The sequence below is a fragment of the Pseudomonas sp. 2835 genome, from assembly GCF_050435905.1.
Classification (GTDB): domain Bacteria; phylum Pseudomonadota; class Gammaproteobacteria; order Pseudomonadales; family Pseudomonadaceae; genus Aquipseudomonas.
Genome location: NZ_JBNDLE010000022.1, coordinates 1 through 57,191, shown reverse-complemented (window position 1 = coordinate 57,191; position 57,191 = coordinate 1). Strand labels below are relative to the sequence as shown.

Annotated in this window: 50 protein-coding genes and 1 riboswitch (1 of these 51 running past the window's edge); of the genes, 16 read left to right on the top strand and 34 right to left on the bottom strand. The window is 64.6% G+C overall.

The window, feature by feature from the left end; all coding sequences use genetic code 11:
• Together cobM and ABIE20_RS23560 are read left to right on the top strand one after the other, a co-directional pair.
• Positions 1-260 carry the 3' end of a precorrin-4 C(11)-methyltransferase gene (cobM, locus tag ABIE20_RS23565; protein ID WP_429507682.1) on the top strand. The gene continues 487 nt to the left of window position 1, outside the view, so 260 of the gene's 747 nt are visible here — the last part of the coding sequence; the start codon falls outside the window, past its left edge; the stop codon is at positions 258-260.
• A 43-nt stretch (positions 261-303) separates the two neighbouring features.
• Positions 304-549 (top strand): DUF1272 domain-containing protein, encoded by a 246-nt coding sequence (locus ABIE20_RS23560; RefSeq protein ID WP_045198320.1) that lies wholly within the window; start codon positions 304-306, stop codon positions 547-549.
• 323 nt (positions 550-872) lie between these two features.
• Here the strand turns inward: ABIE20_RS23560 and ABIE20_RS23555 are convergent, their stop codons facing one another.
• From ABIE20_RS23555 to ABIE20_RS23460, 20 genes are all read right to left on the bottom strand, one after another.
• Positions 873-1,715 carry a CsgG/HfaB family protein gene (locus tag ABIE20_RS23555; protein WP_429507680.1) on the bottom strand — a complete coding sequence of 281 codons (843 nt, stop codon included), beginning with the start codon at positions 1,713-1,715 and terminating at the stop codon, positions 873-875.
• 28 nt (positions 1,716-1,743) lie between these two features.
• Positions 1,744-2,163: a curli assembly protein CsgF gene (locus ABIE20_RS23550; protein WP_429507678.1), complete on the bottom strand. Its 420-nt coding sequence runs from the start codon at positions 2,161-2,163 to the stop codon at positions 1,744-1,746.
• Entirely contained in the window at positions 2,160-2,555 is a 396-nt protein-coding gene (csgE, locus tag ABIE20_RS23545; protein WP_045198315.1) for a curli production assembly/transport protein CsgE, read from the bottom strand. Before csgE ends, ABIE20_RS23550 begins: the two co-directional genes overlap by 4 nt.
• Complete coding sequence (locus ABIE20_RS23540; protein ID WP_429507676.1) at positions 2,552-3,082, bottom strand: type II secretion system protein; 531 nt, start codon at positions 3,080-3,082, stop codon at positions 2,552-2,554. Before ABIE20_RS23540 ends, csgE begins: the two co-directional genes overlap by 4 nt.
• Positions 3,057-3,431 (bottom strand): type II secretion system protein, encoded by a 375-nt coding sequence (locus ABIE20_RS23535; protein WP_429507674.1) that lies wholly within the window; start codon positions 3,429-3,431, stop codon positions 3,057-3,059. The genes ABIE20_RS23540 and ABIE20_RS23535 overlap by 26 nt, the downstream gene beginning before the upstream one ends.
• Before the next feature lie 5 nt (positions 3,432-3,436).
• Entirely contained in the window at positions 3,437-3,913 is a 477-nt protein-coding gene (locus ABIE20_RS23530; protein WP_429507672.1) for a prepilin-type N-terminal cleavage/methylation domain-containing protein, read from the bottom strand.
• A 3-nt stretch (positions 3,914-3,916) separates the two neighbouring features.
• Positions 3,917-5,740, bottom strand: a complete 1,824-nt coding sequence (locus ABIE20_RS23525; protein ID WP_429507671.1) for a secretin N-terminal domain-containing protein — start codon at positions 5,738-5,740, stop codon at positions 3,917-3,919.
• Positions 5,737-6,237 carry a hypothetical protein gene (locus ABIE20_RS23520; RefSeq protein WP_429507670.1) on the bottom strand — a complete coding sequence of 167 codons (501 nt, stop codon included), beginning with the start codon at positions 6,235-6,237 and terminating at the stop codon, positions 5,737-5,739. The genes ABIE20_RS23525 and ABIE20_RS23520 overlap by 4 nt, the downstream gene beginning before the upstream one ends.
• The gene (gene pilO / locus ABIE20_RS23515; protein ID WP_429507669.1) at positions 6,237-6,785 is read right to left on the bottom strand and encodes a type 4a pilus biogenesis protein PilO; all 549 of its coding nucleotides are present in this window, start codon (positions 6,783-6,785) and stop codon (positions 6,237-6,239) included. The genes ABIE20_RS23520 and pilO overlap by 1 nt, the downstream gene beginning before the upstream one ends.
• The gene (locus ABIE20_RS23510; RefSeq protein WP_429507667.1) at positions 6,772-7,314 is read right to left on the bottom strand and encodes a PilN domain-containing protein; all 543 of its coding nucleotides are present in this window, start codon (positions 7,312-7,314) and stop codon (positions 6,772-6,774) included. The genes pilO and ABIE20_RS23510 overlap by 14 nt, the downstream gene beginning before the upstream one ends.
• Position 7,315: 1 nt before the next feature.
• A complete protein-coding gene (locus ABIE20_RS23505; protein ID WP_429507665.1) occupies positions 7,316-8,143 on the bottom strand; it encodes a hypothetical protein in 828 nt (275 codons plus the stop codon).
• Complete coding sequence (locus ABIE20_RS23500; protein ID WP_429507664.1) at positions 8,094-9,794, bottom strand: GspE/PulE family protein; 1,701 nt, start codon at positions 9,792-9,794, stop codon at positions 8,094-8,096. The genes ABIE20_RS23505 and ABIE20_RS23500 overlap by 50 nt, the downstream gene beginning before the upstream one ends.
• A gap of 53 nt (positions 9,795-9,847) precedes the next feature.
• Positions 9,848-10,384: a response regulator gene (locus ABIE20_RS23495; protein WP_429507662.1), complete on the bottom strand. Its 537-nt coding sequence runs from the start codon at positions 10,382-10,384 to the stop codon at positions 9,848-9,850.
• 228 nt (positions 10,385-10,612) lie between these two features.
• Complete coding sequence (locus ABIE20_RS23490; RefSeq protein ID WP_429507660.1) at positions 10,613-11,260, bottom strand: SurA N-terminal domain-containing protein; 648 nt, start codon at positions 11,258-11,260, stop codon at positions 10,613-10,615.
• The gene (locus ABIE20_RS23485) at positions 11,257-12,792 is read right to left on the bottom strand and encodes an ABC transporter substrate-binding protein (protein ID WP_429507659.1); all 1,536 of its coding nucleotides are present in this window, start codon (positions 12,790-12,792) and stop codon (positions 11,257-11,259) included. Before ABIE20_RS23485 ends, ABIE20_RS23490 begins: the two co-directional genes overlap by 4 nt.
• A 3-nt stretch (positions 12,793-12,795) precedes the next feature.
• Entirely contained in the window at positions 12,796-13,419 is a 624-nt protein-coding gene (locus ABIE20_RS23480) for an SCO family protein (protein WP_429507727.1), read from the bottom strand.
• Between the two features lie 17 nt (positions 13,420-13,436).
• Positions 13,437-14,084 (bottom strand): SCO family protein, encoded by a 648-nt coding sequence (locus tag ABIE20_RS23475; RefSeq protein ID WP_429507657.1) that lies wholly within the window; start codon positions 14,082-14,084, stop codon positions 13,437-13,439.
• On the bottom strand, positions 14,081-16,060 hold the full coding sequence (locus tag ABIE20_RS23470; RefSeq protein ID WP_429507655.1) for a YncE family protein: 1,980 nt from the start codon (positions 16,058-16,060) through the stop codon (positions 14,081-14,083). The genes ABIE20_RS23475 and ABIE20_RS23470 overlap by 4 nt, the downstream gene beginning before the upstream one ends.
• 14 nt (positions 16,061-16,074) lie before the next feature.
• A complete protein-coding gene (gene mnxG, locus ABIE20_RS23465; protein WP_429507654.1) occupies positions 16,075-21,954 on the bottom strand; it encodes a manganese-oxidizing multicopper oxidase MnxG in 5,880 nt (1,959 codons plus the stop codon).
• Positions 21,955-23,466: 1,512 nt separating this feature from the next.
• Positions 23,467-24,066 carry a lytic transglycosylase domain-containing protein gene (locus tag ABIE20_RS23460; protein WP_429507652.1) on the bottom strand — a complete coding sequence of 200 codons (600 nt, stop codon included), beginning with the start codon at positions 24,064-24,066 and terminating at the stop codon, positions 23,467-23,469.
• Between the two features lie 177 nt (positions 24,067-24,243).
• Between ABIE20_RS23460 and gspG the strand changes: the two genes are divergently transcribed.
• The 4 genes from gspG (at position 24,244) to tenA (ending at position 27,420) form a co-directional block, all read left to right on the top strand.
• Complete coding sequence (gspG, locus tag ABIE20_RS23455; protein ID WP_429507650.1) at positions 24,244-24,666, top strand: type II secretion system major pseudopilin GspG; 423 nt, start codon at positions 24,244-24,246, stop codon at positions 24,664-24,666.
• A gap of 15 nt (positions 24,667-24,681) precedes the next feature.
• Entirely contained in the window at positions 24,682-25,869 is a 1,188-nt protein-coding gene (locus ABIE20_RS23450) for a type II secretion system F family protein (protein ID WP_429507649.1), read from the top strand.
• A 38-nt stretch (positions 25,870-25,907) separates the two neighbouring features.
• Positions 25,908-26,022, top strand: a riboswitch (TPP riboswitch).
• An 81-nt stretch (positions 26,023-26,103) separates the two neighbouring features.
• On the top strand, positions 26,104-26,751 hold the full coding sequence (locus ABIE20_RS23445) for a TenA family protein (protein ID WP_429507648.1): 648 nt from the start codon (positions 26,104-26,106) through the stop codon (positions 26,749-26,751).
• Between the two features lie 3 nt (positions 26,752-26,754).
• Positions 26,755-27,420 (top strand): thiaminase II, encoded by a 666-nt coding sequence (gene tenA, locus ABIE20_RS23440; RefSeq protein WP_429507646.1) that lies wholly within the window; start codon positions 26,755-26,757, stop codon positions 27,418-27,420.
• Between the two features lie 19 nt (positions 27,421-27,439).
• Here the strand turns inward: tenA and ABIE20_RS23435 are convergent, their stop codons facing one another.
• Entirely contained in the window at positions 27,440-28,354 is a 915-nt protein-coding gene (locus ABIE20_RS23435; RefSeq protein WP_429507645.1) for a site-specific integrase, read from the bottom strand.
• 181 nt (positions 28,355-28,535) lie between these two features.
• Entirely contained in the window at positions 28,536-29,342 is an 807-nt protein-coding gene (locus ABIE20_RS23430) for a hypothetical protein (RefSeq protein ID WP_429507644.1), read from the bottom strand.
• 115 nt (positions 29,343-29,457) lie between these two features.
• Between ABIE20_RS23430 and ABIE20_RS23425 the strand changes: the two genes are divergently transcribed.
• Positions 29,458-30,105, top strand: a complete 648-nt coding sequence (locus tag ABIE20_RS23425; RefSeq protein ID WP_429507642.1) for a DUF1345 domain-containing protein — start codon at positions 29,458-29,460, stop codon at positions 30,103-30,105.
• On the opposite strand, the gene ABIE20_RS23420 is transcribed toward ABIE20_RS23425, so the two are convergent.
• On the bottom strand, positions 30,031-31,287 hold the full coding sequence (locus tag ABIE20_RS23420) for a pyridoxal phosphate-dependent aminotransferase (RefSeq protein WP_429507641.1): 1,257 nt from the start codon (positions 31,285-31,287) through the stop codon (positions 30,031-30,033). The two genes, ABIE20_RS23425 and ABIE20_RS23420, sit on opposite strands and share 75 nt — an antisense overlap.
• Positions 31,288-31,594: 307 nt before the next feature.
• Between ABIE20_RS23420 and ABIE20_RS23415 the strand changes: the two genes are divergently transcribed.
• A complete protein-coding gene (locus ABIE20_RS23415) occupies positions 31,595-31,855 on the top strand; it encodes a DUF1652 domain-containing protein (RefSeq protein WP_429507639.1) in 261 nt (86 codons plus the stop codon).
• Here the strand turns inward: ABIE20_RS23415 and ABIE20_RS23410 are convergent, their stop codons facing one another.
• From ABIE20_RS23410 to ABIE20_RS23370, 9 genes are all read right to left on the bottom strand, one after another.
• Complete coding sequence (locus tag ABIE20_RS23410; RefSeq protein WP_429507638.1) at positions 31,856-33,940, bottom strand: putative bifunctional diguanylate cyclase/phosphodiesterase; 2,085 nt, start codon at positions 33,938-33,940, stop codon at positions 31,856-31,858.
• A 271-nt stretch (positions 33,941-34,211) separates the two neighbouring features.
• Positions 34,212-35,711, bottom strand: coding sequence for an efflux transporter outer membrane subunit (locus ABIE20_RS23405; protein WP_429507636.1), 1,500 nt, complete (start codon positions 35,709-35,711; stop codon positions 34,212-34,214).
• Positions 35,708-38,815, bottom strand: coding sequence for an efflux RND transporter permease subunit (locus ABIE20_RS23400; protein WP_429507635.1), 3,108 nt, complete (start codon positions 38,813-38,815; stop codon positions 35,708-35,710). The genes ABIE20_RS23405 and ABIE20_RS23400 overlap by 4 nt, the downstream gene beginning before the upstream one ends.
• Before the next feature lie 135 nt (positions 38,816-38,950).
• Positions 38,951-42,046, bottom strand: coding sequence for an MdtB/MuxB family multidrug efflux RND transporter permease subunit (locus tag ABIE20_RS23395; RefSeq protein ID WP_429507633.1), 3,096 nt, complete (start codon positions 42,044-42,046; stop codon positions 38,951-38,953).
• Positions 42,043-43,326, bottom strand: coding sequence for an MdtA/MuxA family multidrug efflux RND transporter periplasmic adaptor subunit (locus ABIE20_RS23390; RefSeq protein ID WP_429507632.1), 1,284 nt, complete (start codon positions 43,324-43,326; stop codon positions 42,043-42,045). The genes ABIE20_RS23395 and ABIE20_RS23390 overlap by 4 nt, the downstream gene beginning before the upstream one ends.
• 290 nt (positions 43,327-43,616) lie before the next feature.
• Positions 43,617-44,117 carry a thiol peroxidase gene (gene tpx / locus ABIE20_RS23385; protein WP_429507630.1) on the bottom strand — a complete coding sequence of 167 codons (501 nt, stop codon included), beginning with the start codon at positions 44,115-44,117 and terminating at the stop codon, positions 43,617-43,619.
• A 159-nt stretch (positions 44,118-44,276) separates the two neighbouring features.
• The gene (locus ABIE20_RS23380) at positions 44,277-45,554 is read right to left on the bottom strand and encodes a serine/threonine transporter (RefSeq protein WP_429507628.1); all 1,278 of its coding nucleotides are present in this window, start codon (positions 45,552-45,554) and stop codon (positions 44,277-44,279) included.
• 214 nt (positions 45,555-45,768) lie between these two features.
• A complete protein-coding gene (locus ABIE20_RS23375; RefSeq protein ID WP_429507627.1) occupies positions 45,769-46,962 on the bottom strand; it encodes an aromatic amino acid transaminase in 1,194 nt (397 codons plus the stop codon).
• A 131-nt stretch (positions 46,963-47,093) separates the two neighbouring features.
• Positions 47,094-48,119, bottom strand: a complete 1,026-nt coding sequence (locus ABIE20_RS23370; RefSeq protein ID WP_429507626.1) for an Ldh family oxidoreductase — start codon at positions 48,117-48,119, stop codon at positions 47,094-47,096.
• A 150-nt stretch (positions 48,120-48,269) separates the two neighbouring features.
• Between ABIE20_RS23370 and ABIE20_RS23365 the strand changes: the two genes are divergently transcribed.
• The 7 genes from ABIE20_RS23365 (at position 48,270) to ABIE20_RS23335 (ending at position 54,978) form a co-directional block, all read left to right on the top strand.
• Entirely contained in the window at positions 48,270-49,139 is an 870-nt protein-coding gene (locus ABIE20_RS23365) for a MurR/RpiR family transcriptional regulator (protein ID WP_429507624.1), read from the top strand.
• Positions 49,140-49,173: 34 nt separating this feature from the next.
• A complete protein-coding gene (locus tag ABIE20_RS23360; RefSeq protein ID WP_429507622.1) occupies positions 49,174-49,932 on the top strand; it encodes a transporter substrate-binding domain-containing protein in 759 nt (252 codons plus the stop codon).
• Positions 49,933-50,075: 143 nt separating this feature from the next.
• A complete protein-coding gene (locus ABIE20_RS23355; RefSeq protein ID WP_195884263.1) occupies positions 50,076-50,795 on the top strand; it encodes an ABC transporter permease in 720 nt (239 codons plus the stop codon).
• Positions 50,792-51,502 carry an ABC transporter permease gene (locus tag ABIE20_RS23350; protein WP_429507620.1) on the top strand — a complete coding sequence of 237 codons (711 nt, stop codon included), beginning with the start codon at positions 50,792-50,794 and terminating at the stop codon, positions 51,500-51,502. Before ABIE20_RS23355 ends, ABIE20_RS23350 begins: the two co-directional genes overlap by 4 nt.
• Before the next feature lie 25 nt (positions 51,503-51,527).
• Positions 51,528-52,769 (top strand): NAD(P)/FAD-dependent oxidoreductase, encoded by a 1,242-nt coding sequence (locus tag ABIE20_RS23345; RefSeq protein WP_429507619.1) that lies wholly within the window; start codon positions 51,528-51,530, stop codon positions 52,767-52,769.
• Positions 52,770-52,787: 18 nt separating this feature from the next.
• Positions 52,788-53,576, top strand: a complete 789-nt coding sequence (locus ABIE20_RS23340) for an amino acid ABC transporter ATP-binding protein (protein WP_429507617.1) — start codon at positions 52,788-52,790, stop codon at positions 53,574-53,576.
• A 256-nt stretch (positions 53,577-53,832) separates the two neighbouring features.
• Positions 53,833-54,978, top strand: coding sequence for a DUF1624 domain-containing protein (locus ABIE20_RS23335; protein WP_429507616.1), 1,146 nt, complete (start codon positions 53,833-53,835; stop codon positions 54,976-54,978).
• 40 nt (positions 54,979-55,018) lie between these two features.
• Here the strand turns inward: ABIE20_RS23335 and ABIE20_RS23330 are convergent, their stop codons facing one another.
• Both ABIE20_RS23330 and hpaR read right to left on the bottom strand, forming a co-directional pair.
• The gene (locus tag ABIE20_RS23330) at positions 55,019-55,312 is read right to left on the bottom strand and encodes a hypothetical protein (protein ID WP_429507615.1); all 294 of its coding nucleotides are present in this window, start codon (positions 55,310-55,312) and stop codon (positions 55,019-55,021) included.
• Between the two features lie 161 nt (positions 55,313-55,473).
• Positions 55,474-55,896 carry a homoprotocatechuate degradation operon regulator HpaR gene (gene hpaR / locus ABIE20_RS23325; RefSeq protein ID WP_045198230.1) on the bottom strand — a complete coding sequence of 141 codons (423 nt, stop codon included), beginning with the start codon at positions 55,894-55,896 and terminating at the stop codon, positions 55,474-55,476.
• A gap of 367 nt (positions 55,897-56,263) precedes the next feature.
• Here hpaR and ABIE20_RS23320 point away from each other — a divergent pair, with 367 nt between their 5' ends.
• Positions 56,264-57,079 (top strand): gamma-glutamyl-gamma-aminobutyrate hydrolase family protein, encoded by an 816-nt coding sequence (locus tag ABIE20_RS23320; RefSeq protein ID WP_429507614.1) that lies wholly within the window; start codon positions 56,264-56,266, stop codon positions 57,077-57,079.
• The last annotated feature ends 112 nt before the right edge of the window (positions 57,080-57,191 follow it).

Below are 57,191 nucleotides of genomic sequence, written 5' to 3'. Positions count from 1 at the left end.
TTGGGGTCAAGCACCTGGCCAGAATCGTCGACGAGCTGCGCCCGCACTATGGCGGCGACTGCCCGATTGCCGTGGTACACCGCGCAACCTGGCCGGACCAGGACTGGGTACTGGGCACCCTGGAGACGATTGTCGAGCTGGCGGCGGCCAAGGATTTTCGCCGTACCGCGCTGATCCTGGTGGGCCGCGTGCTGGGCAGCGACACCTTCAGCGAGTCGGCGCTGTACCGCGCCGGCCACGCCCACCTGTATCGGCCTTGAGCGTATACACTGACGATTTCGACCTGCCTGCGAGGACCTGACCATGCTCGAACTGCGCCCCAACTGTGAATGCTGCGGCAGCGACCTGCCCGGCGATAGCGCGGATGCGTTGATCTGCTCGTTCGAATGCACCTTCTGCCGCGACTGCAACGAGCGTCAGCTCAAGGGCCAGTGCCCCAATTGCGGTGGTGAGCTGGTCAAACGCCCGGCGCGCTCGGCAGCCAAGCTGGTCAACAACCCGGCCTCGACCCAGCGCATCGTCAAGGAACAGGGCTGCCCGAGCCATTGAGGTAAACCTGATTGGCAAGGTGTTGCCTTGCATCGCCGGCAAGGCTCCACACAATGGATCTGCATGCGCCGGACCTGTGGGCTGGCTTTGCCAGCGCTCGTAATCCAGATGCCACCTGATGTGCTGGCTGTACCGGCCCCATCTCCGGCAAGGCCGGCACACAATGGATCTGCATGCGCCGGACCTGTGGGAGCTGGCTTTGCCAGCGATCGAGTGCGCAGCGCTCGTAATCCAGACGCCACCTGATGTGCTGGCTGTACCGGCCTCATCGCCGGCAAGGCCGGCTCCCACAATTTTGGGAGCTGGCTTGCCAGCGATGGGTTTCACGGGCTCTGGTACTGGCTCAGGTATTTATCCAGTACCGCCTTGTCGCCGGTGCCATCCCCCGCCACCTGCCACAGGCGCCGTTCAATGCCCTGGGCCAGCAAGTGCCCCACCGCCGCCTCGATCGCCGACAGCACACACAGCTGCGCCGGTTCGTTGGTGGTGTAGCCGACCTCGGCTTCGAGCAGTTTCTTGAATTCGATGAACTTGAACACCCCGGCGCTGCGCCCGACCGAGTAAATGGTCTTGCTGGTCATGACATTGGCCAGCACCTGTCCGCTGCGCACGTCCACCGCCCGCAGGTTGACCGAGACCTGGTCGACCCGGTACTCGCGCGACAGGTCGATGCCCAGGTAACGCGCACCCTCGCCACCGCTGCGCACGTTGGTGTCGTAGGCGATGATGCCGCCTTCGAGCATCAGGTTGGCCGCCTGCAGCGGTGGCAGTTCACCCTGGATGTTCACCGGGGTGTCGGGCTTTTTCTGCGAGGCGCGGATGATCTTGCGTTCGGTCAGCAGGTTCTGCAACCCTTCGCGCTCGAGCACCACGAACCAGCCGCTGGCCTGCAGGGCGTCCATCAGCATGCTCGCCGCCCCCTGGGTGACACTGGTGGAAAACGAGCTGGCCGGAGTCGGCTTGTATTGCCCGGTCTGGTCGCGAAAACCATACACCACCGCCATCAGCCGGCCCTTGGGTCGCGGCATGTTGAGAAGGTCGTAGTAGGTCGAGGCGCGCGGCGTGAGGGTCGGGCTTTCGCTGTCCTGTTCGGCCGGCATCGGTTCGCGCAGGCTGCAGCCTTGCAAGGCGGCCAGGATCAGCAGTGTGCTCAGAATTCGTTTCATGGCTGGTTCTCCCCGTTGTCCTGGCCCTTCAAGGGTTCAGGCCGTTGACCTGAATTTCCGAGATTTCCCCGGTCACCCGGTCGGTCACCTGAATGCTCAGGGCCCCCGAGTCGTCGATGACGTTGATGATGAAGGCGTCGGTCTGCAGGCTGCCGGTGTTGCCGTTGTTGATGTTGGTCAGCAGTTGCGAGAGCAGGCGCGACTCCAGCTGGCTGGTGAAGCGCTCCAGTGCCGAGGTGCTGGCAAAGGCCGAGGCGCGGTCCTTGATGGCCGGGTCTTCATGATCGTTCTGCGCCTGGGCGTTGTTGAGCAGCCAGGTGCCGTTCAGCGGGTTGCCGCCGAACGCCGGGTTGACCGGGGTGTAGACCAGTTCCGTGGCGCTGGCTGCACTGGCGAGGCTCGCCAGCAATACCAGGGAGGCCAGGCTGCAGGTTTTGTTGTTGTTCATAGCTCGTCCCTCTCCAGATCAGTGGTGTCCTGCAGCAGCATCTGCAGCTTGCGCTGGATGATCTGCGCCTTGACCAGGTCCGCTGCCTCGTAGGCGGCGTCCTTAAGCTCGGTGGTGTTGGGTGGCAGAAAACGCCGGTACAGCACGCGTTGCTCGTACTCGACCGTTACCAGGCTGCCCCAGCGCGGGTCGGGTCGTTCGCGTACCACCAGGTTGAAATCCAGGCGGCTGGTGGCACGCAGCCGCTCGGCGAAGCTGTAATAGAAGTCGTGACCGATGTGCGAGATGGTGTTGTCGACGATAAAGCCCATCATCTCGTCCTCGGCGCCGCCCCGGGCAGTACCGGCCAGCAGCACCAGGGCCAGGGCCAGGGCACTCAGGCGGCGGTTCATTGCCCGGCTCCCTGGGCCAGGCCCTTGCGTGCGCCGGCGGCGCTCTCGTTGAAGGCCTTTTCGGCGACGAACTGCCAGTCGCTGTAGTGTTCCAGGCCTTCGAACTCCGACCATTGCCCGGCAAAACCGGTGCGCTTGAGCGGCATGGCCTCGGAGCGGCTGTAGACGCCAGTGATGCGCCCGTCGATCGAGCGCATCAGGCCCCAGTCGTCACTGCCGGTGATCGGGTCGGGGTACAGCTTGCGCAGGTGCCGCTTGGGGTTGGGGTAACGGCTATCCTCCAGCAGTTCCTCAAGGCTCTGCGGGTACTGGGCCAGCCCCGGCGAGCTACGAAAGTAGCTGCGCAGGGCCTGGGCGTACTGGCCGCCGACCCACAGCAGCTCGCGTTCGCGCTCGCGCTGGGCGAGGGTCGACCACAGCGTGCCGGTGGCCGCCAGGGCCATGCCGGTGACGGCGATCAGCAGCAGCACGCCCAGGTAGGTGAAGCCTGCCTGCCCGGCATTACCACTCGGCATAAAGGCTGCCATCACGGGCCCTCCCGGTTGAACCGCTCTTGATGTCGGCAACGGCGCCGGCGACGCCTTCGGGCGGCGCCACCACCTGCCAGCCGTCACGACGTTCGGTGATCGGGTCCAGCGGCGCGCCGCGCAGGTAGCGCTGCTCGACCAACTGCTCCAGCGACTCGGGGTAGCGGCCGGTGTCGCCGTAGTAGTGGTCCAGCGCCTCGCGCATCACCGCCAGGCTCTGGCGCAGGGTGGTCTCGCGCGAGGTCTCGAGGCTGTTGAAGTAGCGCGGCATGGCGATGGTCATCAGCGTGGCGATGATCGCCATCACCACCAGCAATTCGATCAAGGTAAAGCCCTGGTTGCGTTTCATGCTGCTCACCATTGCCCGTAGGCGATGCCGTTGAGGCCCTTGCCACGGGCCCGGGAATACACATCGAAAACGTCTTCACCGTCGCGCGGGTTCTGCGCCGGACTGTCGTAGGCACGCAGGCCCCAGCCGCCCTGCTCGTCGTCCTTGCGCGCGGCCAGCAGCGGGTCTTGGGGAATGCGCCGCAGAAAGTAGAACTTGGCGCCCTTGGCACTGCGCACATCGCGCACGCCATCGACCAGCACCTGCAGGTTCGGCGGGTAGCCGCTGGCATCGAGGGACTTCTCGATATAGCCGGCGTCGAAGGCGCGCTTGTAGGCGTCGATGGCATCGCGCAGTTGGTACAGCGCGGTGCGCAGCTCCTGCTCCTTGTTGCGCCGCACCAGGGTTTCGGTCAGCGGCGCGGCAATCGAGGCCAGCAACCCGAGCAGCGCCAGGGTCAGCATCACTTCGATCAGGCTGAAACCTGCCATCGGTCGTTTCATGACTTACGGCCTCACTGCGGTCGGTACCGCGGCAATGGGTTGCTCGTCGTCCACCTCGATGCTGCGGTTGAGGTTGCGGATCTGCATGCTGGTTTCGGTACCGGTGGCAAATTCCATGTCCGACGGGCTCTGGTACGGCAGGTTGCGGATGATCCGCGGGGTGATCGACAGCACCAGCTCCGACTGGCTGTTGTCGCTGCGGTTGCTGCCGAACAGCCGGCCCAGGCCGGGAATGTCGCCAAGCCCCGGGATCTTGTTGCCGCTGCCGCCCTGGTCGTTGCGCATCAGCCCGGCCAGCACCTGGGTTTCGCCGTCGTGCAGACGCAGGCTGGTCTGGGCGTTGCGGGTGTCGACCTGGACCGGGATGGTGCCCTGGCGGGTCGGCTCCAGCGGCTTGGCGTTGCTGACTTCCAGGGCCACCTTGATCGCCACTTCGTTGTTCAGGTGCACCACCGGGGTCACTTCGAGCTTGAGGCCGACATCCAGGTAGGTGACGCTTTCGGTAATCACCGGGCCCTGGGTCGAGGGCACCGAGGTGGCGCTGATGATCGGCACCCGCTGGCCAATGTGGATGCGCGCCTGTTCACGGTTGCTGACACGGATCACCGGGCTTGCCAGGGTGTTGATGTCGTTGTCCTGGGCGTTGATCTTGGCTTGCGGCGCCGGGGCGATGCTGATGCGCGAAGAGTTGATGCCGCGCAACTGGTCGAGGGTGCCCACCGGGTTGCCGTCGGCGTTGAGGATGCCAAAGGTGTTGGGCCACTGCAGGCCGAGCTCGAGGATCCGCGAACGGGCGACCTCCATCACTTCCACCTCCAGCACCACTTCCGGGTTGGACTGGTCCTGGGACTGCAGCAGTTTCTCGGCCATGCGCACGGCGTCGGGAGTGTCGCGCATGGTCAGGGTGTTAAGGCGCTCGTCGACGAACACGTCGCGGGTCTTGAGCATGGTCTTGACCATGTTCAGCGCAGTGTTGGCGTCGATGCTGGTCAGGTAGAAGGTGCGCATTACCAGCTCCTGGTAATCCTTGATCTTCTGCGGCGAGTCCGGGTAGATCAGCAGGGTGTTGTCGTTCACCACCTTCTGGTGCAGCTGGTTCTGTTCCAGCAGCAGGGCCACGGCGTCTTCGATGCGCACATCGCGTACGAAGATGGTCGCCTTCATGTCCGGGCGCAGGTCCTTGTCGAAGATGAAGTTCAGCCCCGCCACCTGCGACAGCACCTCGAAGATGGTCTTCAGGTTGGCATCGCGAAACTCCAGGGTCACCGGCCGTTCGAGCTTGCTGCGCAGTTGCGGGTTGGGCTGGGCGGTGCGGCTTTGCACCAGCTCGATGTCCTTGCGCAGGGCCAGGCCACCTTCGTTCTGCGGGTCGAGCAGCAGCACTTCACGCATGTGCCGCTCGGCGCCGAACAGGTCGCCGCTGCGCAACGCCGCCTGGCCCAGGGCAATGCGCTCGCCAAGGTTGCGCATCTGCTCGATCTGGCGCACCGCATCCAGGGCCCGGCGGTTGTTCGGCTCCAGGGTCAGCACCCGCCCGTAACCTGTGCGCGCACCGCCGAAGTCATGGCGGCTGCGGTCGCTGTCGGCCTGGGTCAGCAGCGCCTCCACCGCCTGGCGCCGGCCCTGGATCAAGGCGATGTTCAGTTCGGTGTCGCGCGGGTGTTCCTTGAGCGCGTCTTCAAGCTGGGCGATCCCGGCCTCGTACTGGCCTTCACCGATCAGGGCCTGGGCGTCCTTGCGTACACCCGAGGTGCCGCAACCGGCCAGGGCCACACACAGGGCAAGCATCAGGTACGGCGCTTTGTAGCTGAGCCTTGGCGAATTCATGGTGCGCTCCCTACAGACAAGGTCTGCGACAGGTGCAATGGCAGGTAGACCAGGCTCAGCTCCGTTGCGGAGATCTGCTCGATCCGGTAGGTGTCATCGATCACGTCGCCACGGCGCACGACGTAGAGTTTTTCGCCGCTTTGCAGGAACACCTGCTTATCGTCGCGATCATCAAGGCGGCCGACGAACTGAAATGGCAGTGCGGGGGCGACAGGCGCCATGGCCACCGGGGCCATCACCACCGGCTGTTCGGTGACAGTGGTGACCTGCACCGCCGGCTTCCAGCTCTTGCTCGGGAACAGGTCGCGGGGCTGCAAGGCGGCGGGTTTGGCGGCTTTGTGCACTTGCGCAGTGACGCTTGCAGAAGCCTTGTTGGCGCGCACAACAGCCGCCTCGCCGTCTTCAGCCGCCTCGTCGAAGAAATACCCCGGCGCCCAGGCCAGCACCGCGGCGGCGCCGAGAAAAGCCAGCCAGGCCAGGCTGCGTTGAGTGTTCATCATGACCTCGACAGGTAAAGGGTCATACGGATGCGCCCGGTCAGCTCGCGGTCGCCGATCTTCTTGCGCTGCAGGTCGATGTCTTCGAGCACCAGCGCCGGCAGCTCGCCAAGCAAGGCATGCACGTAACGGCGGATCTGCGGGTAGCTGCCACGCACCGGCAGGAGGATCTGGTAACGCGCAAGCTGAGTCTTGGGATCGACCCCCAGGGCGTACTCGCCACGGGCCAGGGTGATCTGCTCGGCCTTGGCCAGGGCGTAGATGCGGTCGATGGCTACGGTGGCCTGAGGCTGGGCCGGCAGCTGTTTGTGAAAGTCTTCCAGCTCGTGCCTGGGCACCTGCGGCAACTTCAGCGTGCCTTGCTTGAACTGCACGAGCTGGGCCAGGGCCTGGTCGCGCTGCTGCTCCAGCTGTTGCAACTGCTGCCATTGGCCGAGCAAGGCAGTAACGCCATACAGCAGGGCCAGGGTCAGCAGCCCGGCACCGGCCAGCCCCACTACGCCGAGCTGGCGGGCACGTTCATGGAGGATCAGGCTAGGGATGCGCATTGCCGTTCTCCCAGGTGGCCGACAGGTTGAACTGCACCGGATGCTCGGCCTGCTTGGCGATGATTTCGTGGTTGAGCAGCGACACATCGTGCAGCTCGTCACTGGCTTCCAGGCGCTTGTGGAAGGCCAGCATGGCCTCCAGGTCGCGGGCCTCGGCGCTGATGCGCAGCTGGCCCTTGCGTGCGTCGGGGGTCAGGGTGAGCAAGGCGACGTCGTCTTGCGGCAGCCCTTCGAGCATGTTGAACAGGCGCTCCCAGGGCCGTTGCAGCTGCTGCGAGACGCTGCGCATCTGCGCCAGTTTCTCGGCCTGCTCGCGGCTTTGTGCGGCATTGAGCGGTTGCTCGGCCTGAGGCCGTTTGCCCAGTTGCCGGTCGAGCTGTTCAAGTTGCTGTTCAAGCCCGGCCTGTTGTTGATCAAAACCCTGCTGCAGCAGCGCAGTGCCGAGCAGCAGGCTCAGCGCGCATGCCAGCAGCGCCCAGGCGGGCCAACCTGTGCGGGCGGGCTGCAGTTCCAGCATCAGGCGGCGCATTTCAAGCCACCGCCCGTGACATGCTGCACAGCACGTCGCGTACCGCCAGCGGCGCTGGCGCCAGCTCGCACAGTTGCACGCCCGCCAGCGCCGGTACTGGCTCAAGGCGCCCGGGCGTATGCAGGTACACCGGCAGTTGCCCGTCGCCCTGGTGCAGCTCGCTGTGGCGGGCGATCAAGGCCTGCAGGGCCTGGTCAGTGTCGCTGCAGCCCTGGGCGCTGACGTGCTGCCAGGCGCCGTTCTGCGCCAGCAGGCAGACGCTGCGCTGCGGCTCGGCCAGGACGAAGAGAAAGTCGCCCTGCCCCAACTGCTCGGCAAAGTGGTTGTAGGCCGCCATCAGGTAAGGCCGCGCCGAGCGCAGGCGCATCCCCAGGCTGCGGCACAGGGCATCGAGCTGGTCGAGCAAGGCCTGCGGCGTGGCGCTGGCGATGCGCGGGCAACCGGCCGCTTCCGGCGAGACGACGATGCGCCAGCCTTCCAGGCTCTGCCCGTAATGCGCCTCGAAGCAGGCCCGGGCATAGTGCTGCAGCTCGTCCGGGCGGCTGATGGCAACGCTCCAGGGCACCAGGCAGAAGCGGCTGTACTGGGCCGAAAGCAGCACCTGCAACTGCGCGCCTTGGCACGGCTGTTCAGCCAGCAGGTGCTGCAGCGACTCCAGGGCCACCGCCCAGGCCTGGCTGCGCTCGGCGATAAAGTCCAGGCTGCCGAGCCACTGTTGATGGGTTCCCTGGCGTTGGCTCAAACCCACGCCCTGGGCGCCGAGCACGGCGATAAAGCGATCAGGCGATAAAAGTGACACGATTGATCTCCTCCAGGGTGGTCCGGCCATCGCGCACCAGTTCCAGCGCCGAACTGCGCAGCAGGCGCAGGCCGCGTTGGCAGGCCAGGGTCTTGATTTGCGCCAGGGGCTTGCGCTCGACGATCATCTGGCGCAGGTCGTCATCCAGGTGCAGCAGCTCGGCAATCGCCGTGCGCCCGCGGTAGCCGCTGCCCCGGCACTGACCGCAACCACTGCCGTGAACGAAGCGGTAATGACCAACCTGGCCAGGCTCCAGGCCCGAGGCGACGAGCTCTTCCTCGCTGGGTTGCCGGGCGGCGGCGCAATGCGGGCAGACCAGGCGAATCAGGCGCTGGGCCAACACCGCGTTGAGCGCCGAGACGAAGCTGTAGGGGTCGACCTGCATCTGGCTGAAGCGGCCGATCACATCGAAGACGTTGTTGGCGTGGATGGTGGTGAACACCAGGTGGCCGGTTAGCGCCGACTGCACGGCGATCTGCGCGGTGTCCGGGTCGCGGATCTCGCCAACCATGATCTTGTCCGGGTCGTGGCGCAGGATCGAGCGCAGGCCGCGGGCGAAGGTCAGGCCTTTCTTTTCATTGACCGGGATCTGCAGCACCCCTGGCAACTGGTACTCGACCGGGTCTTCGATGGTGATGATCTTGTCCACGCCGTGGTTGATCTCGCTGATCATGGCGTAGAGGGTGGTGGTCTTGCCACTGCCGGTGGGGCCGGTGACCAGGATCATCCCGTAGGGTTCATTGGCCAGGCGGCGCAGGCTGCGCAGGGTTTGCTGTTCAAAACCCAGGGCCTGCAGTTGCACGCCGCTGACGCGATCGGCCAGGTCCTGTTTGTCGAGCACCCGCAGCACCGCGTCTTCGCCGAAGATGCTTGGCATGATCGAGACCCTGAAGTCGATCTGGCGGGCGCTGATGCCGATTTTGAAGCGACCGTCCTGGGGCACGCGTTTCTCGCCGATGTCCAGCTCGGCCATGACCTTGATCCGCGAGATCACCTGGTCGGCGAACTCGCTGCCGCTGACCTTGCTGATGCTGTTGAGCACGCCATCGATGCGGTACTTGATCACCAGGCCGCTGCCGGTCACGCCCAGGTGGATGTCGCTGGCGTGCATCTTCAGGGCATCGTAGAGGGTCGAGTTGACCAGCTTGACCACCCGGCTCTGGTCTTCGCTGATGCTGGCCAGCGACAGGCTCTGCAGGCCGTCGAGCTCGTTGACCGTTTCGTTTTCGGTGTCCAGCGAATCGACGGCGTGAAAGCTCTCTTCATGACGGGCCAGAAAACCCTTGAGCTCGGCGGCTTGCACCAGGTACAGCGGCGCGCCCTGCAGGCACTCGTCGATCCAGGCCAGGCGGGCGTAATCGAAGGGGTCGGCAAACACCCCGAGGGTCTGGCCGGCACACTGGAGGAGGATGAATTCGCGTTTCAGGCACAGGGCCAGGCTGACCCGCTCGAACACTGGCGTGGCGGCGAACAGCGCCGGGCCATCGAGCACCGGGTAATGCAGGGTGGCGCCCAGGCACTGGACAAAGTCGGCAGGCTCAAGGCCGCTGAGCGATTGCAGGGTGTCGAGCAGGCGCTCGCCGCTGAGTTCGGCACTGGCCCTGGCCTGGGCCAGCAGCGCGCGGCCAAGGGGCGCCGGGGTGCTGGCTACAACGGGAGGAACGAGCGACAACGGTTCCATGGCATGCTCTCCGACGCGGGGCGCGGAGAGCCTGGTTCAGCCCTGCTCGCGCGTTATTCCCCGGTGAGCAGTTGGTCGTCGTCGGGCCCCGGAGGCCGTGCGCCATTGCGTCGGCGATCGGCCAGGACCCAGCTACCGTCGAACAACTGCAGGGGGAAACTCTCACTCCTGCTCTGGCGTCGTTCGACGAACCCTGTGTCCTTGTCGGCAGCGCGCCGGTTTTCTCGCTTGATACCCATCAGGTCGAGGACGGCGCGGGCCAGTTCCGCCAGCGGAAAAGGCTTGAACAGGATATGGCTGACACCCAGTTGGCTGGCCCGCTCACGGACCTCGGCGGTCGGGTGGGCGGTGATCAGCACGAAATGACAGCGCATACCTTGTTGGCGCACAGTCTCCAGAACCTGAAACCCCTCCATATCGGGCAAGCGATAATCCAGCACGATCACGTCAGGGTTGGTGCGCTCGGCCAGGCCGATGGCACTTGCTCCGTCGTGGGCAACATGGACGTTCAGGCCTTGGGCTTCCAGGTACGCCTGGATATTGCCGGCAAGGGTCTGTTCGTCATCGACTACCAATACTCTGTTCACCAAGGTCCACTCCCTGAAGCATCGCTGGCCCGGTTTCCCGGCCCGGCACGAGTGCGGCCTTGTAGAGGCTTACGCATGCTTCGTGCCAGGCGTGATACGGCGCAAATCACTGTGCTATGTCGTTGATTCTGTAAGCATAGACGCAAACGGGGGCTAGCCCCTTCCCCAATCCCGGGGATAGATGGCGTTTTGCCCCTAGCCCTGCCCCCAATAGTGGGGGCGGTACTGCGCTCAGTCGATACGCTGCAGTTGACCGCTGTCGCGCAAGCGTTGCAACAACGCCTGACGCGCCTGCGTCTGCAGTTGATCGAGAAGAAGGGTTTTAGCCATTGCAAGTCCCTGCTCCCGTTGGACAGGGTCGCTCGGGCTTTGGTTCTGCCCACGCGCAAAGGTTTTCGCGTGGGCTTCATAGAACGCCAACACCTGCGCCGCGCTTGGCTCGGGCACACGGCTGGCAGCCACGAATACCTGCTGCGCGGCCATCTCCTGACGGGTGTAGGCGGCAAAGCTCTGGGGGTCAAAGCCGGCATCGGCCAGGCGCCGCTCGAACACGTCATTGCTGCCGAACGCCTGGCGCAGGTGGCCGATGCGCGCCTGGACCTCGGCATCACTGACCGTCACGCCCTGGCGCTGGGCTTCCTGCCACAGCAGCTCGCGGTCGATCAGGTCGTTCAGCGCCTGTTCGCGCAAGCGCTTGTACACGCTGGGGTTGCGGATGCTGGTCAGCGCCCTGCCCTGGTCCTCCAGGTACTCGGCAAAATAGCGCTCCAGGCGCATCTGGCTGATCTCCACGCCATTGACCCGCGCCGCCGGCGGCCCGTCCGCGGCGTGCAGCGATACAGCCAACAGGCACAGCAGCAACGGCATCAGGCGGTTCATGGCGACCTCGTCTCAAGGACACTCTGGTAGGCGGCGACCGGATAGAACATCGGGCCGGGCATTTCAACGGTGACCACATGTGCACCGTTCAGGCCGTGACGCCGTCCGGGGCCAAAGCCCAGGGCCGGGGTCAGGCCGGTGTGCACGTCGTGCAGGCCTTCCAGGGCCTGGGTGAGCTTCTCGCGGCTGGCATCGCGTCCGGCACGCTTGAGCGCTTCTTCGAGCAGCTGCATGGCGCACCAGGTACTGACCTGCAACAAGCCCTGGCGGCCATCCAGGCCCTGGCGCTGGCGCATGGCAGTCAATGCCTCGCGGCCCTGGGCCGTCCAGTCGCCGGGGATGAACGGATAGGCCAGGAACACTCGCCGCGACCACGCCTGCGGCACCAGCAGCAGCTCGCTGGCGACCTGGCTTGAGGCGGCGAACAGGTAAGGCGTGCGCCCGGCCTGTTGCAAGGCTTCGGTCAGGCGGCTGAAAGCCGACGCCTTGCCGAGATAGAACAGCGCCTGCCCGGTCGGCGCCTGCTGCTCGAAGGCCTCGACCTTGACCTGGCTCCAGCCGCGCGCCAGCAAGGCCTCGCGCAAACTGGCCGCCAGCGCGGCCTGGTTGGCCTCGGCATAGACGATAGTCACCTGGGCCTGCTGCAACGACAGGCTGCCCTGGGCAAAGTCAGCCAGGCTCAGCAACTGCTCGCGCAACCCGGGCAAGGGGTCGAACACCTGGCGGCTGCCGGCCAGCTGCGGGGCGGCGCCGATCAACGGCAGGCGCGCCTGCTCCAGGCGCGCGGCCAGCGTGGCATCAAGGGCCGGCGCCATCGGCGTGACCAGGGCAAATACCCGCTGCTGCTCGAGCAGTTGCCCCAGCGCCTGTTCGGCACTGGCCTGATCGGGGCCGGGATCGAGATTGACCAGTTGCAAACTGCGGCCATGGATACCCCCCTGGCGGTTGATCTGCTCGATGCGGTCGGTCAATACCGCCGCCACCACTCGCGCAGGCTCGGCCAGGGGGCCCTGGGCCGGCAGCAAGGTGCCCAGGCGCAGGGTCTGTTCCTCCAGCCCCGGGTCGCGGTCATCGGCCAGGCGCTTGAGGTAGGCACTGAGGTTGCGCTGGTCGGCCATGCTCAGGACAAAGCGCGGCATCGCCGGGTCCAGGCGGTTGCCGGCCGGGTCGCGGCCCTCCTGGATCGCACGGGCCAGGCTGGCCTCGGAATAGGCCGGATAACGGCGGCCATTGGCCTGACGCGCGCCCTGCCCGCCGGCCAGGCGTTGCCAGTTCAGCGACGGCGGACGCACCCCGCCCTCGGCCCGGCCCAGGCCATCGTTGCCATGACAACTGGCACAGGGCACGACGCTGGCGGGCACCAGCAGCTCGGCGGCGCCAACCCGCGCCGCCACCTGGGCATCTCTGCTCGACAGGCCTTCGCGGTACAGGCGCTTGCCGGCCTGTTCCTGCGGGCTGAGCTCAAGGGCGCAGGCCAACGGGCTGACCAGCAGCACGCTCAACAGCAGGCCGATGCCCAGGCGCGCGCCCATGGCTCAGCGCCCCGCCAAGGGTTGCGACAGCAGTTGCAGGCGCTGGGCGATGGCTTGCGCCGGCGCGTCCGGGCGGATCTTGCTCCAGCGCTTGTTGGCCACGTCGCCGGCGATCAACTGGGTCGAATGCTGCTCGGGGCTGGGAATCAAGTGGCCCAGGCGCGCCAGCACCCGGTCCATCTGCGCCTTGTCGCCGGTGAGGAACAGCCAGTTGGCGCTGTCCACCCCCTGTTTTTCGGCAAAGGACTTGAGCACCGCCGGGGTGTCGTTCTGCGGGTCGCTACTCAGGGAAATGAAGGTGACCTTGCTGGCCGCCTCCTCGCCCAGGGCCTCGCGCACCTCGCGCAGTTTGCGGGTAATCAGCGGGCAGGCGTCGTTGCAGTGGGTGAAAATCACATTCAGCAGCACCACCCGGTCTTTCAGGACATCTTCGTAGAAGCGCAAGTTGCGACCGTTCTGGTCCTGCAGCACGGTGTCGGTGAAGTACGTGCGGGCGTCACGGGTCCCGCCCTCGGCCGTCGCCGGGGTGGCGTTGGGCGGTGGTGAGCCATGGCCTTCATGGGCCAGGGCCACTGAGCTCAAGATCCACAGGCACAGCGCCAGGGCCATCCAGTCGGTGCTGCGCATGCCACGGCTGACGGCGCTCATGGTTGCACCTCCTGGGCAATGGCGGTGTGCTTGGCGTGCACCCGGCGGGCGCTGAGGCGATCGATCTCGCTGATCAGCAGCTGCGGATCGGTAAAGCCGTAGTAACGCGTCCAGTGACCGCTGTGACCGTCACCGACGAGGATAAGCGGCGGATGCTGGCCAAGGTCGGCGCTGAAACTGCCCAGGCCCTTGAGGGTTTCGTTGATCGCATAAGGGGTGCCGGTCAGCCAGCTCCAGCCCGGACCGTTCTGGAAGGTCTGGGCGTAGCCGAGCAAGCGCTTGGGATCGTCGCGTTGCGGGTCGACGCTGATCGACACCAGTTGTACCTCGGTGCCCACCCGCCCGCCCAGCTGCTTCTGCACCTTGGCCATGATCGAGGAAACCACCGGGCACACCGTGGTGCAGCTGGTGTAGATAAAGCCCATGACCACCAGGTGATCGGCTACCAGGTCCTTTTCCAGGCGCACCGGCATGCCGTTCTGATCGAGCAGCGAGACGTCGGCAAAGCGCACCGAGGTCTTTTCCTGGTGGGCGGCGGGCGCGCCATGGGCGCTGTGGTCGACACCGTTGTGGGCCTGGGCGAAGCCGCAGCTGGCGGCAAGCAGGCAGAGGCTGAACAGTCTGCAGCGATCGAGCAGTTTCATTGCACACTCCTTGGTCCGGCGTCGGATGCTTGCTGTGCGCCGGCAGGCATTACCCGCAGGCTGGTGTAGTTGTTCTCGGCAAAGCGCTTGCCCAGCGACGGCGCCTGTACGTGCAGGTACCAGGCGCCGACTTCAAGTTGCTCCAGCGGCGCCTCGTAGATGCCCTCGCCCACTTCGCGGACCACGCTGGTACGGGCTCGCGAGGTGGGCGCGAGGAAGTAGCGCAGGCTGAGGTCCTTGATTCCGGTGCGCGGCGTACCGTTGCCCTCGCTGATGCGAAAGCGCGCGACAACGGGCCGGCCCTGGTCCACCACCGAGGGGCCAATGAGAAACTCCACCCGCGGCGTCTGCCGGTGCGGGGCGCTGCTCGAAGCCGCCACTTCGGTGCTGAAGCAGTGGATGATCTGCGGCTGGTTGAGCAAAAAGGCGACGTCGAAGGTACCGGCGGCCGGCAGCTTGATGGTCGAGCTGTACACCCCCGGCGCCACCTCGCGCAGGCTGCGGTCGATGACCAGCGCGGCGCGGGCGCTGTGGCCACGGTTGGCGTAGCCGGACATCGGCGCGTTCATGCCTTCGGCGTAGAAGTAGGTGGTGTTGTCCACCGGGTTGACCACAAACACCGAGTTCTCGTCGCGGGCCACGGTCAGGCCCTGGGCCAGCGGCAGGTCACCGGCCTGGCGCGGCGCGGCGGGGCCGGCTTCGAAGCCCTGGACGATCGGCTGGCGGCCTTCGCCGAGGCTTGCCAGGTTGATCATGCTGACCTTGGGCGAGGCCAGGCCGCGGACATAGGCATAGGCCTGGGTGAAGGTCAGCTGGTAGGGTTCGGCGGCCACCGGCAGGCTGTGGATCAGCCGGTCGCTGCTGGCATCGATGACCATGGCCTGGCTTTGCAGGGTGTTGAGGACGATGCCGAAGCGCCCGTCATTGCTGAAGCGCATCGGCCCCAGGCCCTGCTTGCCTTCGATCAGGTGGCGCTGGGTGTGGCTGCGGGCATCGATGACGCTGATGCTGCCGTCGCGGCCATCGGCCACGTACACCGCCTGGGACAGCGGCGAATAGGCCACCGACAAGGGGTGCGAGCCGACCTTGAGGGTTTTCACCAGGCGCATCTCGCTGGCGTCGATCACGCTCAGGGTGCCGCTGTCGCGGTTGCTGACAAAGGCGTAGCGCGAATCGCTGCTGAAGGCGATTTCGTGGTGGCCGGCACCGGTGGCGAAAAACTTCAGGGTCTTGCGGCTGGGCACGTCGATCACTGTCACCCCGCTGCTCTCGGCGTCGCGGGCATTGTTGCCGACCCACAGCAGGCGCTGGTCGGGCTGCATGGCCAGGCGCAGCGGCTGCTTGCCGGCCGGCAGGTTGGCAACGCGCTGGAAGGTCTCGGTGTCGATCAGCGCCACCTCGCCGCGCTCCGGCATCGACACGTAGACCTGCTTGTCATCCTTGCTCGCCACCCAGTCCATCGGCGTGCCCGGCAGTTCGATGCGTGCCAGGGTGCTGGTGACGCCGCCCACCGACACCGACGGATCGATCACGGTGAGGCTGGCGTCCTTGTTCAGCACCAGCAGGAAGTAGCTGTTCAGGTCCAGCAAGGGCCGTGCGCCGATGCTGCTTTTGAGAAACAGCGCCACCCGCGCCTTGCAACTGGTGCTACGGTCCTTGGCGGCCTCGCCACTCAGCGCCGGGTCCAGCCAGGCGCCGGGGGACACCCCCGACAATGGCTGGCCGCTGTTCTGGTCGGTGATCTTGAAGCGCACATTGGCGAAGCTGCCTTCGGTCAATGTCCCACCAGTGCCCAGCGGCCGGGCCTCGAACTCGACGTTAACGCCGTCGCGGCTGAGGCTATGCAGGCCCTGCGGATCACGCTCGGCCAGCTCGCTGCGCGGGTCGCACCACAGGCTTTCGTAACTCACCCCCAGGCCGATCAGTGTCAGGCCCGCCAGCAGGCCCAGGTACAGCGGTCGATTCTTGTTGTTCATGACCTTCCCCTCACTCACTGTGCTGGCGGCGTGGCCGGTGGTGTTTCGTTGGTGACCCGCAGGATCCCCCACAACCCGGAAGCGTTGCCGTAGGCGGCGTAGTCGCGGAACAGGTAGTCACCCGGCACCGCGTTGCTGCCACCGGCGCTGGGCAGCATGAAACTGAAGTGCGCGGCCGGCAGCACGCTCTCCTGGGCACCGATGTACATGGCCTGCGGGTTGTAGCCAAAGCGCACCGAACCGATACCGGGCTGGTACATCGGGTAGCCGCCCGGGTCGGCCTTCTCAGGCTGGTAGGCATGCAGCGGCCACAAGTGCCCGTCGAGCTGGTAGGTGATGCCGCGGCTGCCGCCGGTGGGCATCAGCACGTGGTTGCGCAGCGGCTGGCCGGGTTTGGCCCAGAGCACCGGGGTTTGCGGATCGCCGCCGACCAGGGCGTTGCTGTAGGCCATATGGGCGTTCGGCACGTCGGCCCAGCCACTGCCATCGGCATGGCCGAACGGCGCATCCGGGGCCAGGCCGAAACGGAACCACAACGGCTCGGTCTTGTAGTTGATGGCCATGTTCGAGTTGTCCTTCGGATCGCCCGGCACGCCGTTGCCTTCAGTGGCGATGCCTTCCACCGGACGGCCATCGGCCCAGCGCATGTTCAGCGAGCGCTGCCACAAAGTGGCGAAGTCGCGGTAGGCGGCTTGCCCCGGCACCTGCACCGTGGCCGAGGCGCGGCTTGCACTGTCTTCGCTCCAGGTAGCGCCCAGCGGCAGGATGCTCATGGCGCCGATCAGGCCCTTTTGCCCCTGCTTGATGACATCGGCCGGGGTGATGTTCAGACCGCCGAACTCGATGGCGGTGGTGTTGATGTTGTCCACCGCACGGCCCATCTGCAGCACCGGCTTGCCTTCGCGCTCCAGGTGCCCGGCGTAGTACTGGTAGACCTTGCTCGGGTAGGCGCCGCTGTTGCCGGCGCGTGGCGGCACGGTCTGCACCGGGTTCTGACCGACGTTGGCACCGTCCGACTTGGTGATGTCGTAGGCCAGCAACTGGGCATGCAGGCCGACATGGCTGGAGGGGCGCATCAGGTTGTTGTTGAACGCAGTGGAGCCTTCGCTGCCATTGCGGTCGCGCTTGACCACGTTCTGCATCACCGCGGTGCTGGGCAGGTCGGGCATGACCAGCGGCAGGCGGTTTTCCAGGGTGACCTTCAGGCACTCGCCGGCAGCGGCGCGCAGCACCAGCGGCTCGATCGGCACGCCGGGCTTGAGCTTGCCGGTGCCGGGGTCGAGGTCGGCCTTGCGCACATAGAGGATCGCCGTCGGGTCGTGCAGTGGCCCGCTGTGGCCGCCGATGGTGAAGGTCTCGCCATCCTCGGGGTCGGTCACCGTCACCTGCGGGATGCTGGTGCGCCGGCTGTTGTATACCAGGGTGCCGCCATTGGCCTTGAGCGGGCCGCCGACATGCTGGCCGGCACCGGCCGGGTCGGTGATGCTTACGCCCAGCGAATTGCCAAGGATGTCGTTGGCCAGGGCGGCGACGACTTCATAGCTGCGCTGCACCGTTGGCCGGGTGCCGATGCCGTTGGTGTTGGCGGTAAAGCGCGGGCAGATGCCGTCGAACGCCACGGTGTTGCGCGCCGCCATCGGCAACGGGTTGTTGGGCAGGGCAAACAGGTCGTTGCGGCTGTTGCTGTAGTTGCGCATGACGCCCCAGATACCGTTCCAGTAGCCTTCGTGGGCGGCGTCCAGCGAGTACAGGTAGTCGCCGTTGGGCGCCGACGCGCTGGAGATCATCGACACTGGCGCCATGAAGCCCAGTTGCTCGGATATGCCCACCATCTGCGAGGCCTTCCAGCCGGAGTTCGAGCTGTTGCCAAAGCCCGAGCCGTTCTGCAGCCATTTGACGCCATGCAAGGTCACGTTGTGTTCCTCTTCATGGCCACCGGCGTGCATGCGCAGGCGCACGTTGTCACCGGAGTAGGTGCGCAGCATCGGCGTGAACGGGTCACCCGGCTCGGCCCCGGCGGCGTTGATGTGCGGCGGGAACAGCGTGGTGCCACCGGTTGGACCCACGGCTGAGCTAATCGCTGCCGGCGACAGGTTCATGGCCGGGATGGCGCGGTCGGTGCGGCTTTGCATGGCATAGGCGAGATCGCCGGCCAGGCCGTCGGCCTGCATGCCACGCTTGCCGTCGGGGGCAACCTTGTTGGGGTCGTAGACGCGCAAGGCCAAGGGCTCGTTGCGGTAGTTGACGACGAACATGCCCGGGTCATCCACCGAGATCGCCTGCGGGCACGGCCGGCTCGGGCAGCCCGGGTTGAGCCCGCCGCGCGACTCGACCACCGACTCCAGCAGGTTCGAGGCCTTCTGCCGTACGGGCGGGTTGATCGCGTAGCGGAAGCTGTCGGCACTGGCCGGGTAAGCCTGGGCATTGGGGATGCCGTCCGGGCCTGCGCCGACGTAGACGCCCGCCTCATAGGCGTGCTGGAAGTCGCTGTACTCGAGGAAGAACTCGCGGTAGCTGTCGTTGCGCCCGTCACCGTCGAGGTCACCGGTTTTCACCACCGCCTGCCACGAGGTCGGCCCGCCGTCTTCGCGCAGGGCGCTGTTGTACAGCAGCTCGCCGGTTTCGGCGTGGTACCAGGTAGAGCCGGCAGGTTCGGCCAGCACCGTGGCGTACAGGCCCAGTTGCTGGTGGGTCGATGGGCCGAGGTGGTCGTGGGTGAAGATGGTGCCCAGGCCACGGTCGACGTTATGCACGTTGACCACCGGGTCGACGAACCAGCGCTGCATGGCCGTGCGCGCGCCCAGCCAGTCGGCGCGCCCGTAGCGGCCGAAGAACGGGTGCGCCTTGGCCACCGGGCACTCGGCCGTGCCTTCGCGCGGGTCGCCGGCGCGGCATTCATTGAACTCGCGAATCGCATGGATACGCTCGACCACGGTGCCAGGGGAAAGAATACCGTCCTCGTAGTTCCAGCCGTTGGCCGAGCCGTCAGCGGCGGTCAGGTCCCATTTTGGCAGGTGGATATGCTGGCCGATAACGTCGGTTGGCGTACGCACCTGGTAGTCGTCCATCTCGTAGTACGAGGGGATCAGGTTGGTGTGCTGGTACATCACGCAGTCGAAGGTGTTCATGCGCATCACCAGCGGCTCCGGTGGGCGCTGCTTGTTGATCACCGCCCAGGCGTCTTCCCAGAGGCTGATGATCCGCGCCTGCGGGAAGTGATAGCCGACCTTGTTGTACACCGCGTCGAACTGGATGTTGGCGCCCTTGTAGATGCGCGGGCGGTCGGCAGTGAAGGTCGAGCTGCCGGTAAAGCTCATACCGTCCAGGCGCTCGCCGCTGTTGAACTCACCAGCGCCGGACAACTGGGTCAGGCGCTTGGCGCGGTCGTCCATGCACGGCTCGTAATACGGCGCGCCAGCGGTGGGCGCGGCGCCGTTGGTGCGAAAGTTGCGCGCTACGGTCTGCTTGCCGGGCAGCACGGCGTAGCTTGGGTGTTCCAGCTTGGCATGGAAGCTCATGGCCGCCTGTTCGACGTCGGTGCCCTCCTCGGGCAAAAACACCGCCTTGGCCTTGGTGATCGCCTTGGTGAAGTCCAGCGCGGTGGTGGTCACCAGCGCCTCGCCGCCGGCCGACAGGCCGTCCAGGGCATGGCGTGGCAGGCCACCGTCCCAGCCACCGACCTGGGCCGGGTCGAGGTTGGCCCACAGGGCGTTGCCGGTGTTTTTCAGCTGTTGTGCCTTGGCCGGGTCAAGCATGTCCAGCGGCGGGGTTGGCGGGCGCTGGCCGACGGTGTTTTCCATGCCGCCGATCCAGAACGGAAAGCCCGGGTTCTTCAGGCTGCCGTCGGCGTTGCGGTTGGCCTCGCTGCGATCGACCAGGGCCAGGGAGCCGACGGCGCGCGGTGCGGCGTCGTCATGGCCGGCGTCGTCATCGCCCTCTTCTTGCTCATCGTCGTCATGGTTTTCGGCAACCAGGGTTTGTGCCAGCTTGGGAATCACTGCGACCTTGCCGGGCATCGGCGCCATGGCCTTGCCGGGCAACGGCACGATGGCCGGGATCGGTGTACCGGCGATGATCTCGCCGTCCGGCAAGGCCCGGGCGCCGGCAGCAGGCTTGCCGCTGCGCAGGGCGAACGGCACGCTGTGAAAACCGTTCTCGCTCTGGCCCGACACTTCCAGGCGGGTGCCTTCTTCGAACACATCGTGGACCCGCCACATGCTCCACATGCCCTGGGCAAAGTGCGGGTAGAAGTGGCAGTGGTAGATCGCATCGCCGGCCACGCGATTGCGGTTGCCCGAGCCGCCGTTGGCGATTTCGTAGGTGTAGCCGACACCCGGGCCAATGCCCTGGGCGTCAACATAGTCGGAGTTGTCGTCATTGGGGTTGAACAGCCACTGATGACCGTGCAGGTGGAAGATGTGCTGCTCGTGGCCGTTGTGGGTGTTGCGAAACTTGACCATGTCGCCGATGTAGCTGTGGTTGACGTTGGCCGGCTCCGCGGGGTACAGGGCCATGGTCGCCTTGACCCCGACCTGCTCGGCGCTCGGGGTCTGGCCCGGGCGGATGTTCTCCAGGCCAACGTTGGCCGGTACGTCCACCAGCATCGCCACGTCGCCGACGGTGTGCGAACTCAAGAAGAACTCTTCATAGGCGCACGACAGGCAGTCATGCATCGGCCCCACACCCAGGCGGTTGGCCACAACCTCCGCGCCCATGCCGCCGGAGCCGTAGTTGATCATGAACGAGTCGCGGGTCGGTTCCAGTACATGGCCCATTACCGGGTCCGCCCAGTACCCGGGGAAGGCCTGGGTGGAGGCAGCTTCATCGGTGAACTGCGCGGCGAAATCGCGGAACGGCTCCAGGCGGTTGGGGATCGCCGGGTTGCGTTTGCCGATGCTTTCCAGCGGGTAGGTCGAGGCCGGGAAACTGCCATCGGCGTTGGGGCCCATGACGATCGCATCGGATTCACTGGAGATGATCTCGTTGCCATCGGTCATGGCAATGATCGGCGAACCGGCCTTGCCTTCGCGGATCCAGGGTTCCTGCTGCGGGTAGCGCGCCTGGTAGTCGACGATCGGCTGGCCGGTGGGGGTGCGGCCGCTGCTGCTCAGGCGCATCTCTTCTTCGGTCAGGGTATTGCGAAAGGTGCGCCCGCCTTTGGGCACCACTACCACCTGGCCAAACAGGCCGTTGGCGACGTTGCCGGCAGCGCCTTCACCGCCGAAGGTGGCGCCCTGGCTGGTGGCGGCAAACGCGCCTTCGCGCTCGGCGTAAAGGGTGTAGGAGCGGCTGGCGCCGGGGGCGATCAAGAAGTTGCCATTGCGCCCAGTATTGGCGGCGATATCGCCGATGCTGTTGACCGCCTGCATGCCATTGACCTGGAAACCGACGTGGCGGTCGCTGACCTGCTCATCGGCGATAAAGTGCTCGCCGCCCTGCTCGTTGCCTTCACCGGCTTCGTTCTCTTCAGCTTCGTTTTCCTCGCCTTCGACCTCGTTCTCTTCTTCGTGGTCGATGCCGTGCTTGTTCGGGTTGGCCTGGTAGGCCAACAGGTTTTGCAGGTTGATGGTCAGGCAGTCGCCTGCCGCCACCCGCAGCACGATCGGCCGCGGGCGTTTGTCCGGGCGCAGGCTGACCTTGCCCGGCACTGCGGCGCCACCGATGGCCAGCGACACCTGGTGCTCGTCGACCACGTCGCGGCGCAGGGCGAACATCATGCCGTTGGCATTCTGCGCACCGAGGCGGTTGAACATCAGTGGCTGGTCAAGCGCCACCACGTTGGCCACCAGGTTGCGCTCACAGCGCACGGCGGCTTCGCTGAGCGGCTGCCAGGCCAGGCTGGCGGCAGCGATCAGCAGTGAAGTCAGGACTGAGCCTTTGATTGGAGTCATCATGGCGTGCCTCGGTGGTGCAAGGGGACTCTGGAAGGGCTTGAGCAAGGCCCATGCCAGATTTTTTATTGTTGTTTTTTAAACACTTACACAGCTGAATGAATCTCGATTGGGGGGGATTCCCCGGTATTCCCCACTAATCGGGGGGGCCTGCGCGCAGCGGTCGTAATCCAGTCAACACCTGAGGTGCTGGCTGCACCGGCCTCATCGCCGGCAACGCCGGCTCCCACAATGGACCTGCATGCACCGGACCTGTAGGAGCAGCCGCCGGCGATCGAGCGCGCAGCGGTCGTAATCCAGGCGACACCTCTTGTGCTGACTGCACCGGCCTCATCGCCGGTCAAGTCGAGTCGTCGCACCGCCGCTCCCACATTGGATCTGCATTCAACGGACCGGTGGGAGCTGGCCTTGCCGACGATCGAGCGCGCAGCGGTCGTAACCCAGTCAACACCTCTTGTGCTGACTGCACCGGCCTCATCGCCGGCAACGCCGGCTCCCACAATGGACCTGCATGCACCGGACCTGTAGGAGCTGGCCTTGCCAGCGATCGAGCGCGCAGCGGTCGCAATCCAGTCAACACCTCTTGTGCTGGCTGCACTGGCCTCATCGCCGGCAAGGCCGGCTCCCACAATGGACCTGCATGCACCGGACCTGTAGGAGCTGGCCTTGCCAGCGATCGAGCGCGCAGCGGTCGCAATTCAGCCACATCTAATGCTGACTGCACCGGCCTCATCGCGGGTCAAGCCCGCTCCCACAGTGGATCTGCATTCAACGGACCGGTGGGAGCTGGCCTTGCCGGCGATCGAGCGCGCAGCGGTCGCAATTCAGTCAACACCTCTTGTGCTGACTGCACCGGCCTCATCGCCGGCAACGCCGACTCCCACAATGGATCGGCGTACACGGAGCCCGGTGGGAGCTGGCCTTGCCGGCGATCGAGCGCGCAGCGGTCGCAATCCAGGCGACACCTCTTGTGCGGACTGCACCGGCCTCATCGCCGGCAACGCCGACTCCCACAATGGATCGGCATACACGGAGCCCGGTGGGAGCTAGCCTTGCCAGCGATCGAGCGCGCAGCGGTCGCAATCCAGTCAACACCTCTTGTGCTGACTGCACCGGCCTCATCGCCGGCAAGGCCGGCTCCTTCAATGGCTCGGCGTACACCGAGCCCGGTGGGAGCTGGCCTTGCCGGCGATCGAGCGCGCAGCGGTCGCAATCCAGGCGACACCTCTTGTGCTGGCTGCACCGGCCTCATCGCCGGCAACGCCGACTCCCACAATGGATCGGCGTACACGGAGCCCGGTGGGAGCTGGCCTTGCCTGCGATCGAGCGCGCAGCGGTCGCAATCCAGTCAACACCTCTTGTGCTGACTGCACCGGCCTCATCGCCGGCAACGCCGACTCCCACAATGGATCGGCGTACACGGAGCCCGGTGGGAGCTGGCCTTGCCAGCGATCGAGCGCGCAGCGGTCGCAATCCAGTCAACGCCTCTTGTGCTGACTGCACCGGCCTTGCCGTTCACAGCGGCGCATCCACCGCCAGGCCCTGCAGTCGCCGGTACTGGCGCAGCACCTTGGGCACATAGCGCTGGGTTTCGGCGAACGGCGGCACCACCCGGCCACGGCGCAGCACCGCATCTGGGCCGGCGTTATAGGCAGCCACCGCCAGGGTGATGTCGTTGTCGAACAGGGTCAGCATGCGCTTGAGGTAGCGCGCTCCGCCCTGCACGTTCGCAGCCGGGTCGAGGACATTTTTCACGCCCATTTCCTTGGCGGTGTCGGGCATCAGCTGCATCAACCCCGCTGCGCCACTGCTCGAGCGGGCATTGGGGTCGTAGCGCGATTCGGCCTGGATCACCGCGTGCAGCAAGGCGGCCGGCAGGTCGTGGGCTTTGGCGGCAGCCGCAACCACTTCGGCGTAAGGCATGCCGGTGATCAGTTGCGGGCCATTGCTGGCCAGGTTCACGGCTTCGCTGATGACCCGCTGGTACGTTCGCCCCGGCCGGTGGACGTTGCTCAACACATAACTGCCATCGGCCTTGACCGAGATGTACACATCGGCCTGAGCCGGATTGCTTGTGGCCAGCCAGGCCAGGATTGCCGCAGTGAGCCAGCGCATCGTGCCACCCTCCCCGTTGCGTCCCCCAGAAAGTGGGGCATATGCCCCGATTGCCAGGGCTTTAGCCTCCTGACGCAAGCACTGTGCCGCCTTGCCAGGGCCGTACGGCAAAGGCCCGCCGCAGACGCGCACGGCATTTGCATAAGCCCTGGCAGCGCACCTGTGGAGGGCCTGGCTATGAACAACAACCATCGCGCGCAACGCGGCTTCACCCTGCTGGAACTGCTGGTAGTCCTGGTAGTGCTGGGCCTTTTGGCCGGCATCGTTGCCCCCAAGTACTTCAGCCAGCTGGGGCGCTCGGAAGCCAAGGTGGCCCGGGCGCAAATCGAAGGCCTGAGCAAGGCGCTGGACCTGTACCGGCTGGAAGTGGGGCATTACCCCAATTCCGAGCAAGGCCTGCAGGCCCTGGTGGTGGCGCCCAGCGACGAAACGCGCTGGTCGGGGCCGTACCTGCAGAAGAAGGTCCCGCAAGACCCCTGGGGGCGTAACTACATCTACCGCCAGCCCGGTGAAAACGGCGAATACGACCTGCTGTCGATGGGCAAGGATGGCCAGCCCGGCGGCGATGGCGAAAACGCCGAGATCACCAGCTGGCAATAACCGGGGGGCATGCGCATGCGCTACGAACTCAAGGCCCTGGGCAAAGCCGGTGTGGTCTTGCTTCAGGTCGACGCCGAGGATGCCGGCCAGGCCCGCGAGCAGGTCGAGCAACAGGGCTTGCGGGTGGTCAGCGTACGCAGTTGCCAGCGCCTGGCCGGCCTGCGCTGGCGGCGTGGCGAGATGTTCAACCTGGTGCTGTTCAGCCAGGAGCTGACCACCCTACTCAACGCCGGACTGCCGCTGATCGACGCACTCGAGAGCCTGGCCGAAAAAGAGACTGCGCCCCAGGCGCGCAAGACCCTTGGCGAACTGGTACGCCTGTTGTACGAGGGCAAGTCGTTCTCCCAGGCCCTGGCGCAGTTGCCCAGCGTGTTCCCACCGCTGTACGTGGCGCTGGTGCAATCGAGCGAGAAGACCGGCGCCCTGGGTGATGCCCTCGGCCGCTATGTCGCCTACCGCCAGCGCATGGATGAAGTGCGCCAGAAGATCATCAGCGCCTCGATCTACCCGTTGCTGTTATTGCTGGTCGGCGGCGGCGTGGTGCTGTTTTTGCTCGGCTACGTGGTGCCGCGTTTCAGCCTGGTGTTCGAAGGCCTGGGCACCGAGCTGCCGTGGATGTCGCGCTGGCTGATGCAGGCCGGGATGTTCCTGCACGCCAACCAGATGGCCATCGGCAGCGGCTTCGTCGTGTTGATGGTGCTGCTGTTTGCCCTGCGCCGCGAGCCGTGGGTGCGGCGCTGGCTGAACCGCCAACTGGAACGCTTGCCGGCTTTGCACAAGCGCCTGGTGATGTACGAGCTGGCGCGTTTCTACCGCTCGCTGGGGATCCTTCTGCAGGGCGGCATCCCGATCCTCACCGCCATGACCATGGCCCGCGGCCTGCTTGGCGCGGCCAGTGGCCTGCGGCTGGAACAGGCCGGTGAACGGGTCAAGGAGGGCCTCTCGCTGTCGGCGGCGCTGGAGGCCGGGCACCTGGTGACGCCGGTGTCGCTACGCTTGCTGCGCGCCGGCGAGCAATCGGGCAACCTCGGGCAGATGATGGAGCGCAGCGCCGACTTCTACGACGAGGAAATCAGCCGCTGGATCGAGTGGTTCGTGCGCCTGTTCGAACCGCTGCTGATGACCTTCATCGGCCTGTTGATCGGCCTGATCGTGATCCTCATGTACATGCCGATCTTCGAGCTGGCCTCAAGCATCCATTAGCCCGGCGCGTGACAATCGCCGGCCCTTGCTGTATAGATTCGGCCACCAAGGGGAGCCCGGCAACGGGCTGAGAAACCGCTGGCATGTGCAGCGCGGTGACCCTTCGAACCTGATCCGGATCATGCCGGCGAAGGGATGGGTATTGTGCACCTGCCTTTTTGCCGGCCTCACTGCGGGGCCGACCATGCCAGACATCACCGGCCCCGCTGTCGTCACGATAAAAAGGACAACAGCATGACCGCGCGCTTCACCGACAGCCTTCGCCAGCAAAGCGAGCCGAGCTGGACCCAGTGCATTGAACACCGCTTCGTCAACCAACTGCTCGACGGCAGCCTGGCCGACCCGGTGCTGGTCAACTACCTGATCCAGGACCACCGCTTCATCGATGCTTTCCTGACCCTGCTCGGTGCTGCCATCGCCAGCGCCGACACCTTTGAGGCGCGCCTTCGCCTGGGGCGTTTTACCGGGGTGATTGCCGGTGAAGAGAACACCTACTTCCTGCGCGCCTTCGAAGCCCTGGGCGTCAGCGAGGCGCAGCGCCTTGAGGCGCCGGACTCGGTGCCGACCGCAGGCTTCAAGGCGATCATGCGCGAAGCGGCAGCCACCCGTTCCTACGCCGCTGCCCTGGCAGTGCTCAACGTTGCCGAAGGCCTGTACCTGGACTGGGCGCTGCGGGCCAACAAGCAGTTGCCGCCGCGCTTCGAGCACGCCGAATGGATCACCCTGCACGACAACCCGGCCTTCCAGGACTTCGTCGCCTTCCTGCGCGCCGAGCTGGACCGGGTCGGGCCCGCTCAGGCACAGATCAGCCGCGACTTCTTCCTGCGCAGCGTGGCGCTGGAGCAGGCGTTTTTCGACGCCGCCTACGACATCGAGGGCTAAACCATGGATATCTTCGAGCGCCTGAAACAGGCCGCCAGCGCCGACTGGCACAGCTACGTCGAGCACGATTTCGTTCGCCAGATGGGCGCCGGCACCCTGGCGCAACCGGCATTTCGCAAGTACCTGGTGCAGGACTACCTGTTTTTGATCCAGTTCGCCCGCTCCTGGGCCCTGGCCGCCTACAAGAGCCGCACCCTCGCCGACATCCGCGCCGCCCAGGCGGGGCTGGCAGCGATTCTCGACGAAACCGAACTGCACGTGCGCCTGTGCGAGCGCTGGGGGCTGTCAGCCGACGATCTTGCGGCGACCCCGGAGCACCAGGCTACCGTGGCCTATACCCGCTTCGTGCTGGACTGCGGCGCTGCCGGCGACCTGCTGGACCTGCACGTGGCCCTGGCGCCGTGCGTGATCGGCTATGCCGAAATCGGCCGCAACCTGACCCCCGACGGCGTTCAAGCGCTGGGCGATCACCCTTACCGCGAGTGGATTGGCGAATACGCCGGCGCCGGCTACCAGGGCGTCGCCACCGCTGCGCGTGCGCACCTGGATGACCTGGCCGCGCGGACCATGACCGAGCGCCGCTTCGATGAGCTGGTCAAGGTCTTCGCCCAGGCCTCGCGGCTGGAAGCCGACTTCTGGCAGATGGGGCTGGATGCGGCTGGGCAGTAAGGGTTAAAGATCCCACAGGTCAGTAATCGTAGCGATCCACTGCCCGCCGCCGTTCGTTGTCATCGCGCCTGTCGTAGTTGGCGGTGGTCTGGATGTTGGTGTGGTGGGCCAGCTTTTGCGCGATCGACAGGTCATGCTCTTCGATCACCCGGGTGATGAACGAGCGGCGAAAGTCGTGGGGCATGATCTTTACCCCGACTTGGGTGCCGCGCTGGCGGGCGATGTAGTAGATCGCATGCTTGGTGATGCGCTCGCGGGTGATGTGGCTGCCGCGGCGGATGCGGTTGAACAGGAACTCGTCGTCGGCCTGCCCTTCAGGCAACTGCTCACGGCGAAACGCCAGCCAGGCGTTGAGCTTTTCAAACGCCCAGGGCGGCGCGTACTTGATCAGCTGCTTGTTGCCCTTGCCCAGTACCTGCAGGCTGCGCTCGCTGAAGTCGACCTGGCCAAGCGTCAGGTTGACCGACTCGGACTTGCGCATGCCAGTGCCGTACAGCAAGGCAATCACCGCTGCATCACGCAGCCCCTGCGGGCGTGGATCGGCAGCGCAGGCGTCCATCAATTCGCGGATCAGGCTGCGCTTGAGGTTGCGCCCGGCCGGCAGGCGTGTGCCCTGGGTCGGCTTGACCGTGCGGATCTTGAGCAACTGCTCCTGGCTGATCAGGCTCAGGCGCCAGGCCTCGTTCATTACCCCGCGCACCGCGTTAACGTACAGCGACGAGGTGTTCGGTGCATAGCCGTCGGCGCGCAAGGCCGCCACCAGGGCGGTGACATGCCCGGGCTCGAGCTGGTGCCAGGGCACCTCGGCGATGTCGCAATCCTCGAAGCCCAGACGGTCGGCGGCATCCTGGAGGATGTACTTCATGGTCAGCTGGCTGGATGGCGCCAGGCGGGCGAGGTATTGCAGCAAAGGGTTTTGCAGTGAATCGGACAAACCGGGAATCCTGTAGAGCGCAACAGAGGTCAGGGGCCTGCAACGGGCCAGTCTGACTCGTGACAACACCGCGGCCACTGACCTGCATCACAATCAGGTCATTGATTGGCAAGTCTTTTTAGCCACGGCAAGAATCCCGATAGTACCTCATCGACGCCCTCGGAATCGATTGAGGGCAATTTCATGGCACCGCGTCATCCAGGTACAGCTTGACCGTTTCCGGGGTCAGCGACAGGACTTCATGGGTCAAGCCGTCGAAATCGGTCACGCCATGCTCCATGTAGCCATCACTGCGCTTGACGACATACGCCACATGGTTGCGGGGCCTGCCGGTGTCGTTATCGATGATTTGCAGGCGGTCGCTGTAGAGCGGCAACGGTTTGACCAGCGGCACCAGGGGCGAACGACCGATCACAATCGGCTCAGGCTGCCATTGCGGCAGCCGGTCGCGATGCCTGGCCACTTCGGTGAGCACCTGGTTGACCGGCAGCTGCAGGGTTTTCGAGTAGTAGGTATCGTAGAGAAACGCGGTAATGCTCAGCTTGCAGGGGATGCTGCTCTTGCCCGCCAGCAGGCGATGAATCGCCGGCTTGAGCAGCTCGGTCTGCGTGCTGCGGTCCGGGGTGGTCTTGTAGAAATGCGCGTTGACCACGTAGTTGTAGCCCTTGATTTCGGAGATGCCCTCGAAATCGACGCCGCCGACCAGGCTGTAGATCATCGCATGGCCAACGGTGAAATCCTGATCATCGCCCAGGGCACAGGTAAACCACTCGCCGATCTGGCCGTCGCCGGTATGCCGTTCGAACAGGCTGACAATCTCTTCGTCGCTGCGAAAGCGCAGGCGATAGGAGCCGTCGTGATAGGTGATCGAGCTGAATTCCAGCGGCATCGAATCGATACCGTGGCTGCAACCGCCAAGCGTTACCGCAGCGCCCAGGGCGCACGCGGCCAGGCGTAAAGAGGGGGCGAACAAAGGGGCGTCATCCATGAGCAGGCGAGGCGCGCAAGAATGCCCAAGCCAACGCCTGCCAGCAAGCCTTTCTGCGCCCGCAGGCGGTAGCGATGGGCTACAGTTGCCCGGGTACCCCCTGACCTGAGGCACCATGGCTTTCCATCGACTGACCCGCACCCACCCGCGCTTGAGTTTTTCTGCCGTTGCCGGTTGCCTGGGCGGCTGGCTGATTCCCGCCGACGACCTGGTCCAGCACGTTCTCACCGGCTGGAACATCGGCGTCTGGCTGTACCTGTTGCTGGTGCTGTGGCTAACACTGCGCGCAAGCCCCGGGAAAGTGCGCGAAGTCGCCTGCATCGAAGATGAAAACGCCGGCCTGGTGCTGTTTACCGTCAGCATCGCCGCAATCGCCAGCCTTGCCGCCGTGACCCTGCAACTGGCCGCCAGCCGCGGCCTTGCCGGTGGCCCGCAACTGCTGCACTACGCCTACACCGGCTTTACCATCGCCGGCTCCTGGTTGATGATCGGCACCATCTTCAGCCTGCACTACGCCAGGCTGTTCTACACCGCCGGCAGCAAGGAGCCCTTGCTGCGCTTTGCCGATGGCGAGCTGAACCCCGATTACTGGGACTTTCACTACTTCTCGTTCACCCTCAACGTCGCCGTGCAGACTTCGGACGTGGGCGTTGCCGACCGGCAGATGCGCCGCATCGTCCTGGCTCACTCACTGGTAGGGTTCGTGTTCAACACCGCGATTCTGGGTTTTACCATCAACATCGCCGCCGGCCTGCTGAACTGACGGCAAGCCTTCGAGCACCTGCACCGCACAGCGCGCAATACGCTGGCAGGCCTGCTCCAGGCGCTGGCTGTCGAGCACCAGGCCAAAGCGCAGGTGCCCGGCGGCGCTGGGGCCGAAGGCGTCACCCGCCAGCACCGACACCCCATGTTCCTCCAGCAGGCGCTCGGCAAAGGCCTGGGCGCCAATGCCGGTGTCGCGGATATCGATCATCACGAACATGCCGCCGTCGGACTTGTGCACGCGGATGCCCGGGCAGCCCTCAAGGCTTGCGCAGACCCGGTCGCGCCGTTCGCGGTAGGTCTCGCGCATCTGCCGCACCTCGGGCAACTCCTGCTCCAGGGCGACCCGGGCGGCGTCCTGGATAAAGTCCGGCAGGCCATACAGCATGCACAGCGCCAGGTTGCTCAAATGCTCGGTCAACAATTGCGGGCCGATCACCCAGCCGACCCGCCAGCCAGACATGGCATGGGACTTGGACAGACTATTGATGGTCGCGCTGCGCTCGGCCATGCCCGGCAAGCTGGCCGGGCTGAAGTGCTCGCCCTCATACAGCAGCTCGCTGTAGACCTCATCGGAGATCAGCCACAGGTCGTGATCGATGCACAGCTGCGCCAGGCGCTGCCAGGTAGCCTTGGGCAGGCTGGCGCCAGAGGGGTTGTGCGGGCTGTTGAGCAGCAAGGCACGGGTGCGAGGAGTGATCAGCCGGGCGACGTCGTCGGGGTCAACCCGAAAACCCTGCTCCGGGCGCACCGGTACGGGGACTACCTTGGCCGCGCAGGCGCCGAACACGGCCTCGTAGGTGACGTACATCGGCTCGGCGACGATCACCTCGTCGCCCGGGTCGAACAGGCACTGGGCCACGCCATACAACGCACACTGCGCCCCGGCCAGCACCACCACTTCCAGCGGGTCGACCGGCTGGCCGCTGTGGCGGGTGTGATGCGCGGCGATGGCCCGGCGCAAAGCCTCGCTGCCGCGCACATCGGAATAGTGGGTATGGCCGGCACGCAGGCTGTCGATAGCGGCATTGACTATCGGTTGCGGGGTGTCGAAGTCGGGATCGCCAATCGACAGCAGGATGATGTCGCGGCCCTGGCCTTGCAGTTCGACGGCGCGGTAGTGGATGTTCCAGGCAGCAGCACCGTCACCGGCGATACGTTGGGTGAGCGCGGAATAACGCATGGACGGTCTCCTTGACTGAACCTGGACGCGCCATTGGTCTGAAACTCCCAGGCAAGCATCCCAGCCGACTGCCGGTAAAAATAGCAGAACGGCGCCGCAGCACGCGGGGAAATATTCCCGGCAAACGTTTGCCCGGCAATGCAATCTGTTCGCCCTGCCCCGCGCTGAGCGTGACCTGCGTCAAACAATCGAAAAACCGTCATGATCAGAGGCAGACACTGGCGCCAGTGATGCTATGTTTAGGTTTCTCGTCGGGTCCCCCGACCCGCCCATTATTGCGTGAGGTTCACCGTACAAGGAGGCCGGCATGAACAAGCTGACGTTCCCCAACGCCTGCCAGATGATGCGCTGGCATTTTCATCCGCTGGGCTTCGAGGCCAGCATGGACGCCCCGCGCAGCATGGTGGCGCGTCTGTTCGACCGGGCCACCGGCGAAACCCTGCTGGCAATTGCCGGCATTCCCTGCGCCACAGTGATGCACGCGGCGGACGTCGAACGCATCATCGAAGCGGTTGAGGCCGAACTCGACGCCTTCGAACCGTCCTGCAACCTGCGCGCCGTCGGCTGATCAGCTGACAACCCGCAGCTCGCGTCCTCGCTCGATATCGGCAATAAAACGCTCGGCCGGCTGTGGCTGGCCGAGCAGATAGCCTTGCAACGAGTCACACCCCAAACGGGTCAGGAAGCTCTGCTGGCGATCGGTCTCGACCCCTTCGGCAACAATCCGCAAGCCCAGGGCCTGGCCCAGCGCGACAATGGCCGAGACGATGGCGGCATCGTCGCTGTCCTGCTCCAGATCCCGCACGAAGCCGCGGTCGATCTTCAGTTCGTTGGCCGGCAGGCGCTTGAGGTACATCAGGCTCGAATAGCCGGTACCAAAATCATCGATAGACAAGTCTACGCCCATGTCCGAAAGGCGCTGCAGCACCTGCATGCTCGCGTCGGCATCGCGCATGGCGGTGGTTTCGGTGATTTCCAGGGTCAGGCTGTTGGCCGGCAACTGATGGCGCGCCAGCACCTTGGCGACGCTGTCGACAAGCCCGGTGTGGCAGAACTGGATAGCCGACAGGTTGACCGCGATACGCCAGTTGCTGTGACCCTGGTCGATCCAGATGCGCATCTGCCGGCAGGCCTCGTCCAGCACCCACTCGCCGATGGGGATGATCAGGCCGGTTTTCTCCGCCTGGACGATAAAGCGATCCGGCAGCAGCAGGCCATGCTGCGGGTGTTCCCAGCGCAACAGCGCTTCGGCGCCTATCGGCTGGCAGTTGTGGGCGTCGAACTTGGGCTGGTAATACAGGCGGAACTGGCCCTGCTCAAGGGCCACGCGCAAGTCCTGCAGCAGTTGCAGCTGCAGGCGCGCGTTGCTGTTCATCGACACGTCGAAGAAGCTGTAGCCGTTCTTGCCGGCGCTCTTGGCGTGGTACATGGCCGCATCGGCGTTGCGCAGCAGTTCATGCTGGTCGATGCCATTGCCCGGGTAGAGGACGATACCGATACTCGCCGAAATCTGCAGGTTCTGCTCGGCGACGCGAAAACTGCGCGAGATCAGGTTGACCTGCTTGGCCGCCACGCCCACGGCGTCATCCGCTTCCTGAAGCTCGACCAGCAACACGAACTCATCGCCACCGATACGTGCCAGGGTGTCCTGGCTGTGCAGATGGCCGCGCAGGCGCAGGGCCACCTCTTTGAGCAACTGATCGCCCATATGGTGGCCAAAGGCATCGTTGACCGGCTTGAAACCGTCAAGGTCGATGAACATCAGCGCGAAGCACCCGCCCTGCTCGGCCACCTTGCTGATCGCCTGGTCGATACGGTCGGCCAGCAGGGTACGGTTCGGCAAACTGGTGAGGGTGTCGTGCAGGGCCAGTTGGGTCAGTTCCTGGTTGGCCAGGGTCAGCGAGCGGGCAAGCTCGGCGGTGCGCGCTTCCAGGCGCGCATCCAGCACCGAGGTCAGCAAAGCTGCGGCCAGTACCGCCAGGGTGGTGATCAGCACCAGGTAATCCAGGCCGTTGCCACTCAAGCCGCCGCCCAGGGCGCCGCAGTAACTGCCTTCAGGGAAGTTCGCCGCGGCCATGCCGGTGTAGTGCATGCCGACGATCGCCACGCCCATGATGATCGCCGCCCCGCCACGCATGTGCCGCACGTAGAGGGTTTGCTGGCGCAGGCGAAAGGCGATCCACAACGCCGCCGCCGAGGCGCCGACAGCAATCAGCAACGAGGCGCTGAACAGCGCGGGGTCGTAGTCGATGCCCGGCGTCATGCGCAGCGCGGCCATGCCGGTGTAGTGCATGGTGCTGATGCCGGTGCCCATGATCAGCGCGCCAGCGCCCAGTTGCAGCCAAGGCAATGTCGGCTGGCTGACCAGCCACAGGGCAAAGCCCGATGACAGGCCGGCGATCAGCAGCGACAGCAGGGTCAGGGTGATGTCATAGCCCAGTTCGATCGGCAGGCTCAGGGCGAGCATGCCGATAAAGTGCATCGACCAGATCCCGGTGCCCATGGCCAGCGCCCCGCCACCGATCCACAGGTACATCGCACGGCCCTTGGCGGTGTTGATCCGCCCGGCCAGGTCGAGGGCGGTATACGACGCAAGGATGGCCACACACAGCGAAATCAATACCAGCGACGAAGAGTAACTACCGATCAGCATGAGGCCTTCCACAACCCGTAGACCGGGCACTGGCGAGGCCCGGATAAAAGCCGATGATTGTACTCAACCTTTGGCGAAACGCACGGAGTTTTCGGTGAAAGACGGCAATGCAGAATCATTGCCTTCTCACGTGATTTCTAGAAGAAAAATTACTTATAAATCAGTAATTTATATACATAAATTAATGTCATTCGAAAGCAAATCGTGCAGCCTGCAAAAAAAGCTACCAAATCGAATAAACGACTTTATAACCATTAATTAACTTATTGTTTTATATATCTTTATTCGATTTTTCAGCAAACGCCGCCTGCGAGTCCCAGCCACCACCCAGCGCCGCGATCAACTGCACGCTGGCCACCAGCCGTCCCTGCAGCAGGTTGAGCACGCTGCGCTCGTTGCTCAGGGCGGTGGTCTGTACGTTGACCACGTCCAGGTAGGCGATCAGCCCGGCCTTGTACTGATTGTTGGTCAGGCGCAGGGATTCGCGGGCCGAAGCCAGGGCTTCGCTGCGTACCCGGGCTTCGTCCTCGTAGACCTTGAGCTGCACCAGGTAGTTTTCCACTTCCTTGAAGCCGTCGAGCACGGTCTGCCGGTACTGGGCCACGGTCTGGTCGTAGACCGCTTCGCTGCGTTCCACTTCTGCCGCGCGCTGGCCGCCGTCGAACAGGGTCATGGCCAGTTGCGGGCCGACCGACCAGAAGCGGTTCGGCAGGCTGATCCAGTCGCTGAAGCTGCTACTGCTGTAGCCGCCGCTCATGCTCAGGGTCAGGTCCGGGAAGTAGGCGGCGCGGGCCACGCCGATGCTGGCGTTGGCCGACATCACGTTGCGCTCGGCCTTGGCGATGTCCGGGCGGCGTTCAAGCAGTTGCGAGGGCAAGGCCAGCGGCACTTGCGGCAATGCCGGAATGTCCTTGCTGTCGGCCAGGGCGAACTCGGCGGGGGCCTTGCCCAGCAGCACGGCAATGGCGTTTTCCAGTTGCGCGCGCTGCCAGACCAGGTCGATCAGGTCGGCCTGGGTGCTTTTCAGCTGGGTCTGCGCCTGGGCCACGGCGTCCTTGCCCGAGACACCGGCTCGGTACTGGTTCTCGGTCATTTTCAGTGAACGCTCATAGGCCTCGACGGTGGCTTCAAGCAGGCGCTTTTGCTCATCAATGACCCGCAACTGCAGGTAGTTCTGCACCAGCTCCGACTGCAGGCTCAGGCGGATCGCCGCCATGTCGGCCAGGCTGGCTTGGGCGCTGGCCTGGTTGGCGGCCAGGCCGTCACGCAGCTTGCCCCACAGGTCGGCCTCCCAGCTCACCCCCAACTGGGTGTTGTAGGTGTTGCGGATACCGCTGCTGTTGTTGCTCAGGCTCGAGCTTGAGCTGCCGGTGCCCTGGCTGGAGCGGGTCTTGCCCGCCGACAGGTCGAGGCTTGGGAACAGTGCACCACGGGCACTGCGCACCAGGGCCTGGGCCTGGCGGTACTGGGCTTCGTACTGGGCGACGGTCTGGTTGCCGGCGTTGAGTTGCTCGACCAGGCCGTTGAGCTGGGCGTCGCCGTACAGCTCCCACCAGGCGCCGCGGGCGATGGCGTCCGAGGGGTTGGCCTGGGTCCAGCCTTCGGCGTGCTTGAACGCCACCGGCGCCGGGGTCTCGGGGCGGTGGTAGTCCGGGCTCAGGGTACAGGCGCTGAGCATCGCCAGGCACAGGGCCGAAGCCAGCAGGCGCGAGCCGCGGGCAGCCAGCAGCGGCTGCAGCGAACGGTCGGAAAGAAGCGGACGTCGGGTCATAGCGGGGTTTCCAAAGCAGCGTCGGTACGCACGCCGCGCCAGCGGTTGAAGCGATGGCGCAGGCGGTCCAGATAGAGATAGACCACCGGAGTGGTGTAAAGCGTGAGGATCTGGCTGAAGACCAGCCCGCCGATAATGGTCAGGCCCAGCGGCTGGCGCATCTCGGCGCCTTCGGCGTGGCTGAGCAGCAGCGGCAAGGCGCCGAGGATGGCCGCCAGGGTGGTCATCAGGATCGGCCGCAGACGCAGCAGGCAGGCACGGCGGATCGATTCCTCCGGGCTCAGGTGCTCGTGGCGCTCCAGTTGCAAGGCCAGGTCGATCATCATGATGGCGTTCTTTTTCACCACGCCTATCAGCAGGAACAGGCCCAGCAAGGAGATCAGGCTGAACTCGCTACCGACCACGTACAGGGTCAGCAAGGCCCCTACCCCGGCCGATGGCAGGGTCGAGAGGATGGTCAGCGGGTGAATGTAGCTTTCGTAAAGAATGCCCAGCACCAGGTACACCGCCAGCAAGGCGCCGAGGATCATGAACGGCTGGCCCTTCTGGCTTTCGGCGAAGGCATCGCCGGTACCGCCGAGCTTGGCGATCACGTCCTCGGGCAGGCCGACCTTGGCCACCGCCCGCTCTACCGCGGCCAGGGCCTGGTCCTGGCTGTAGCCTTCGGCGATGTCGAAGTTGATGCTCTCGGAGGCGAACTGGCCCTCGTGGCTGACACGGTCGTCGGCCAGGCTGTTCTCGTAGTGGGCGAAGGTCGCCAGCGGCACCCGCGCACCATCGGCGGTGATCACCTGGACCTGCTCGAGGGTGCGCGGGTCCTGGGCGTACTTGGGGTTGATCTCCATCACCACCTGGTACTGGTTGAGGCTGTCGTAGATGGTCGAGATCTGCCGCTGGCTGTAGGCGTTGTTGAGCACCGAGGTGACCATGCTCATGTCGATGCCCAGGCGCTTGGCCTGTTCGCGGTCGACCACCAGGGTGATCTGCTGGGTACCGCCGCCTTCGCGGGCGTCGATGGCGGTCAGCTCCGGCAGGCTTTTGAACGCCGCGACCACCTTCGGGTACCATTCGCGCAGGGCCGACAGCTCGCTGCTTTGCAGGGTGTAGAGGAACTGCGAGCTGCTCTGGTCGCGGCCACCGCCGAACTGCAGGTCCTGGTCGGCCATGAGGAACAGCCGTCCGCCGGGCACCTTGGGCATCTCTTTGCGCAGGCGCTCGATAATCTTCTGCGCCGAAACCTTGCGTTCGCTGATCGGCTTGAGGCGCACCAGTACCATGGCGTTGTTGGTGCCGCTGTTGCCGCCGATAAAGCCGGCAACGCTTTCCACTGCCGGGTCGGCCAGCAGGGCACGGCGGAAGATTTCCATCTTCGGCTGCATGACCTGGAACGACAGGCCGTCGTCGCCCCGGACGAAGCCCATCAGCTGGCCGGTGTCCTGCTGCGGCAGGAAGGTCTTGGGCACCACCACATACAGGGCGATGTTGACCGCGATAGTCACCAGCAGGCTCAGCAGGGTCAGGCGCCGGTGACGCATGACCCAGTCCAGGCTACGCCCGTAGCCGGCCATCATGCGTTGGTTGAGCTGCTCGCTCCAGCGCTGCAGGCGGGTCTGCTGCCCCTCTGCATGGGGCTTGAGCCAGCGTGCGCAGAGCATCGGCGTAAGGGTCAGCGACACCAGTAGCGACACCAGGATCGCCACCGCCAGGGTGATGGAGAACTCGCGGAACAACGAACCGACGATGCCGCCCATGAACAGGATCGAGACGAACACCATCACCAGCGACAGGTTCATCGACAGCAAGGTGAAGCCGACTTCCTTGGAGCCCATGTACGCAGCGCGCATCGGCGGCACGCCGTCGTCGATGTGCCGGGAGATGTTCTCCAGCACCACGATGGCATCGTCCACCACCAGGCCGGTGGCGAGGATCAACGCCATCAGCGACAGGTTGTTCAGGGAAAAACCGCACAGGTACATGGCCGCAAACGTGCCGACCAGCGACACCGGCACCGCCAGGGTCGGGATCAGCGAAGCGCGCAGGTTGCCAAGGAACAGGAACACCACCAGCACCACCAGCACCACGGCGATGATCAGGGTGTGCTCGGCTTCCTTGAGAGTCGCCTTGATCACCGGCGAGCGGTCCATGGCCACGTCCAGCTTGACGCTGGCCGGCATCAGCGACTCCAGGGCCGGTAGTTGCTCCTTGATCTTGTTGACGGTCTCGATGATGTTGGCGCCGGTCTGGCGGTTGATCACCAGCAGCACCGCATCCTGGTCATTGAAGAAACCGCTGTTGTAGCGGTTTTCCACCGCATCGCTGACCTTGGCCACATGGCTCAGGCGCAGCACCGCGCCGTCCTGGTAGCGAATCACCAGCGGTTCGTAGTCCTTGGCCTTCTCCAGCTGGTCGTTGGCCTGCACCTGCCAGTTGCGCTGGCCATCCTCGACGAAGCCCTTGGGCCGGCGCTGGTTGGCATTGGCGATGGTCTGGCGCACGTCATCAAGGGCCACACCGTACTGGTTGAGCAACTGCGGTTCGAGCTCAACGCGCACCGCCGGCAGCGAACTGCCGCCGATCTGCACCTCGCCTACCCCCGGCACCTGGGACAGGCTCTGGGACAGGATGGTCGAAGCCAGGTCGTACAGCTGGCCTTTTTGCAACACGCTGGAGGTCAGCGCCAGGACCATGATCGGCGCCTGGGACGGGTTGAACTTCTTGTAGGTGGGCATGCTGCGCATGCCGCTGGGCAGCAGGTTGCGCGAGGCGTTGATCGCCGCCTGCACCTCCCGGGCGGCGGCATCGATGTCACGGCCCTGGTCGAAGGCGAGGATCACCCGCGTCGAGCCCTGGCTGGAGCTACTGGTCAGCGTTGTGACCCCGGAGATCGCCCCCATCGAGCGCTCCAGCGGCGTGGCCACGGTCGAGGCCATGACCTCGGGGCTGGCGCCCGGCAGGTTGGCCTGGACCACGATCACCGGGAACTCGATCTGCGGCAGCGGCGCTACCGGCAACAGGCCGAAGCTGACGCCACCGAGCAGCATGATCGCCAGGCTCAGCAGCATGGTCGCCACTGGGCGGGCGATGAACGGAGCTGAGAGGTTCATGGGCGGTAGCTCCAAGCTGCAAGCTTCAAGCTGCAAGCAGTTTGAGGTGACCTCTGCAACTGCGGTCCTACACCAGACCACTTGCAGCTTGCAGCTTGCAGCTTGCGGCTGGCGCCGATCATACCAAGTCTCCGATCATACCAAGTCTCCGGTCAAGCCACGGGAGCGAAGGCGCCTCGACAACCGATCAAAGTACAAGTAGATGACAGGCGTAGTGAACAGCGTCAGCACCTGGCTGACCAGCAGCCCGCCGACCATCACCAGGCCCAGTGGCTGGCGCAGCTCGGCGCCGGAGCCAGTGGCGAGCATCAGCGGGATGGCGCCGAACAGTGCCGCCAGGGTGGTCATAAGGATCGGCCGGAAGCGCAGCAACGCCGCCTGGTAGATCGCCGCCTCCGGGGCCATGCCCTGGTTGCGCTCGGCCTCCAGGGCAAAGTCGATCATCATGATCGCGTTCTTCTTGACGATACCGATGAGCAGGATGATGCCGATGATGGCGATCATGCCCAGGTCGTTACCGGAGAGGATCAACGCCAGCAAGGCGCCCACCGCCGCCGACGGCAGGGTCGAGAGTATGGTCACCGGATGGATGTAGCTCTCGTAGAGCACGCCGAGCACGATGTACATGGTTACCACCGCCGCCAGGATCAGCAGCAAGGTGCTCGACAAGGAAGCCTGGAAGGCTTCGGCCGCGCCCTGGAAGCGGGTTTGCACACCCACCGGCATGCCGATGTCCTGCTGTACCTGCTCGATGACCTTGACCGCTTCACCCAGGGCAACGCCGTCGCCGAGGTTGAACGACATCATCACCGCCGGGAACTGGCCGATATGGGCAATCGCCAGTTGCGCCTGGCGCTGTTCGATGCGCGCCAGGCTCGACAGCCGTACCTGGCCGCCATCGGCAGCCTTGACGTGAATCTGCTCGAGCACCTGCGGGCCGATGCTCGACGCCGCCTCGGCCTGCAGCACCACGCGGTACTGGCTGGCCTGAGTGTAGATGGTCGAGATCTGCCGCTGGCCGAAAGCGTCGTACAGGGCATTGGTGATGTCGGCGACGTTGATGCCCAGGCGGCTGGCGGCGTCGCGATCGATCACCAGGAACACCTGCAGGCCCTTGTCTTGCAGGTCGCTGGCGACATCGGTCAGTTCCGGGCGTTGCTGCAGGGCATCGACCAGCTTGCCGCTCCACTGCGCCAGCAACTCGGCATCCGGTGATGACAGGCTGAACTGGTACTGGGTGCGGCTGACCCGGTCTTCGATGCTCAGGTCCTGCACCGGTTGCATGAACAGGCGGATGCCGACCAGCTTGTCGACCTCCGGTTGCAGGCGGGCAATCACCTGGGCTGCGGTCAGGTCACGCTCGCCGTGAGGCTTGAGGTTGATCAACAGGCGACCGCTGTTGAGGGTGGCGTTGTCGCCATCGACGCCGATGTACGACGACAGGCTCTGCACCGCCGGGTCCTTGAGGATCACCGCGCTGAGCTGCTGCTGGCGCTGGCTCATGGCGGCGAACGACACCGACTGCGGCGCCTCGGAAATACCCTGGATCACCCCGGTGTCCTGCACCGGGAAAAAGCCCTTGGGGACCACCAGGTACAACAACACGGTCAGGCCCAGGGTGGCAACGGCCACCAGCAGGGTCAGCGGCTGATGCCGGAGCACCCACTGCAGGCCACGCCCGTAGTAGTCGATCATCCAGTCGATCCAGGCACCGCTGGCCCGGTAGAAACGGCCCTGCGCCTCGATCGCCGGCTCACGCTTGAGCAAGCGCGCACACATCATCGGCGTCAGGGTCAGCGACACCACCAGGGAAATCAGGATCGCCACCGCCAGGGTAATGGCGAATTCGCGGAACAGACGCCCGACCACATCGGCCATGAACAGCAGCGGGATCAGTACCGCAATCAGCGAGAACGTCAGGGAGATCAGGGTGAAGCCGATCTGCCGGGCGCCCTTTAGCGCCGCCTGCATCGGCGTTTCGCCCTCTTCGATATGCCGCGAGATGTTCTCCAGCATGACGATGGCGTCGTCGACCACAAAGCCGGTGGCGATGGTCAGGGCCATCAGGGTCAGGTTGTTGATCGAGAACCCGGCCAGGTGCATGACCGCGAAGGTGCCGATCAGCGACAGCGGCACGGCCACCGAAGGAATGATGGTGGCGCTGAAGCGGCGCAAAAACACGAAGGTGACCATCACCACCAGGGCGATGGCGATCAGCAACTCATGCTGCACGTCCTTGACCGAGGCGCGGATGGTCTGGGTGCGGTCGGTGAGCACGCTGACATCCAGGCCTGCCGGCAGGTTGTCGGTGATCGACGGCAGCATCGCCTTGATCCGGTCGACCACCTCGATGACGTTGGCCCCGGGCTGGCGCTGGATGTTCAGCAGCACCGCCTGGTTCTGGTTGGCCCAGGCCGCCAGGCGCTCGTTCTCGGCGCCATCGACGATTTCGGCGACGTCCTTGAGGCGCAGCGGCGCGCCATTGTTGTAGGCAAGAATGAGGTTGGCGTATTCCTCGGGCGAACGCAGCTGGTCGTTGGCGTCGAGCATCGACACCCGGGTCGGGCCATCGAAGTTGCCTTTGGGCTGGTTGACGTTGGAGGCGCCGATCAGGGTGCGCACGTCAGCGAGGTTGAGCCCGGCCGAGGCCAGGGCGTCGGGGTTGACCTTGATGCGCACCGCCTGGCGCTGGCCGCCGGCGATGCTGACCATGCCGACGCCGCCGATCTGGGCGATTTTTTGCGCCACCCGGGTGTCGACCAGGTCGTTGAGCTTGGGCAGCGGCATGGTTTTCGACGAAATCGCCAGGGTCAGCACCGGGGTGTCGGCCGGGTTGACCTTGTTGTACACCGGTGGCGCCGGCAGGTCGCTGGGCAACAGGTTGCTGGCTGCGTTGATCGCCGCCTGTACCTGTTGCTCGGCAACGTCCATGTTCATGTCCAGGCTAAAGCGCAGGGTCAGTACCGAGGCGCCGCCGGAGCTGGTCGAGGCCATCTGGGTCAGCCCGGGCATCTGCCCGAACTGGCGCTCAAGCGGCGCGGTAACCGCGCTGGTCATTACCTGGGGGCTGGCGCCGGGGTACAGGGTCATGACCCGGATGGTCGGGTAATCGACCTGGGGCAGCGCCGCCACGGGCAGCATCTTGTAGGCGATCAGGCCGGCCAGGACGATGGCCAGCATGCTCAGGGTGGTCGCCACCGGGCGCAGGATGAACAGCCGCGAGAGGTTCATGCGCCAGCCTTGCCCTGTGCGCCGTCAGCGGCGGAGGCTTCTTTCTTGTCCTGGCCCTGCAGGTGCTGGCCGGGCGTGACCGGCACTTCGGCGCTGTCGTTGACCACTTCGACCTCGCTGCCATCACGCAGGCGGTCGGTGCCTTCGAGCACTACCCGCTCGCCCTTGGCCAGGCCCTCGGTGACCACGGTGTGATCGCCGTCGCTGGCGCCCAGCTTGAGTTTGCGGATGCGCACCTTGTTGTCGCCTTCCATGACATAGACGAACGAGCCGTCGGTGCCGAACTGGATCGCCGCCGACGGCGCCAGCACCACGCCCTTGAGGGTGTCGGCAAGCAGGCGCACATTGACGAACTGGTTGGGGAACAGCGCCTCGTCCTGGTTCTCGAAGAAGGCCTTGAATTTCAGGGTGCCGGTGGTGGTATCGATCTGGTTGTCGAGGCTGCGCAGCACCCCGACCGCCTGTTGCTTGACGTCGCTGCGGTCCCAGGCCTCGACAGGCAACTGAGCACCGCTGCGGTAGCGCGCCAGCACCGTGTTCAACTCCGTCTCAGGCAAAGTGAAGGCCACGGTGATCGGCTGGGTCTGGGTGATGACCACCAGCGCGGTGGTGTCGTTGGCCGCCACCAGGTTGCCAACGTCAAGCTGACGCAGGCCCAGGCGGCCGCTGATCGGAGCGCGGATGCGGGTGAAGTCGAGGTTGAGCTTGGCATCCCCCACCGCTGCCTGGTTGGTCTTGATCGTGCCCTGGTACTGGCCGACCAGCGCTTGCTGGGTGTCGAGGGTCTGCTTGGCGATGCTGTCTTCGGCAAACAGGCCTTTATAGCGTTGCAGGTCGATTTGCGCGTTTTTCAGCTGTGCCTGGTTCTGTGCCAGGGTGCCTTCGGCCTGTTGCAGGGCGATCTGGTAGCTGCGTGGGTCGATCTCGGCCAGCAGGTCACCGGCCTTGACCTTCTGCCCTTCCTGGAAGTTGACCTTGACCAGCTCGCCGCCTACCCGGCTACGCACGTTGACCGTGTTGGTCGCCGTGACCGTGCCCAGGGCCTTGAGGTACACCGGGAAGTCGCCAACCGTCGCTGGCTCGACCCGTACCGGCACCGGCCCGCCGAACGCGCCGAAGCCCGGCCGCCCCCCCTTGCCGCCCGGCGCAGCACCAGCCTTTTGCGCGGCCGGCGACGGCCACAGCACCCAGCACAGGCCGGCGACCAGCAGCAGGATCAGCAGGCCGACAAGCCAGCGACGAGAGGAACGGGAACGAGAAAGCATGGGTTGATCGACCATTGTGCGGGAAAGAATTCTTTGAGGAGGCTGAACGATAAGCACTGTAGACGGATAAGCAAAGCGCCTTTACCGGCACTTTACCTTGAGCTTACGTTGCTAAAGTAATGAACTATAAATAAAAACGGCCTGGACGAGGGCCAGGCCGCAACAACTCTTAGCAATTATTAACAATAATCGCGTCGCCTTCATCGCCGGTAAGGCCGGCTCCCACAGGAACAGCGTACGCAGGTGCATTGTGGGAGCTGGCCTTGCCAGCGATGGGCTGCGCAGCAGCCCCGGCAGGGTCGCTATTACTTCAGGACTGCCAGGGCAGCTTCATAGTTCGGCTCTTCGGCGATTTCGCCTACCAGCTCGCTGTGCAGCACATTGTCATTCTCGTCCAGTACCACCACGGCGCGGGCAGTCAGGCCGGCCAGCGGGCCGTCGGCGATTTCAACACCGTAGTTGCCGAAGAACTCACGGCCGCGCAGCAGCGACAGGTTCTGCACGTTCTCCAGGCCTTCGGCACCGCAGAAGCGCGCTTGCGCGAACGGCAGGTCGGCCGAGATGCACAGTACGACGGTGTTGTTCAGCTCGTTGGCCTGAGCGTTGAACTTGCGCACGGAAGTGGCGCAGGTTGGAGTGTCGACGCTTGGGAAGATGTTCAGCACTTTACGCTTGCCGGCCAGGGAAGCCAGGGTCACGTCGGCAAGGCCTGCACCAACCAGGGTAAACGCAGGTGCCTTGGCGCCGACTTTCGGCAGTTCGCCGTTGACCTGAACCGGGTTGCCTTTAAGAGTCACTTGAGCCATGAACGAAGTCCTTATGCGGGGGTGAGTAAAGGACCAGAGTTAACCATGAAAGTGCCCGTCTACCTATGGGCGAATGTTAAATTGTTGAATTGCCAGACAACTTTTGTGGACAATTTTTAGTTATCCGGGAGCCGATTGCCGGCTCCCGAATCCAGCGGTTCAGCTCAGCAGCGAGTAAACCAGCGCCGAGATGGCCACAAGGCCCACGGCAACAACGAAGACGTTGGACATCTGCCCGCGGTATTTGCTCATGGCCGGCACCTTGCGGATGGCGTACATCGGCATCAGGAACAGGATCGCGGCGATCACCGGGCCGCCGAGGGTCTCGATCATGCCGAGGATGCTCGGGTTGAGGGTCGCGACGACCCAGCAGATGATCAGCATGAAGGCTGCGGTCATGCGGTCCAGGGCCTTGGCGCCCGGGCGCTTGCCGGTCTTCAGGACCAGGCCCTTGAGGCCTTCGCTGGCACCGATGTAGTGGCCCAGGAACGATTTGGCGATGGCAATGAAGGCAATCAGCGGCGCGGCAAAGGCGATGGTCGGGTTGCTGAAGTGGTTGGCCAGGTACGACAGGATCGACAGGTTCTGCGCCTTGGCCTCGGCCAGCTGCGCCGGGGTCAGGGTCAATACGCAACTGAACACGAAGAACATCACCATGGCCACCATCAGCAGGTGGGCGCGGCACAGGATCTGCCCGCTGCGCTCGTCGGCGTGCACGCCATAGCGGCGCTTCTGGTCAACGGCAAAGGCCGAGATGATCGGCGAATGGTTGAACGAGAAAACCATCACCGGGATCGCCAGCCACAGGGTGTGGAGGAATGCCGAGCCCGATGGCATTTCGGTGGCGGTGCTGAGGATGCCGCCGCTCCAGTGCGGAATCAGGAACACCGCGAGGAATGCCAGGGCGACGATGAACGGATACACCAGCCAGCTCATGACCTTGACCGTGGCCTGCTCGCCGCAGCGCACGATGGCCAGCAGACCGAGAATCAGCACGAACGACAGCAGCGCCCGCGGTGGCGGCTCGATGTGCAGCTGGTGCTCCATGAAGCTGCCGACGGTGTTGGTCAGGGCCACGCTGTAGATCAGCAGGATCGGGAAGATGGCGAAGAAGTACAGCAAGGTGATCAGGGCACCGGCGCTGAGGCCGAAATGCTCTTCGACGACGTCGGTGATGTCGGCGCCGTCGCGCCCGGAGAGCACGAAGCGGGTCAGGCCGCGGTGTGCGTAGAACGTCATCGGGAAGGCCAGCAGCGCCAGGATCAGCAGCGGCCAGAAGCCGCCGAGGCCGGCGTTGATCGGCAGGAACAGGGTCCCGGCGCCGATCGCCGTGCCAAACAGGCCCAGCATCCAGGTGGTGTCCTGACGGGCCCAGCTGCCGAGGGCGGCGGGGGTCGATTCAAAGCGTTGTTCAACGCTTGGGGCCTGCTCATTCATCCGGGTGCAACTCCACTCGCAAGACTGCAACAGGGCCAAGAGTGGCTAAACAGACGCTTCGCCCCTCTTGACCATACAAAGAGGGGCGCGATTGTGCGCCGTTTGGTTGCACTTGCAAAGCCCTGGCCGAGGAGTGGTTGCACCTTGGGTTGAAAGCATCGCGGGGTAGGAGCGGGCTTGCCCCGCAATGTGCTTGCCCCGCGATACGTCCTGCTTACTGAACCGCAGCGAACGCCTTGGCCACCTGCTGCAGGTTGTCCGGACGCAAGCCGGCCATGCACACCCGGCCGCTGTCGATCAGGTACACACCGAACTCGTCACGCAGGCGACGGACCTGTTCGACGCTAAAGCCGGTGTAGCTGAACATGCCGCGCTGGCGCAGGAAGAACTGGAAGTCCTGGCCCGGCAAGAGGTCGGCCAGGGTATCGACCAGGGCCTGGCGCATGTCGAGGATACGCAGGCGCATCTTCTCCACTTCCGCTTCCCACTGGGCATTGAGCTCGGCATCACCGAGCACCGCGGCCACCAGCTGGGCACCGAAGCTTGGCGGGCTGGAGTAGTTGCGGCGCACGGTAGCCTTGAGCTGGCCGAGCACGCTTTGTGCGGTATCGCTGTCGTCACAGACCACCGACAGGCCACCGACCCGCTCGCCATACAGCGAGAAGATCTTCGAGAACGAGTTGCTCACCAGGCACGGCACGCCGGCGCGGGCCACTTCGCGGATGGCATAGGCGTCTTCGCCCAGGCCTTCGCCAAAGCCCTGGTAGGCAATGTCGAGGAACGGGATCAGGTTGCGTGCCTTGAGCACTTCGATCACCTGCTGCCATTGCGCCTGGCTCAGGTCGACGCCGGTGGGGTTGTGGCAGCACGGGTGGAGCAAAACGATGCTGTTGGCCGGCAGGCCCTTGAGGGTGCCAAGCATGCCATCGAAGTCGAGGCCGCGGCTGACCGGGTCGAAGTACGGGTAGGTGTTGACCTTGAAGCCTGCGCCTTCAAAGATCGCCCGGTGGTTGTCCCAGGTCGGATCACTGACCCACACCTGCGACTCAGGGAAGTAGCGCTTGAGGAAGTCTGCACCGACTTTCAGCGCACCCGAACCACCGACGGTCTGCACGGTGGCTACACGGCCAGCCTCGACGGCCGGGTGGCCAGCGCCGAACAACAGCGCCTGGATCGCCTGGCGGTAGCTGTTCAGGCCTTCCATCGGCAGGTACATCGAGGCTTCATGAGGCTGGGCGGCGAAGCGCTGCTCGGCTTCGCGCACCGCAGCCAGCTGTGGCACCACGCCTGCGGCATCGTAATACAGGCCGATACTCAGGTTGACCTTGGCGGCGCGCGGATCGGCCTTGAAGGTCTCCATCAGGGAGAGAATCGGATCGCCGGCATAGGCATCGACATGTTTGAACACAGCGCACAGCTCCTTGGGTCAGGACAGTTCGGACTAAAAGCTGTGTCGAGGATACCTGTACTGGCGGCCGAGGAACATTACCCTTGGTGCAACTGATCAGTGCATGTGTGCACAGTAATCGGCTGGCTGCCCTACCCCGCCAAGCCCTGTAGCTGCTCAAGCTCCGCCACGGTCAGGGTCACGCCCTCCTTCGCCGACTGCTCGCGCTCGCGAAAGCGCCGCTCACCCGGCAGGCGCTGCAGGCCCACCGCCTGCATCTGCCGCACCAGCTCGCGACTGCGTTCGGCAAAGCGGTTGCCCACCGACCTGGCCGGGTCGATGACAATGATCAACTGCCCGGTCCAGGGTGTCTTGGCCCCCGGGTGCTGCGACCAGTCGAACTCGAACGAGAAATTGCCGCCGGTCAGCGCCGCCGCCAGCAGCTCGACCATCATCGACAACGCCGAGCCCTTGTGGCCGCCAAACGGCAGCAAGGCGCCGCCGTCGAGAATCGCCTGCGGGTCGCGGCTCGGCTCGCCTTTATTATCGACGCCCATGCCTTCGGGCAACAGCTCGCCCTTGCGCGCGGCGATCTGCACATCACCATGGGCCATGGCGCTGGTGGCCATGTCGAAGACGATCGGGTCGCTGCCGGCGCACGGCGCGGCAAAGGCGATCGGGTTGGTGCCGAACAACGGTTGCTGGGCGCCATGGGGCACTACGCAGGTCATGCTGTTGACCACGCTCAGGGCCACCAGGCCTTCATCGGCAAAAGGTTCGACATCCGGCCACAGGGCAGCGAAATGGTGCGAGTTGTGGATCGCCAGCACCGCGATCCCGGCGCTGCGGGCCTTTTCGACCAACAGTTCACGGGCAGCCGTCAATGCCGGCTGGGCAAAGCCGCCCTTGGCATCGACGCGCACATAGCCGCTGGCCACATCCTCGACTTCAGGCACGGCCTTGCCGTCTACCCAGCCACTGGCCAGGGTCGAGACATAACCGGGAATACGGAACACTCCGTGGCTGTGGGCGCCGTCGCGCTGGGCGCTGGCGCAGTTCAAGGCCAGGGCCTGGGCCACCGCTGCGCTGCAACCGTGACGGAGGAAAATGCGCTGCAACAAGGCCTGCAAGTCGGCAAAGGCGATCTGCGCGACAGCAGTGTCGGGACGTGCGGACATCTGAAGCTCCCTTATTGGATTTGGAGTGGGCGACAGCGATGGGCAATGGCCTGACTTTCCTCCAGTGACAGCAAACTGTCAAATATTGACTTGATGACAGAAAACATTCATTTTCTGTTTCCACGTGCCACCGCCTTCGAGTATCGCCCTGTGAGCCAACCGATCAAACAGCGCCTGGAACACAGCCTGCACAACGCAGCGGCGTCCGGGCGCAAGATCGCCAGCTTCATGCTCGCCCACCTCACCGACCTGCCCTTCGAAACCTCCGCGAGCCTGGCGGCGAAAATCGGCGTCAGCGAGTCGAGTGTCGGGCGCTTCTGCCGCTCGCTGGGCTACGAGCACCTCAAGGCCCTCAAGCATGACCTCAAGGACGACCTTGGCGAAGGCCCGTGGCTGGTCGGTGATCGTCTGCAGGAATTTCGCCAGCAGCATGGCAAGGACGCCGCGGGCCTGGCCCGTAGCCTGGAGCAGGAAGTCGGCGCCCTGGTGCGGGTGTACGAATACAGCCGCACCCCGGCCTGGGCCACCGTCAGCCAGCGCCTGGCGCAGCGGCGCAAGGTGTTTGTCGCCGGCTTTCAGACCGAGCGCGGCATCGCCCAGTGCATGGCCCACCTGCTGCAATACCTGCGCGACGGCGTGCAGGTGGTCGATGGCAGCGCCGGGCATTTTGGCGAGGTGCTGCTCAGCGAGCCGAACGACTGCGCCCTGGTGGTGTTCGAAGCACGCCGTTATTCCCGCCACGCCCTTAACCTGTGCCGCAAGGCGCATGCCGCGGGGATTCCGGTCACCCTGGTGACCGATACCTTTTGTGACTGGGCCGATGCCAACGCCAGCGAGGTGTTTCGCATCCCCACCGAATTCAATCTGTTCTGGGAGTCCACCGCGACGATGCTGTCGTGGGTACACCTGATGGTCAACGAGGTCTGCAAGAAGCTAGGACCCGATGTTGAAAAACGCTTGGAAGCAACTGCAGCTCTACACAACGAATTCGTTGGCTACACGTCAACGAGCAAACAATAGCAAGAGTGCAAACAACAACAGATCGAGGTGTGTCATGAAACCTGTTATCCGCTTCGCAGGGGCTTGCGCCCTGCTGCTCGCCGGCTCGACCATGGCCCAGGCCGAAACCCTGAAGATCGCCACCGAAGGCGCTTACCCACCGTTCAACTACGTAGATTCGGATAACAAACTGCATGGCTTCGACGTCGACATCACTCACGCCCTGTGCGAGCAGATGAAGGTCGAATGCACCCTGGTGGCCCAGGACTGGGAAGGCATCATCCCGGCCTTGATGGCGAAGAAATACGACGCGGTGGTGGCGTCGATGATCAATACCAAAGAGCGGCGCAAGAAGATCGCCTTCACCAACCACTACTACAAGACCCCGTTGTCGGTGGCCGTGGCCAAGGACAGTGAAATTACCGACGCGCAGACTGACTTCAAAGGCTACACAGTCGGCGCGCAGTCGTCCTCGACCCAGGCCATCTACGCCGAAGACGTCTACGGCAAGGCCGGGGCCGACGTCAAACTCTACCCGACCCTCGATGAAGCCAACGCCGACCTCGCCGCCGGCCGCCTGGACGGGGTGATTGCCGACAAGTTCCCGCTGACCGAATGGCTGGGCAAAGCCGGTAAAGACTGCTGCAAGATCCTTGGCGATGTCGACGGCACCAAGGCCGACGCCTCGATTGCCGTGCGCAAGGAAGACCAAGCGCTGCGCGAGCGCCTGAACAAGGCCCTGGACGAAATCGTCGCCAACGGCACCTACCAGAAGATCGCCAGTCGCTACTTCGACTTCGATATCTATCAGTAAATCTCACGTCCTGTGAGGGACCTGTGGGAGCTGGCCTTGCCAGCGATGCAGACGCCGCGCACTGACTGACTGCGTGTCGATGCCATCGCCGGCAAGGCCGGCTCCCACGGGGCTGTGTGTCTGTCTTGCGAGAGGGTTTGAGCATGCTCGAACAACTGTCACTGCTTTCCTTCGCCAGCGGCGGCTGGGGCCAGGCTTTGCTGGCCGGCGCCCTGGTGACCATTTCCCTGGCCCTGGCCTGCCTGCCCATCGGCCTGCCGCTGGGCCTGGGCGTGGCCCTCGCCGCCCGCTCCTCAAAGCGCTTCCCGCGCGCTGCGGCGACGGTGTTCTCCACGGTGTTCCGGGGCCTGCCGGAGTTGCTCACGCTGCTGATCATCTACTACGGCTGCCAGATCGCCGCGCAAAAAATCCTCCTGGCCATGGGCTATGAGGGCGAAGTGCTGATCAACACCTTCCTGGCGGCGATGATTGCCTTCAGCCTGGTGTTCGCCGCGTTCTCCAGCGAGATCTGGCTGGCCGCGTTCAAGACTGTCGCCAAGGGCCAGTATGAAGCCTCAGCCGCGCTGGGCCTGAGCAAGGCCACCACCTTTCGCAAGGTGGTCTTCCCGCAACTGGTGCGCATCGCCCTGCCGGGCCTGTCGAACAACTGGTTGTCGCTGCTCAAGGACACCTCGCTGGTATCGACCATCTCCCTGGTCGACCTGATGCGCCAGACCAACCTCGCGGTCAGCGTGACCAAAGAGCCAATGTTCTTCTACGGCGTCGCCTGCCTTGGCTACCTGTTGTTCTCGGCGCTGTCGGGACGGGTGTTCAGCTTCATCGAACAGTATTTCAGCCGCCATCTGCGGGGGGCACGGACATGAGCTTCGATCAACTGCTGGCGCTGGTGCTCGACCCCGACCTGCTGGAACGCTACGGCCCGCGTTTTATCGACGGCCTGCTGGTCACCGGCAAGCTGGTGGCACTGTCGTTTACCCTCGGCGCCCTGCTCGGCATGCTCCTGGCCCTGGCCCGGCTGTCGAACAAGCTGGTGCTGCAACGCCTGAGCGCAGGTTACATCTACTTCTTCCGCGGCTCGCCGCTGCTGGCGCAGCTGTTCTTGCTGTACTACGGCCTGGGTTCGCTCAAGGGCTTCTGGCAGGACGTTGGCCTGTGGTGGTTCTTTCGCGACGCCTGGTACTGCACGGTACTGGCTTTCACCCTCAACACCGCTGCCTACCAGGCAGAGATCTTCCGTGGCAGCCTGCTGGCGGTCGCCCCTGGCCAATATGAAGCCGCCAAGGCCCTGAGCCTGAAGCGCTCGACCACCTTTTTCAAAGTGATCCTGCCGCAGTCGCTGATCGTTGCCATCGGCCCGCTGGGCAACGAGCTGATCCTGATGATCAAGGCCAGTGCGATTGCCTCGCTGGTGACCATCTACGACCTGATGGGCGTGACCAAGCTTGCGTTCTCGCGCAGCTTCGACTTCCAGATCTACCTGTGGGCCGCCGTGCTCTACCTGCTGATCGTCGAGGTCGTGCGGCGCAGCCTGAAACACATAGAAGCCCGTCTGGGCCGCCATCTACGCTGACCGCCTGCTAGCGAGGACCGTTCCAATGCATTGTCAAACCATCGTTCTGGGCGCCGGCATCGTCGGCGTGTCCACGGCCCTGCATCTGCAGGCCCGCGGGCGCAAGGTGATCCTCATCGACCGCCAGGAGCCGGGCAGCGGCACCAGCCATGGCAACGCCGGGCTGATCGAGCGCTCCAGCGTCATCCCCTATGCCTTCCCCCATGAGCTGTCGAGCCTGTTGCGCTATGGTCTGAACCGCCAGCCCGACGTGCGCTACAGCTTCACCCACCTGCCGAAGATTGGCCCGTGGCTGTACAAATACTGGAAGAACTCCTCGCCCGCCGGCCTTGCCGTGGCAACCCAGGCCATGCTGCCGCTGGTGCAGCGCTGCGTCGAAGAACACGATGCGCTGATCGACGCCGCGGGCCTGGGCGAGCTGGTCAAGGCCAATGGCTGGATCGAGGTGTACCGCAATGCAGACGCCTACCGCAAAGCCGTGGCCGACGCCCACGCCCTGAAGGCCTATGGCTTGCAGTACGAGATCCTCGACCGCCAGCAACTGCACGCCCGCGAAGTGGACCTGAGCGACAACGTGGTCGGCGGCATTCACTGGCTCGACCCCAAGACCGTCAGCAACCCCGGCGGCCTGACCCGCGGCTACGCGGCGCTGTTCGTCCAGCGTGGCGGCCAGTTCATTCATGGCGATGCGCGTACCTTGCGCCAGGTTGGCAGCGAGTGGCAGGTCGACAGCCGCCAGGGGCCGATTAGCGCAACTGAAGTGGTCATCGCCCTCGGCCCGCAGTCGGCCGAGTTGTTCAAGCCGCTGGGTTATCGCATCCCGCTGGAGATCAAGCGCGGCTACCACATGCACTACCGTGCCCGTGACGGCGCCGAGCTCAAGCATTCGATCTGCGACGCCCAGGGCGGTTACGTGCTGGCACCGATGGCCATGGGCATCCGCCTGACCACCGGTATCGAGTTCGCCGCCAGCAGCGATGCCGCCAACCAGATCCAGCTGCAACGCTGTGAAGCCCTGGCGCGCAAGGTCTTCCCGCTGGGCGAAAGGATGGATGCCGAGCCCTGGCTGGGCCGCCGCCCGTGCCTGCCGGACATGCGCCCGGTGATCGGCCCGGCCGCCCGCCACAAGGGCCTGTGGTTCAACTTCGGCCATGCCCACCACGGCCTGACCCTGGGCCCGGTAACCGGCCGCCTGCTGGCGGAAATGATCACCGGCGAGACACCTTTTACCGATCCTGCGCCGTACCGCGCGGACCGTTTCAACTGATCGCGGGAGAATAACAACATGACCGCTTCACTGAGCCTTGCTACCCCGACTTCTACCCCTCAGGCCGACCCGCGCAAGGTTGTGGTAACCATTGAAGGTCTGAACAAGCACTACGGCGCCTTTCATGTGCTGTGCGACATCAACCTGCAGGTGCGCGAGGGTGAGCGTATCGTTTTGTGCGGCCCTTCCGGTTCGGGCAAATCGACGCTGATCCGCTGCATCAACCGCCTGGAAATCGCCGAACAGGGCAACATCCGCGTCAACGACACCGACCTTGCCCTGACCACCCGCCAGGCCGCCGAGGTACGCAGCGAAATCGGCATGGTGTTCCAGCATTTCAACCTGTTCCCGCACATGAGCGTGCTCGACAACTGCACCCTGGCGCCGATGAGCGTGCGCGGCCTGTCGCGCAAGGAGGCCGAAGACCGCGCGCGCTTTTACCTGAACAAGGTCGGGATCGAAAGCCAGGCCGGCAAATACCCCAGCCAGTTGTCTGGCGGCCAGCAACAACGGGTGGCGATCGCCCGGGCGCTCTGCATGAAGCCGAAGATCATGCTGTTCGACGAACCGACCTCGGCGCTGGACCCGGAGATGGTCGCCGAAGTGCTGGATGTGCTGGTGAAACTGGCCGATACCGGCATGACCATGCTCTGCGTCACCCATGAAATGGGCTTTGCCCGCCAGGTGGCCGAGCGGGTGCTGTTTCTCGATGGCGGGCAGATTATTGAAGATGCGGCGCCCGAGGCGTTCTTCAATAACCCGCAGAGTACGCGGGCCAAGGGGTTTCTGGCGCAGATACTGCACTGAGGCCTTTGGGCAAGGCTTCGCCTTGCATCTCTGGCAAAGCCAGCTCCCACAGAGATCACTGCAGCACTGAGGACCTGTGGGAGGCTTCGCCTTGCATCGCTGCAAAGCTGCTCCCACAGAGATCTCTGCAGCACTGAGGACCTGTGGGAGCCGGCCTTGCCGGCGATGGGCTGCGTAGCAGCCCTGGTTTGCTTGCGAGAAATACTAGTTATGTTATAACGCATCACCCAATCACTCAGCGACCGCCACCTCACCCATGCCACCCGCCACCCACCGCCTGCTTTGCATCGACGCCCTGCGCGGCCTGGTCATTGTCTTCATGCTCCTTGACCACGTACGCGAAACCTTCTTACTGCACCGCCAGGTCAGCGATCCGATGGACGCCGCCAGCACTGACCCCTGGCTATTCCTCAGCCGTACCCTCGCCCACCTGTGCGCGCCGGTGTTCGTCCTGCTCACCGGCCTGTCGACTTATCTATACGGCGAAAAGCACCAGGGCAAGGCTGCGGTCTCGGCCTTCCTGTTCAAGCGTGGCCTGGTCCTGGTGCTGCTGGAGTTCACCCTGGTCAGCCTGGCCTGGACCCTGGAGCTGCCGCCGAAGGTCATCTACCTGCAGGTGATCTGGGCCATCGGCCTGAGCATGATCGCCCTGGCTGGCCTGGTGTGGCTGCCACGGCCGCTGCTGGTGGTTATCGGCGTGCTGATCGTCGCCGGGCACAACCTGCTCGATCCGCTGCACTTCGCTGCGGGTTCGGCGCTGCATATCCCCTGGGCGATCCTGCATGACCGTGGCTGGATCGAGGTAGCGGACAACTTGCGCCTGCGTACCTCGTACCCGCTGCTGCCATGGATCGGCGTGATTGCCCTCGGCTATGCCATGGGCCCCTGGTTCGCCAAAGGCGCGGATGCGCAGGCACGTCAGCGCAGGTTGCTGCTGACCGGCATCGGCGCCCTCGCCGGTTTCCTGCTGCTGCGCCTGCTCAACGGTTACGGCGAAGCCCGGTGGCAGGTCGGCGAAACCACGCTGCGCACGCTGATGAGCTTTTTCAACATCACCAAATACCCGCCGTCGCTGTTGTTCCTGGCCCTGACCCTGGGCGTCGGCCTGTTGCTGCTGCGCAGGTTCGAGCACCTGCAAGGCAGCCGCATGATCAAGGCGTTGAGCGTGTTCGGCGCAGCGCCGATGTTCTTTTACCTGCTGCACCTGTATGTGCTGAAGCTGCTGTACCTGATCGGCGTCGCCTGCTTTGGCCTGAACCAGGGCAGCTACTTTGGTTTCGACGGAATCTGGGCGATATGGCTGACGGCAATGGTCTTGAGCATTGCGCTCTACCCACCGGTGCGCTGGTTCGCCGCGCTCAAGGCACGGCGCCGCGATATCGGCTGGCTGAAGTACTTCTGAGCGGGTCTGCCCCTGCCAGCAGGGGCAGCCCTGGTACAGCTTACTGAGGGTGCATTTTCGACTTGATCAAGCCGGCGATGAAGGTGAGCACCGCGCCCCCTGCACCGCCGCCGAGAATACTGCTGATCAGTGCCGCCAGGTCCAGCGAACCGCCCGCTGCCACTGCTGCACCGGGCTCACCGGTAAAGGCTGCGAGTATCTGCCCGACGATTACCCCGCCAACTCCACCGAAGATCGAGTTGAGTAGCGGGCCCATGCTCTGCTTGCTCATACCGGCTACGTTGCCGCCTACCACACCGGCAACAATCTGAATAATCAGACTGACAATATCCATGATCCAACCCCTTTGTAGCGTTATCAATTGACGACTCGCGTCCTGCTACTTCAGAAAGTCACGACCACGGGAACAGAGACGCCGCGCTCCGGTCAACGACGGCACACTGTTGCGGATAGGCACAGTATAGGTAGCCAGCGGCCAGTGCGCCAAAACGGCGCTCAGGGCTTGATGTTCTTCAGGCAGTTGAGCAGGCCCAGCAGCTCGTGCAGTTTGTCTTCGCCGAACTGTTCGAGGATGCGCTGGTAGTTGTGCTCCATGTCTTCGCTCATGTCGACGAAGCACTGCTGGCCCTGTTCGGTCAGGCCGACGAACACCCGGCGCTGGTCCTGGGTCGACTTCTTGCGCCGCACAAGGCCGTCACGCTCCAGGCGCGCCAGCACGCCGGTCATGCTCGGCTTGAGGATGCAGGCCTGCTCGGCCAGTTGGTGGCTTTCCAGTTCGCCTTGCTGGCGCAGGATGCGGATCACCCGCCACTGTTGTTCGGTCAGGCCATGGGCGTTGAGCGAGGGGCGGAAGAAGGCCATGGCGGCTTCGCGGGCTTGCAACAGGGTCAGGGTCAGGGACGGTCTAGGAGTGGGCATGGTTCAGGCTGGTAGTCATCGGTGACAGCCAGCTTAAGAGAAACCGCGCGATGCAGCAAAGCCGCGCAGGCGCTGCTTCGGCCATACACCGGACGCTTGTTAAATATAATGAACTGACCGTAGCAGGCGCCACGCCAGTTAACGGGGGCTACAGGCCGATAATTGCATTCAGGCAATCCCAAGCTTCGCCCGTGCAATCTGAAGTCGTTTGACATATTAAACGGCTCTGGCAAGCTATATGACAGGTTTCGACCGGATACAGCCCCTTGCTTGGCGTACCGGCAGTGCTCGAAACCTCAGGCAGCGCAAAGGTTCCAGCAGCGCGCCTGCACAATAATGACAGGCTGCGCCTGTCCCAAGGTGACATATGCCCAACAGCAACATTGGCAATAAGAATCAAACCCCTCGCAAACCCGTCGTGCTGATGACCATGGGCTCCCAGGAGCGCAAAGGCCACGACTATCAGGTAATGACCCACAAATACATCGTACCGCTGGTTGAACACGCCGGTTGCGTACCTGTGCTGGTGCCGACCTGCTGCGGTACCGACGACCTCGAAGCCTACCTGGACATGGCGGATGGCGTGTACCTGACCGGCGCCGGCAGCAACATCGATCCGGCCCTGTATGGCCAGGAGAACGAAACCCCGGGCAAGGCCCAGGACCGTGACCGCGACCTGTTCGACCTGCCGCTGGTGCAACTGGCCATCGCCCGTGGCCTGCCGATCTTCGGCATCTGCCGTGGCATGCAGGAAATCAACGTGGCGCTGGGCGGTGACATCTACCAGAAGGTCTACGCCGAGCCAGGCTTCAACGACCACCGGGAAAACCCTGACGATCCGGTCGATGTCCAGTACAGCGCGGTTCACAGCGTCAAACTGGAGCAAGGCAGCTGGTTGCAAAAGTTGCTGCAGAGCGATGAAATCCGCGTCAACTCGCTGCACGGCCAGGGCCTGAAAAACCTCGGCGAAGGCATCGAACCCCTGGCCCGCGCCGAAGACGGCCTGGTCGAAGCCATCCACGCCCCGAGCCTGTCGCCTTTCCTCTTCGCGGTGCAATGGCACCCGGAATGGCAAGCGGCGAAAAACCCCGACTCGGTGAAGATGTTCCAGGCCTTCGGTGAAGCCTGCCGCAAGCAGGCTGCCAAGGGTCAGGCGGTGAAGAAGCTGGGTACGGCTGCCTGATTGCAATCGCGGGTCAAGCCCGCTCCCACACGAGTTTAAACACCCGGGGGGGGCGGGGGTGTCCCCCCCCCCGCGACCCGCCCAAAACCCACGCCCCCGCCAACCCCGCGCC

Coding starts and splice junctions, on each gene's coding strand:
- ABIE20_RS23560 (WP_045198320.1), top strand. CDS start 304: ATGCTCGAACTGCGCCCCAACTGTGAATGCTGCGGCAGCGACCTGCCC.
- ABIE20_RS23555 (WP_429507680.1), bottom strand. CDS start 1,715: ATGAAACGAATTCTGAGCACACTGCTGATCCTGGCCGCCTTGCAAGGC.
- ABIE20_RS23550 (WP_429507678.1), bottom strand. CDS start 2,163: ATGAACAACAACAAAACCTGCAGCCTGGCCTCCCTGGTATTGCTGGCG.
- csgE (WP_045198315.1), bottom strand. CDS start 2,555: ATGAACCGCCGCCTGAGTGCCCTGGCCCTGGCCCTGGTGCTGCTGGCC.
- ABIE20_RS23540 (WP_429507676.1), bottom strand. CDS start 3,082: ATGGCAGCCTTTATGCCGAGTGGTAATGCCGGGCAGGCAGGCTTCACC.
- ABIE20_RS23535 (WP_429507674.1), bottom strand. CDS start 3,431: ATGAAACGCAACCAGGGCTTTACCTTGATCGAATTGCTGGTGGTGATG.
- ABIE20_RS23530 (WP_429507672.1), bottom strand. CDS start 3,913: ATGAAACGACCGATGGCAGGTTTCAGCCTGATCGAAGTGATGCTGACC.
- ABIE20_RS23525 (WP_429507671.1), bottom strand. CDS start 5,740: ATGAATTCGCCAAGGCTCAGCTACAAAGCGCCGTACCTGATGCTTGCC.
- ABIE20_RS23520 (WP_429507670.1), bottom strand. CDS start 6,237: ATGAACACTCAACGCAGCCTGGCCTGGCTGGCTTTTCTCGGCGCCGCC.
- pilO (WP_429507669.1), bottom strand. CDS start 6,785: ATGCGCATCCCTAGCCTGATCCTCCATGAACGTGCCCGCCAGCTCGGC.
- ABIE20_RS23510 (WP_429507667.1), bottom strand. CDS start 7,314: ATGCGCCGCCTGATGCTGGAACTGCAGCCCGCCCGCACAGGTTGGCCC.
- ABIE20_RS23505 (WP_429507665.1), bottom strand. CDS start 8,143: ATGGCCGGACCACCCTGGAGGAGATCAATCGTGTCACTTTTATCGCCT.
- ABIE20_RS23500 (WP_429507664.1), bottom strand. CDS start 9,794: ATGGAACCGTTGTCGCTCGTTCCTCCCGTTGTAGCCAGCACCCCGGCG.
- ABIE20_RS23490 (WP_429507660.1), bottom strand. CDS start 11,260: ATGAACCGCCTGATGCCGTTGCTGCTGTGCCTGTTGGCTGTATCGCTG.
- ABIE20_RS23485 (WP_429507659.1), bottom strand. CDS start 12,792: ATGGGCGCGCGCCTGGGCATCGGCCTGCTGTTGAGCGTGCTGCTGGTC.
- ABIE20_RS23480 (WP_429507727.1), bottom strand. CDS start 13,419: ATGCGCAGCACCGACTGGATGGCCCTGGCGCTGTGCCTGTGGATCTTG.
- ABIE20_RS23475 (WP_429507657.1), bottom strand. CDS start 14,084: ATGAAACTGCTCGATCGCTGCAGACTGTTCAGCCTCTGCCTGCTTGCC.
- ABIE20_RS23470 (WP_429507655.1), bottom strand. CDS start 16,060: ATGAACAACAAGAATCGACCGCTGTACCTGGGCCTGCTGGCGGGCCTG.
- mnxG (WP_429507654.1), bottom strand. CDS start 21,954: ATGATGACTCCAATCAAAGGCTCAGTCCTGACTTCACTGCTGATCGCT.
- ABIE20_RS23460 (WP_429507652.1), bottom strand. CDS start 24,066: ATGCGCTGGCTCACTGCGGCAATCCTGGCCTGGCTGGCCACAAGCAAT.
- gspG (WP_429507650.1), top strand. CDS start 24,244: ATGAACAACAACCATCGCGCGCAACGCGGCTTCACCCTGCTGGAACTG.
- ABIE20_RS23450 (WP_429507649.1), top strand. CDS start 24,682: ATGCGCTACGAACTCAAGGCCCTGGGCAAAGCCGGTGTGGTCTTGCTT.
- ABIE20_RS23445 (WP_429507648.1), top strand. CDS start 26,104: ATGACCGCGCGCTTCACCGACAGCCTTCGCCAGCAAAGCGAGCCGAGC.
- tenA (WP_429507646.1), top strand. CDS start 26,755: ATGGATATCTTCGAGCGCCTGAAACAGGCCGCCAGCGCCGACTGGCAC.
- ABIE20_RS23430 (WP_429507644.1), bottom strand. CDS start 29,342: ATGGATGACGCCCCTTTGTTCGCCCCCTCTTTACGCCTGGCCGCGTGC.
- ABIE20_RS23425 (WP_429507642.1), top strand. CDS start 29,458: ATGGCTTTCCATCGACTGACCCGCACCCACCCGCGCTTGAGTTTTTCT.
- ABIE20_RS23420 (WP_429507641.1), bottom strand. CDS start 31,287: ATGCGTTATTCCGCGCTCACCCAACGTATCGCCGGTGACGGTGCTGCT.
- ABIE20_RS23415 (WP_429507639.1), top strand. CDS start 31,595: ATGAACAAGCTGACGTTCCCCAACGCCTGCCAGATGATGCGCTGGCAT.
- ABIE20_RS23410 (WP_429507638.1), bottom strand. CDS start 33,940: ATGCTGATCGGTAGTTACTCTTCGTCGCTGGTATTGATTTCGCTGTGT.
- ABIE20_RS23405 (WP_429507636.1), bottom strand. CDS start 35,711: ATGACCCGACGTCCGCTTCTTTCCGACCGTTCGCTGCAGCCGCTGCTG.
- ABIE20_RS23400 (WP_429507635.1), bottom strand. CDS start 38,815: ATGAACCTCTCAGCTCCGTTCATCGCCCGCCCAGTGGCGACCATGCTG.
- ABIE20_RS23395 (WP_429507633.1), bottom strand. CDS start 42,046: ATGAACCTCTCGCGGCTGTTCATCCTGCGCCCGGTGGCGACCACCCTG.
- ABIE20_RS23390 (WP_429507632.1), bottom strand. CDS start 43,326: ATGGTCGATCAACCCATGCTTTCTCGTTCCCGTTCCTCTCGTCGCTGG.
- tpx (WP_429507630.1), bottom strand. CDS start 44,117: ATGGCTCAAGTGACTCTTAAAGGCAACCCGGTTCAGGTCAACGGCGAA.
- ABIE20_RS23380 (WP_429507628.1), bottom strand. CDS start 45,554: ATGAATGAGCAGGCCCCAAGCGTTGAACAACGCTTTGAATCGACCCCC.
- ABIE20_RS23370 (WP_429507626.1), bottom strand. CDS start 48,119: ATGTCCGCACGTCCCGACACTGCTGTCGCGCAGATCGCCTTTGCCGAC.
- ABIE20_RS23360 (WP_429507622.1), top strand. CDS start 49,174: ATGAAACCTGTTATCCGCTTCGCAGGGGCTTGCGCCCTGCTGCTCGCC.
- ABIE20_RS23355 (WP_195884263.1), top strand. CDS start 50,076: ATGCTCGAACAACTGTCACTGCTTTCCTTCGCCAGCGGCGGCTGGGGC.
- ABIE20_RS23350 (WP_429507620.1), top strand. CDS start 50,792: ATGAGCTTCGATCAACTGCTGGCGCTGGTGCTCGACCCCGACCTGCTG.
- ABIE20_RS23345 (WP_429507619.1), top strand. CDS start 51,528: ATGCATTGTCAAACCATCGTTCTGGGCGCCGGCATCGTCGGCGTGTCC.
- ABIE20_RS23340 (WP_429507617.1), top strand. CDS start 52,788: ATGACCGCTTCACTGAGCCTTGCTACCCCGACTTCTACCCCTCAGGCC.
- ABIE20_RS23335 (WP_429507616.1), top strand. CDS start 53,833: ATGCCACCCGCCACCCACCGCCTGCTTTGCATCGACGCCCTGCGCGGC.
- ABIE20_RS23330 (WP_429507615.1), bottom strand. CDS start 55,312: ATGGATATTGTCAGTCTGATTATTCAGATTGTTGCCGGTGTGGTAGGC.
- hpaR (WP_045198230.1), bottom strand. CDS start 55,896: ATGCCCACTCCTAGACCGTCCCTGACCCTGACCCTGTTGCAAGCCCGC.
- ABIE20_RS23320 (WP_429507614.1), top strand. CDS start 56,264: ATGCCCAACAGCAACATTGGCAATAAGAATCAAACCCCTCGCAAACCC.